This window comes from Candidatus Zixiibacteriota bacterium, assembly GCA_035574315.1.
Taxonomy (GTDB): domain Bacteria; phylum Desulfobacterota; class Binatia; order UBA9968; family UBA9968; genus DATLYW01.
The window spans coordinates 1-56,035 of sequence record DATLYW010000026.1 but is presented as its reverse complement, the minus strand read 5'-3'; the positions used below and the strand labels follow the sequence as shown (position 1 = coordinate 56,035).

53 protein-coding genes, 1 tRNA gene, 1 pseudogene and 1 riboswitch (1 of these 56 cut by a window edge) are annotated in these 56,035 nt (G+C 64.0%); of the genes and pseudogenes, 12 read left to right on the top strand and 43 right to left on the bottom strand.

Features of this window, described 5'->3' with window-relative positions:
- Both VNN77_08195 and VNN77_08190 read left to right on the top strand, forming a co-directional pair.
- Positions 1–143: the 3' end of a RidA family protein gene (locus tag VNN77_08195; protein ID HXG51367.1), read on the top strand. It extends 244 nt beyond the left edge of the window; only the last 143 of its 387 coding nucleotides appear in the window; its start codon lies beyond the left edge, outside the window; the stop codon is at positions 141–143.
- Between the two features lies 1 nt (position 144).
- On the top strand, positions 145–1,140 hold the full coding sequence (locus VNN77_08190) for a D-2-hydroxyacid dehydrogenase family protein (protein ID HXG51366.1): 996 nt from the start codon (positions 145–147) through the stop codon (positions 1,138–1,140).
- Between the two features lie 13 nt (positions 1,141–1,153).
- On the opposite strand, the gene VNN77_08185 is transcribed toward VNN77_08190, so the two are convergent.
- The 4 genes from VNN77_08185 to VNN77_08170 all read right to left on the bottom strand — a co-directional run bounded on the left by VNN77_08185 (position 1,154) and on the right by VNN77_08170 (position 5,314).
- A complete protein-coding gene (locus VNN77_08185) occupies positions 1,154–2,485 on the bottom strand; it encodes an alkaline phosphatase D family protein (GenBank protein HXG51365.1) in 1,332 nt (443 codons plus the stop codon).
- 33 nt (positions 2,486–2,518) lie between these two features.
- Positions 2,519–3,019: a permease gene (locus VNN77_08180; protein ID HXG51364.1), complete on the bottom strand. Its 501-nt coding sequence runs from the start codon at positions 3,017–3,019 to the stop codon at positions 2,519–2,521.
- A gap of 159 nt (positions 3,020–3,178) precedes the next feature.
- Positions 3,179–4,339: a hypothetical protein gene (locus VNN77_08175; GenBank protein HXG51363.1), complete on the bottom strand. Its 1,161-nt coding sequence runs from the start codon at positions 4,337–4,339 to the stop codon at positions 3,179–3,181.
- Positions 4,340–4,372: 33 nt separating this feature from the next.
- Positions 4,373–5,314: a polysaccharide deacetylase family protein gene (locus VNN77_08170; protein ID HXG51362.1), complete on the bottom strand. Its 942-nt coding sequence runs from the start codon at positions 5,312–5,314 to the stop codon at positions 4,373–4,375.
- A gap of 160 nt (positions 5,315–5,474) precedes the next feature.
- Here VNN77_08170 and VNN77_08165 point away from each other — a divergent pair, with 160 nt between their 5' ends.
- The 3 genes from VNN77_08165 to VNN77_08155 all read left to right on the top strand — a co-directional run bounded on the left by VNN77_08165 (position 5,475) and on the right by VNN77_08155 (position 8,758).
- Positions 5,475–6,266 (top strand): enoyl-CoA hydratase-related protein, encoded by a 792-nt coding sequence (locus tag VNN77_08165; GenBank protein ID HXG51361.1) that lies wholly within the window; start codon positions 5,475–5,477, stop codon positions 6,264–6,266.
- Positions 6,267–6,392: 126 nt separating this feature from the next.
- Positions 6,393–7,856 (top strand): aldehyde dehydrogenase family protein, encoded by a 1,464-nt coding sequence (locus VNN77_08160; protein ID HXG51360.1) that lies wholly within the window; start codon positions 6,393–6,395, stop codon positions 7,854–7,856.
- A 95-nt stretch (positions 7,857–7,951) separates the two neighbouring features.
- Positions 7,952–8,758, top strand: a complete 807-nt coding sequence (locus VNN77_08155) for a VOC family protein (protein ID HXG51359.1) — start codon at positions 7,952–7,954, stop codon at positions 8,756–8,758.
- 144 nt (positions 8,759–8,902) lie between these two features.
- On the opposite strand, the gene VNN77_08150 is transcribed toward VNN77_08155, so the two are convergent.
- From VNN77_08150 to ligD, 11 genes are all read right to left on the bottom strand, one after another.
- Positions 8,903–9,778 carry a hypothetical protein gene (locus VNN77_08150; GenBank protein ID HXG51358.1) on the bottom strand — a complete coding sequence of 292 codons (876 nt, stop codon included), beginning with the start codon at positions 9,776–9,778 and terminating at the stop codon, positions 8,903–8,905.
- A gap of 131 nt (positions 9,779–9,909) precedes the next feature.
- Entirely contained in the window at positions 9,910–10,098 is a 189-nt protein-coding gene (locus VNN77_08145; protein ID HXG51357.1) for a CbtB-domain containing protein, read from the bottom strand.
- A gap of 139 nt (positions 10,099–10,237) precedes the next feature.
- Positions 10,238–10,900, bottom strand: coding sequence for a hypothetical protein (locus VNN77_08140; GenBank protein ID HXG51356.1), 663 nt, complete (start codon positions 10,898–10,900; stop codon positions 10,238–10,240).
- 57 nt (positions 10,901–10,957) lie between these two features.
- A riboswitch (cyclic di-GMP riboswitch) is annotated at positions 10,958–11,056 on the bottom strand.
- A 235-nt stretch (positions 11,057–11,291) separates the two neighbouring features.
- A complete protein-coding gene (locus VNN77_08135) occupies positions 11,292–11,750 on the bottom strand; it encodes a hypothetical protein (GenBank protein HXG51355.1) in 459 nt (152 codons plus the stop codon).
- A gap of 16 nt (positions 11,751–11,766) precedes the next feature.
- Positions 11,767–13,251: a glutamate synthase subunit beta gene (locus VNN77_08130; GenBank protein HXG51354.1), complete on the bottom strand. Its 1,485-nt coding sequence runs from the start codon at positions 13,249–13,251 to the stop codon at positions 11,767–11,769.
- 214 nt (positions 13,252–13,465) lie between these two features.
- Positions 13,466–18,064: a glutamate synthase large subunit gene (gene gltB / locus VNN77_08125; GenBank protein ID HXG51353.1), complete on the bottom strand. Its 4,599-nt coding sequence runs from the start codon at positions 18,062–18,064 to the stop codon at positions 13,466–13,468.
- A 127-nt stretch (positions 18,065–18,191) separates the two neighbouring features.
- Positions 18,192–18,677 (bottom strand): Lrp/AsnC family transcriptional regulator, encoded by a 486-nt coding sequence (locus VNN77_08120; GenBank protein ID HXG51352.1) that lies wholly within the window; start codon positions 18,675–18,677, stop codon positions 18,192–18,194.
- A gap of 323 nt (positions 18,678–19,000) precedes the next feature.
- Positions 19,001–19,429, bottom strand: a complete 429-nt coding sequence (locus tag VNN77_08115; protein ID HXG51351.1) for a CBS domain-containing protein — start codon at positions 19,427–19,429, stop codon at positions 19,001–19,003.
- Positions 19,430–19,535: 106 nt separating this feature from the next.
- On the bottom strand, positions 19,536–20,201 hold the full coding sequence (locus tag VNN77_08110; GenBank protein ID HXG51350.1) for a tetratricopeptide repeat protein: 666 nt from the start codon (positions 20,199–20,201) through the stop codon (positions 19,536–19,538).
- A gap of 286 nt (positions 20,202–20,487) precedes the next feature.
- A complete protein-coding gene (locus VNN77_08105) occupies positions 20,488–21,300 on the bottom strand; it encodes a hypothetical protein (protein ID HXG51349.1) in 813 nt (270 codons plus the stop codon).
- Entirely contained in the window at positions 21,293–23,371 is a 2,079-nt protein-coding gene (ligD, locus tag VNN77_08100) for a non-homologous end-joining DNA ligase (protein HXG51348.1), read from the bottom strand. Before ligD ends, VNN77_08105 begins: the two co-directional genes overlap by 8 nt.
- A 132-nt stretch (positions 23,372–23,503) precedes the next feature.
- On the opposite strand from ligD, the gene VNN77_08095 reads away from it, so the two are divergent.
- Positions 23,504–24,244: an enoyl-CoA hydratase/isomerase family protein gene (locus VNN77_08095; GenBank protein ID HXG51347.1), complete on the top strand. Its 741-nt coding sequence runs from the start codon at positions 23,504–23,506 to the stop codon at positions 24,242–24,244.
- Between the two features lie 337 nt (positions 24,245–24,581).
- A complete protein-coding gene (locus VNN77_08090) occupies positions 24,582–24,797 on the top strand; it encodes a hypothetical protein (protein ID HXG51346.1) in 216 nt (71 codons plus the stop codon).
- An 11-nt stretch (positions 24,798–24,808) separates the two neighbouring features.
- Here the strand turns inward: VNN77_08090 and VNN77_08085 are convergent, their stop codons facing one another.
- Entirely contained in the window at positions 24,809–25,603 is a 795-nt protein-coding gene (locus tag VNN77_08085; GenBank protein ID HXG51345.1) for a S1/P1 nuclease, read from the bottom strand.
- Positions 25,604–25,854: 251 nt separating this feature from the next.
- Between VNN77_08085 and VNN77_08080 the strand changes: the two genes are divergently transcribed.
- Positions 25,855–26,412 carry a hypothetical protein gene (locus VNN77_08080; GenBank protein HXG51344.1) on the top strand — a complete coding sequence of 186 codons (558 nt, stop codon included), beginning with the start codon at positions 25,855–25,857 and terminating at the stop codon, positions 26,410–26,412.
- Between the two features lie 16 nt (positions 26,413–26,428).
- Here the strand turns inward: VNN77_08080 and VNN77_08075 are convergent, their stop codons facing one another.
- The 3 genes from VNN77_08075 to VNN77_08065 all read right to left on the bottom strand — a co-directional run bounded on the left by VNN77_08075 (position 26,429) and on the right by VNN77_08065 (position 27,847).
- Positions 26,429–26,671: a hypothetical protein gene (locus VNN77_08075; GenBank protein ID HXG51343.1), complete on the bottom strand. Its 243-nt coding sequence runs from the start codon at positions 26,669–26,671 to the stop codon at positions 26,429–26,431.
- 215 nt (positions 26,672–26,886) lie between these two features.
- The gene (locus tag VNN77_08070; protein ID HXG51342.1) at positions 26,887–27,417 is read right to left on the bottom strand and encodes a hypothetical protein; all 531 of its coding nucleotides are present in this window, start codon (positions 27,415–27,417) and stop codon (positions 26,887–26,889) included.
- A 133-nt stretch (positions 27,418–27,550) separates the two neighbouring features.
- Positions 27,551–27,847 (bottom strand): hypothetical protein, encoded by a 297-nt coding sequence (locus VNN77_08065; protein ID HXG51341.1) that lies wholly within the window; start codon positions 27,845–27,847, stop codon positions 27,551–27,553.
- Between the two features lie 136 nt (positions 27,848–27,983).
- On the opposite strand from VNN77_08065, the gene VNN77_08060 reads away from it, so the two are divergent.
- Positions 27,984–28,247: a hypothetical protein gene (locus VNN77_08060; protein HXG51340.1), complete on the top strand. Its 264-nt coding sequence runs from the start codon at positions 27,984–27,986 to the stop codon at positions 28,245–28,247.
- 277 nt (positions 28,248–28,524) lie between these two features.
- Complete coding sequence (locus VNN77_08055; GenBank protein ID HXG51339.1) at positions 28,525–29,442, top strand: hypothetical protein; 918 nt, start codon at positions 28,525–28,527, stop codon at positions 29,440–29,442.
- A 9-nt stretch (positions 29,443–29,451) separates the two neighbouring features.
- Here the strand turns inward: VNN77_08055 and VNN77_08050 are convergent, their stop codons facing one another.
- The 4 genes from VNN77_08050 to VNN77_08035 all read right to left on the bottom strand — a co-directional run bounded on the left by VNN77_08050 (position 29,452) and on the right by VNN77_08035 (position 31,818).
- Positions 29,452–29,835 carry a DsrE family protein gene (locus tag VNN77_08050; GenBank protein ID HXG51338.1) on the bottom strand — a complete coding sequence of 128 codons (384 nt, stop codon included), beginning with the start codon at positions 29,833–29,835 and terminating at the stop codon, positions 29,452–29,454.
- Positions 29,836–29,845: 10 nt separating this feature from the next.
- Entirely contained in the window at positions 29,846–30,259 is a 414-nt protein-coding gene (locus VNN77_08045) for a DsrE family protein (protein HXG51337.1), read from the bottom strand.
- An 11-nt stretch (positions 30,260–30,270) separates the two neighbouring features.
- Complete coding sequence (locus tag VNN77_08040) at positions 30,271–30,597, bottom strand: DsrE family protein (protein HXG51336.1); 327 nt, start codon at positions 30,595–30,597, stop codon at positions 30,271–30,273.
- Positions 30,598–30,741: 144 nt separating this feature from the next.
- Positions 30,742–31,818 carry an alpha-hydroxy acid oxidase gene (locus tag VNN77_08035; protein ID HXG51335.1) on the bottom strand — a complete coding sequence of 359 codons (1,077 nt, stop codon included), beginning with the start codon at positions 31,816–31,818 and terminating at the stop codon, positions 30,742–30,744.
- Positions 31,819–32,119: 301 nt separating this feature from the next.
- On the opposite strand from VNN77_08035, the pseudogene VNN77_08030 reads away from it, so the two are divergent.
- A pseudogene (locus VNN77_08030) lies at positions 32,120–32,656 on the top strand (arginine decarboxylase, pyruvoyl-dependent).
- A gap of 300 nt (positions 32,657–32,956) precedes the next feature.
- Here the strand turns inward: VNN77_08030 and VNN77_08025 are convergent.
- From VNN77_08025 to ftsE, 17 genes are all read right to left on the bottom strand, one after another.
- A tRNA-Ile gene (locus tag VNN77_08025) sits at positions 32,957–33,030 on the bottom strand.
- Between the two features lie 67 nt (positions 33,031–33,097).
- On the bottom strand, positions 33,098–34,969 hold the full coding sequence (rpoD, locus tag VNN77_08020) for an RNA polymerase sigma factor RpoD (protein HXG51334.1): 1,872 nt from the start codon (positions 34,967–34,969) through the stop codon (positions 33,098–33,100).
- On the bottom strand, positions 34,897–36,681 hold the full coding sequence (dnaG, locus tag VNN77_08015) for a DNA primase (protein ID HXG51333.1): 1,785 nt from the start codon (positions 36,679–36,681) through the stop codon (positions 34,897–34,899). Before dnaG ends, rpoD begins: the two co-directional genes overlap by 73 nt.
- 8 nt (positions 36,682–36,689) lie before the next feature.
- Positions 36,690–37,211: a CvpA family protein gene (locus VNN77_08010; GenBank protein HXG51332.1), complete on the bottom strand. Its 522-nt coding sequence runs from the start codon at positions 37,209–37,211 to the stop codon at positions 36,690–36,692.
- A 147-nt stretch (positions 37,212–37,358) separates the two neighbouring features.
- Entirely contained in the window at positions 37,359–37,805 is a 447-nt protein-coding gene (locus tag VNN77_08005; GenBank protein ID HXG51331.1) for a GatB/YqeY domain-containing protein, read from the bottom strand.
- A 35-nt stretch (positions 37,806–37,840) separates the two neighbouring features.
- Positions 37,841–38,035, bottom strand: coding sequence for a 30S ribosomal protein S21 (gene rpsU, locus VNN77_08000; GenBank protein ID HXG51330.1), 195 nt, complete (start codon positions 38,033–38,035; stop codon positions 37,841–37,843).
- A 137-nt stretch (positions 38,036–38,172) separates the two neighbouring features.
- Positions 38,173–38,901: a glycerophosphodiester phosphodiesterase family protein gene (locus VNN77_07995; protein HXG51329.1), complete on the bottom strand. Its 729-nt coding sequence runs from the start codon at positions 38,899–38,901 to the stop codon at positions 38,173–38,175.
- Between the two features lie 50 nt (positions 38,902–38,951).
- Entirely contained in the window at positions 38,952–39,692 is a 741-nt protein-coding gene (locus VNN77_07990; protein HXG51328.1) for a TlyA family RNA methyltransferase, read from the bottom strand.
- The gene (dxs, locus tag VNN77_07985) at positions 39,671–41,587 is read right to left on the bottom strand and encodes a 1-deoxy-D-xylulose-5-phosphate synthase (protein ID HXG51327.1); all 1,917 of its coding nucleotides are present in this window, start codon (positions 41,585–41,587) and stop codon (positions 39,671–39,673) included. The genes VNN77_07990 and dxs overlap by 22 nt, the downstream gene beginning before the upstream one ends.
- Positions 41,588–41,616: 29 nt before the next feature.
- A complete protein-coding gene (locus VNN77_07980) occupies positions 41,617–42,531 on the bottom strand; it encodes a farnesyl diphosphate synthase (protein HXG51326.1) in 915 nt (304 codons plus the stop codon).
- Between the two features lie 170 nt (positions 42,532–42,701).
- Positions 42,702–42,962, bottom strand: a complete 261-nt coding sequence (locus tag VNN77_07975; GenBank protein HXG51325.1) for an exodeoxyribonuclease VII small subunit — start codon at positions 42,960–42,962, stop codon at positions 42,702–42,704.
- A gap of 5 nt (positions 42,963–42,967) precedes the next feature.
- A complete protein-coding gene (locus VNN77_07970) occupies positions 42,968–43,861 on the bottom strand; it encodes a M23 family metallopeptidase (protein HXG51324.1) in 894 nt (297 codons plus the stop codon).
- Position 43,862: 1 nt separating this feature from the next.
- Positions 43,863–45,098, bottom strand: a complete 1,236-nt coding sequence (gene xseA / locus VNN77_07965) for an exodeoxyribonuclease VII large subunit (protein ID HXG51323.1) — start codon at positions 45,096–45,098, stop codon at positions 43,863–43,865.
- Between the two features lie 87 nt (positions 45,099–45,185).
- A complete protein-coding gene (locus tag VNN77_07960) occupies positions 45,186–46,544 on the bottom strand; it encodes a S41 family peptidase (GenBank protein ID HXG51322.1) in 1,359 nt (452 codons plus the stop codon).
- 63 nt (positions 46,545–46,607) lie between these two features.
- Positions 46,608–47,759 carry a peptidoglycan DD-metalloendopeptidase family protein gene (locus VNN77_07955; protein HXG51321.1) on the bottom strand — a complete coding sequence of 384 codons (1,152 nt, stop codon included), beginning with the start codon at positions 47,757–47,759 and terminating at the stop codon, positions 46,608–46,610.
- The gene (locus tag VNN77_07950) at positions 47,756–48,655 is read right to left on the bottom strand and encodes an ABC transporter permease (GenBank protein HXG51320.1); all 900 of its coding nucleotides are present in this window, start codon (positions 48,653–48,655) and stop codon (positions 47,756–47,758) included. The genes VNN77_07955 and VNN77_07950 overlap by 4 nt, the downstream gene beginning before the upstream one ends.
- A complete protein-coding gene (ftsE, locus tag VNN77_07945; protein HXG51319.1) occupies positions 48,652–49,338 on the bottom strand; it encodes a cell division ATP-binding protein FtsE in 687 nt (228 codons plus the stop codon). The genes VNN77_07950 and ftsE overlap by 4 nt, the downstream gene beginning before the upstream one ends.
- A 94-nt stretch (positions 49,339–49,432) precedes the next feature.
- On the opposite strand from ftsE, the gene VNN77_07940 reads away from it, so the two are divergent.
- Positions 49,433–51,682, top strand: coding sequence for a radical SAM protein (locus VNN77_07940; protein HXG51318.1), 2,250 nt, complete (start codon positions 49,433–49,435; stop codon positions 51,680–51,682).
- Between the two features lie 21 nt (positions 51,683–51,703).
- Here the strand turns inward: VNN77_07940 and VNN77_07935 are convergent, their stop codons facing one another.
- The 3 genes from VNN77_07935 to VNN77_07925 form a co-directional block, all read right to left on the bottom strand.
- A complete protein-coding gene (locus VNN77_07935; GenBank protein HXG51317.1) occupies positions 51,704–53,485 on the bottom strand; it encodes a thiamine pyrophosphate-dependent enzyme in 1,782 nt (593 codons plus the stop codon).
- Positions 53,486–53,553: 68 nt separating this feature from the next.
- Positions 53,554–54,456 (bottom strand): NAD(P)-binding domain-containing protein, encoded by a 903-nt coding sequence (locus tag VNN77_07930; protein HXG51316.1) that lies wholly within the window; start codon positions 54,454–54,456, stop codon positions 53,554–53,556.
- Positions 54,419–55,504 carry a TIGR00730 family Rossman fold protein gene (locus VNN77_07925; GenBank protein ID HXG51315.1) on the bottom strand — a complete coding sequence of 362 codons (1,086 nt, stop codon included), beginning with the start codon at positions 55,502–55,504 and terminating at the stop codon, positions 54,419–54,421. Before VNN77_07925 ends, VNN77_07930 begins: the two co-directional genes overlap by 38 nt.
- Positions 55,505–56,035: the final 531 nt, after the last annotated feature.

Here is a 56,035-nt window from a genome sequence, read left to right as displayed (position 1 = left end):
CCGATCGCAAGTACCGCGAGGGTTACAACCGCGTACGGCTGGAGCAGTACCGGAAGGATCCGCCGACGAGCACTCTGCTCATCGTCAGCGGTCTCGCCCACGAGGACTACCTGATCGAGATTTCGGGCATCGCCGTTCTGTGACATGAGAGTTACGGTGCTCGACGATTACCAGCGAGCCTTCGAGCGCACCGAAGCGATCCGTCGGCTGCGCGAGAAAGCCGAGGTCCGGATCCTCACGGAAAGAATCGAAGGCGAGGCCGCGCTCGCCGCGGCGCTCGAGGGCTCGCAGGCGATCATCCCGATCCGCGAGCGAACCCGTTTTCCCGCGTCGCTTCTGGCGGCGCTGCGGGACGTCGAGCTCATCTCGCAGACCGGCAATCACGCCTATCATATCGACCTCGACGCCGCGTCGCGGGCGGGAATCTTGGTGGCGCTGGCGCCCGGCGGCAACAGCACGACCGAGCTCGCCTTCGGTCTCATGATCGCGTTGATGCGCCGCATTCCGCAGAGCGACCGGGCGATGCGCCGCGGCGAATGGCCGCTCGTGCTGGGATACGTCCTGCGCGGGAAAACGCTCGGCATCCTGGGTCTCGGCAAGATCGGCACCGAGGTCGCGGCGATCGCGCGCGCCTTCGGTATGAACGTTGTCGCATGGGGGCCCACCCTGACCCCGGAGCGCGCCGCGCGCTCGCAAGCGACCTATATGCCCCTGGACGACGTGCTGCGCAGCGCCGACGTTGTGTCCATCCACCTCGCGCTCTCCGAGCGAAGCAAAGGCCTCCTGGACGAGCGCCGCCTTCGGTTGATGAAGCCGACCGCGTACCTGGTGAACACGGCACGGGGGGCGATCGTCGACGAGGCCGCGCTGGTCCGGCTGCTCGAGGAACGGGCGATCGCGGGCGCGGCGCTGGACGTGTTCGTCGAGGAGCCGCTGCCGCGGGAGAGCCCGCTGTTGAGGCTCGACAACGTCGTCCTGACGCCTCACCTGGGATGGCCGACGGACTCGGGCTTCGCCGGGTTCGCGGAAAACTCGGTCAAGAACATCCTCGACTACATGGAAGGAAGGCCGCTCGAGAGGCTCATCAATCCGCAAGCGCTCTCTTTCCGCAAGGCCCGGGGGCCCGCAGCCTCCCGCTGAAGCTCGAGAGCGGTCAGGCGATTGTGAGCGCGGTCCGGTAAAGGCTCCGGCGCTCCTCGTCGAAGAACTCGACCGTCGCCTGCGGCGGGCGGATTTTGGGGTCCACCGTCACCGTCGCGTAGTTGAAGGTGGCGTTGGAGAAGAACTCGAAGCGGCGGCCCAGCCCGGTGGCGAGGACATTGATCGGCGAGGCGATCGGTCCCGCGATGATCTGCTTGACGGCGCGCGGCGCGCCGGGGATCCGGCTCACGGCCGCGTAGTGAAGGTCGGCCGCCAGGAAAAACACTCCCTGGATTTTCCGGCCCGCGATCCACCGCAAAAGCTCGTTTCGCTCTTCCGGAAAGCCGTCCCACCGGTCTCTTCCCCCGCCGTAGAACGGCACCGAGGTGGCGACGAACTTGAACAGCGCGGTCGACGCCTCGAGGCCCTTTAACAGCCATCGTTTCTGCGCCTCTCCCAGAATGGTGCGTCGCGAGCGGTCGCGGTACTGGCGCACGTCGAGTATGAAAAGCTCGAGGGCCTTTCCCCAGCGAAACGACCGGTAAAGCCTGTGGGGATCGAGGGGATCCGGTTCGATCGGCCAGTAATCGATGAACGCCTTCCTCCCGACCGGCATCAGCGGATGGCTCGGGTCGCAATCGTTGGCAACCTCGTGATCGTCCCAGATGACGTAGGTGGCGACCTCGCGGAAAAGCCTCTGGCTGGGAGCGTCCTGCCTGTTGTTGCGATACTTGGCCCAGAACTCTTGCAAGGTGCTGGCGACCGCGCCGATGTCGGCGTAAATCGTGTCTCCCAGGTAGAGAAAGAAGTCCGGCGATGTCTCGCGGATCGCATCCATGATCGCGAAGGGCTGGTAGCTCTCCCGGCTGTCGCCGCTGAAGCAGAACCGCACCGGAGCGAGATCGTCCGGAGCGGGCGCCGTACGAAAGCGGCCCACGGGGCCGGGCCGTTTCCCGGCGACCCGCGCGCGGTAATAGTACGTGGTTCCCGGCGCGAGCCCTTCGAGCTTGATCTTGGCGGTGTCGTCGCAGTCCCGGGCGACCGCCCTCGGCGCCGTTTCCTCGAAACGCTCCGGCGCCGGCCCGGGAGCGTAGCGGACCGACACCCGGCTCCCGGGCTCGGCCCGGAGCCAGACGATCGCGCTGTTCGACGTGACGTCGCCGGCGAGGCAACGGAAACAGAGCCCTGTATCCGGGTCGGGCTCTCCGCCTTTCAGAGAGGCGCACCCGCCGCCGGAAAACCAGAAAGGGAGCGCCGCGGCCGTCTTGGCGGCCGCGGCGAGAAATTCGCGCCGGCCGAGAACCGCTCTCGGGCCGCCGCCCGTCGTCCGAGCATCACCCGCCATCTGCCGCCGAAAGCGCGCCTCCTAACCGCCGCTTCATGGATGGAAACGATTCCACAGGATCTCGCTGGCCCAGCCCGCCAGGAACGGGAACACGGCGCTGACCGCGACCCGGACCGCGACCACCTTCGGGCCGAGAAACGGAATTTCCCACATGATGATACGCTGCAGCCCGAAGAGCGACCACGCGGTCAGATAAGCGACCAGAGGCCCCACCCCGACGCCGACCTTGAACAGCGAGGCGACGATCGGGAAGTGGGTCATCGGGCCTCCGGGAGTCACGCTGCCGAGCGTCATGCCGATGAGCAAGCCGCGCGCTCCCGATCCTTTGCCCATCCACCGCACGATCACTTCCTGGGGAACCACCGCCTGAATCAGGCCGGCGAGCGTGAAAGCCGCGACCATGCGGGGAATGATCTCCAGAATCAACGCCCCGGTCGCGTTGAGCCCCGCGCCGGCGGCCGCGGGCGATTTCCAGTAAACGACAACGAGCGCGATCAGCGCCGCCGCCAGCATGACCAGGGTAGACGCGTCCATAGACCTCCTGAGTATGATCCGCAGTTTGGCCCGCTGTGGCATCGAAAAAAGCCCGACCAGCCGAGATGTAGCCGAAAACTGTAAACAGAGCGGCCCGCTTTTGCAACAACGGTCGGGCCCGCACCCCATGTCCGCCGATGCCTCCCCCTCGCCGGCGCTTCAGGGTTTCACGATCAGGGACGGTTCTTCGCGGCTCTTTTTGCGCTCCTCGGAAAGATAAAAAGCGAAGCTCTTCTGGACGAGGCCCGTCAGAAAGGAGACGTCGAGCGGACCGGGATCGCCTTCCCTCACCTGAAGCGCCACGGCCAAAGCGAGCTTTCCCGCCGTCGTCCGGCCGGTGGCATCGAGATAGTAGGCCATGTCTTCCATGCGCCGCGCTAGGACCTCGCCCCGGCCGGGGGCGCAGACCGCCTTGACCGCCTCGCGGACGATCGCCGCAAGCCGCTCTTCCTTCTGCGCCGGGTTGAGGATCAGCGGGCTGGTTTGGGCCTCGTGCAGGCGGGGCAGGAACGGCTCGATCCAATCGGCATCCAGGATCCAGACACGGAATTCCGGTTCATCGAGCAGCCGGCGCGATTGCTCGCGCCACGCGCCCGCCCGGATCTCCTCGCCACGAAAGCGGGCGTACGCAGGGTGCTCGGTCGTCCTCCGCTCGCCCGGAACGACCATCGCGCGCAGCTCCGGGAAACGTTCGAGGCCGCTGCGTCCCGCCGCGCGGGCTTTTTCGTAGGCGTCGAGAATTTCCCCGTCGGCGTACTCCCACGGCACGGCGACCATCGCCGCGCCGTGCCGCCGCTGGATCTCCTCCATCATGGCGCGCAGCTCCTTGCGCCGCATCCGCGCGCCGCCGACGCGCACGAGCCCCTCGCGGTCGCTCACCGCCGCCTGCAGGAGCTGGAGCCCGTAGCCGGCATGCGGCCGCGCGATCCAGAAAAGCCGCCCGCCGCCGCTGTCGACCGGGGACATGTAGGCTTCGACTTCGACCGCCGGGGCGGTCCGCGGCGGGCCCGCCGCGCCTTCGGCGCGCTCGGGAATCGCAATCCCCCTCTGCCCCAACCTGAAAAGCGACCGGCGGATCTCTTTCCTGACCTCCTTGTCCGGCGTCGCTCCTTCGAGCTCGAGCAGCGCTTCGACGGCTGCGGGGTCGGCGATCTTGCCCAGCGCGAACGCCACCGCGAAATCCGTCTCCCTGTCCTTCCCGAACAGCTCCTTCAAGGGGCCGACGAGCGCCGGTGACGGGGAATCGATCTCGACCCCGCTCTCGGCGAGACGCGTCAACCCCAGGCGCAGCTCCTCGGGCTGCCTTTTCTTCTTCGCCAACGACCTTCCTCCGCGAGGCGCGCAGCGCGCCCTCTAGCGCGCCCTGGTGAGGTCGGAGAGCTTTCCGGCCCGGCCGGCGAAAGCGAAGTTGGGCCAGGTCTCGACCTGAGCGTCGCGGTAGTTCTCGCGATACCACTTTGCAACGTTGCCGGCGGTGGTGAACCAGACCTTGTCGTGGCTCTTCGCGTAGCGGATGAACTCGCGCAGCAAAGGGGCCCGGAACGGACGACCGCCGACGAAGGGATGATTGCCCCACATCATGAACTTGGGGTCCGTGGCCCCTTCTTCGTAGAGGCAGTCGAAACAGTCCTTCCACATCTGCAACAGGTCGCGCGGCGTCCGCCCGGCCCGCTGATAGCTGGCGTAGTCGTTGAGATCGGCGAAGTACGAAAGGACCGTGAGCTCCCGGTTTTTCACCTTGAGCGTGTACGGCGTTTCCTGATGCTGCGGGTCCATCCAGTACGTGTAGCCGCACTCGGCGATGATCTCCGGCGTGTTGACGCTCGGCGCGATCCCGGTCGACAGATAGCCTTCCGGAGCCTTGCCGACGACCTTCTTGACCGCCTCGACCGTCTTCAACAGGTCTTTTTTCTCGCGGTCGCGCTTTTTCATGTAGCTGTAATCGTGGATCCAGGTCTCGGTGCCCACCTCGTGGCCCTGGCGGACGATCTCCTTGAAGATCTCCGGATAGTTCTGAACGGTGATTCCCGTCGGGAAAAAGGTCGTCTGGATCCCTTCTTTCTCCAGAATCTCGAGAAAGCGATAGATCCCCACGCGCTCGCCGAACTCGCGATCCGTGATGACGCCGAGATCCTTCTTCGTGAGCGCGTTCCGCGGAAAGCCGCGCCGGTTCTGCTGCTGCCGCGAGTCGGGCCCGCCGAGGTCCTCGGGCCAGGTCTCGAAAGCGATGCAGGGCGTGATCGCGATGCGCGCCCCGTCGGGCCACTTGATCGGTTCTCTCCTGGGTCTGATCATAGCTCCTCCGTGTGGTTAGAACTTGGTTAGTCATGCCACACTTCACCGGAGTTTCCAAACGTCGCGGCGTGGTCGCGCCGCGCGGACTTGACTTGCGCCGGGATGCCGGTTAAGTGAATGTTTCAAACGAAAAAGCTTCGAACGCGGGAGGCGTACGAGCATGGCAGAAGGAAAACTGGTCGAGTATCGCGTGGAGAACGGCATTGCGGTTCTGGAGATCAACCGCCCGCCCGTCAACAGCTACACCACCGAGCTCCTCAAAGAGCTCGACGCCGCCGTTCTGGAAGCGCGTTTCGACGACAGCGTTCACGCCCTGGTCATCACCGGGAAGGTCGAGAAATTTTTCTCCGCCGGCGCCGATATCAACATGCTTTCCAGCAAGCCGCTCTCGTACAAGAACAACTTCGCGCTGCACGGCCACGAGGTGCTGATGCGGATCGAGAACACCCCCAAGATCGTCGTCGCGGCGCTCAACGGCCATGCCGTGGGCGGGGGGCTGGAGATCGCGATGGCGTGCGACATCCGCATCGCCAAGAAGGAAGGCGGCCGCGTCGGGCTCGCCGAGATCAACCTCGGCGTGATGCCCGGCATGGGCGGCACGCAACGCCTGCCGCGGCTGGTGGGCAAGGCTCGGGCTCTGGAGCTTTGCGCCACCGGCAAGACGATCGCGTTCGAAGAGGCCCTGGAGATGGGGCTGATCCACTACATCTACGATCGCAATAACTTCATGGAGCAGGTTCTCGACTACACGCGGCAGTTCGTGATTCCGAACAAGAGCAGCCTGGCGGTCGGCAAGGTCAAGCGTGCGATCCAGGCGGGGCTCGAGATGTCCCTGCCGGACGGGCTGGCGTTCGAAAGGGAGCTCCTGGCACAAACCTTCGCCAGCGAGGACGGCGCCGAAGGCGTGAAGGCCTATCTCGAAAAGAGAACTGCCAGGTTCCAGGGTAAATAGCCGCCAGGTCAACCGCCGGAGCCACCGGCGCGGGCCGCAAACGGAACACGCGCGGGGAATCGACACAACAATGCAGCGCGGGCGTCCGCTCGGGCCCGCCTGCGCCAGAGTGAGGAGGTCCTGTCAATGGCAAAAATGGTGATCGGCGGAGAGCTCGTCGATTCGGTCAGCAAGGAAACTTACGAGGTCCGCAACCCGGCTACCGGCGCGGTGGTCGACTCGGCGCCCCAGGGCACCGCGGAGGATGTGCGTCACGCCATCCAGGCCGCGGAAACCGCCTTCAAGGAGTGGGCCGACACCACGCCCGAAGAGCGGGGGCAGGCGCTCATGAACGCCTGCGCCCTGATCAGGAAGAACAGCGGCGAGATCGCCCAGCTCCTCACCCAGGAGCAGGGAAAAACGCTCTTCGAAGCCGGTCTCGAAATCCACCATCTGCTGCACGGGCTGGAGTTCTACGCCGGGCTCGCCTCCAAGGTCCGCGGCGCCCACGTGCCGCTGCCGCAGAAGGGCGCGTACGGCATGGTGGTGCGCCAGCCGATCGGCGTCTGCGGCGGGATCGTTCCGTGGAATTTTCCGCTGACGCTGATGGGCACCAAGCTCGGCCCGGCGCTCGCGGCCGGCAACACCATCATCATCAAGCCCGCCAGCACAACCCCTCTGGCGACCCTCCGCGTCATCGAGCTGATCCAGCAGGCGACCTTCGGCGAAGGGAAAGCGCAGAAGACGTTGCCCAAGGGCACCGTCAACTGCGTTACCGGTCCCGGCGGCACCGTCGGCGAGGAGATTCTCCGCAACCCCCGCATCCGGCGAATCGCCTTCACCGGGTCAACCGCCGTGGGAAGGCACGTGATGGAGGTGGCCGGGCGCGAGATCAAGCGCGTCACGCTCGAGCTGGGCGGAAGCGATCCGATGATCGTCATGGAGGACGCCAACCTTGACGTGGCGATCAAGATGGCCGACGTGGGGCGGTACTTCAACTGCGGCCAGATGTGCCTCGGTGTCAAACGGCTGTTCCTGCAGGAGTCGATCGCGGAGAAGTTCACGGGCGGGCTCGTCGAGATCCTGAAGAAGAAGACCGTCGGCAACGGCATGAACAAGGAAACCCGGATGGGGCCCATCCACCTCGAGTCCCAGCGTCGGGAGATCGAAGAGCAGGTGGAAGACGCGAAGTCGCGGGGCGCCAAAACCCTCTTCGGCGGCGAGCGTCCGAAGGGCGGCGATTACGACAAAGGCTTCTTCTATCTGCCGACTCTGCTCGGCAACGTTCCCGAGGATGCGCGCGTCACCACCGAAGAAGTCTTCGGCCCCGTGCTGCCGGTCTACACGTTCAAGACGCTCGACGAGGCGATCGAGCGGGCCAACGCCTCCGAGTACGGCCTCGGCTCCTCGATCTGGACGCGCAATCTGCTCCACGCGAACAAGGCGATCGACCGGATCCAGGCAGGCAACGTCTGGGTCAACTCGCTCCACTACGGCTACGACGAGCTTCCCTTCGGCGGCGTCAAGGCGAGCGGCGTGGGGCGGGAGCACGGCCCCGAGGCCCTCGACTATTACCTCGAGCCCAAAGGCGTGGTGATCGTCAACGTCTGAGCCCGGTGCGGGGAACCTGCCGCCGAAAGACGTTTGACAACCCGGCTGCGATTCGACTAGCGTAGGCCCATCTCTTGGCGCAGGGAGGGACGCTCATGTTTGCGCGGATCAAGCACATGGCGATCGTCAGCAGCAACGTCAATCTCGAGGGCGACTTCTACCGCGACGTGTTCGGCATGAAGCGTTCCGGCGTCGCGCGCGCCGGCGGGGCCGTCGTCGTGCGCGACGGCTATGTCGGGCTGAATCTCAACCCGAGGGCTCCCGGGCGCCAGGCGGGCTTCGATCACTTCGGCTTCGAGGTCGAGGACGTGGAGCTGGTCTTTCAACGCCTCAAGGAAAAATATCCGAGCGTCCGCGTCCTCAAACGCCCCAGCAACCGGCCGTTCGCGGGCATCAGCTCGCACGACCCGGCGGGGAACGTGTTCGATCTCTCGCAGAAAGGGATGGAGAACCGCACCGATCTGTACGTCGATCAGGACGAGGTGCGGCCCCGGCGGATCGGCCACTTCGCCCTGCGGGCCGTCGAACCCGAGAAGATCGCGGAATTCTACCGCACGGTCTTCGATCTGAACGAGCTGGAAAAGCCGGCCGGTGATGCCAACCACTACCTGACCGACGGCACGGTGACGCTCGCCATCTTCCCGTGGCAGATCACCGATTTCGCGGGGTCGGGAATCGAGCGCCCCGCGCTCGACCACATCGGCTTCAAGGTCGAAAGCATGGCGGCTTTCAAGGCAGATCTGGAAAAGTACCAGAACGATTACGCACCCCCGGCGGATCCACGCCCGGAGAAAAACCCGGAGCGCGAGGTCCGGCGGCAGCTCTTCGCCAGGTGCTGTTTCGGCCAGTTCCAGATGTCCGATCCGGACGGGGTATTGATCGACGTCGCGGAAGCTTCCTGACGAGCTTGTTCTAGTTGGACATCCATTGAACGTGGGCCGGGGCCTGAAGATCGCGGGCACCCGAACGTAAAGCTCCCGCTTCGGCCCGGGCGGTCGCATAACCCGCTCCCGGGGAGCGGTGCGTCGGAGACTGCGGGCTCTGGCCTATTGACCGCGGTCCGAAGGTCTCGGCCACGCCTTGCGACTCCAGCGCCCCGCTGCCAGTCCGGCTGCCGTCCAGCCGAGGAAAAAAAGGACTGCCCGGAGCCGAGCTCCGGCGGGAGGGTCGGCGGCGCTCACGGCGACGGTCCGTTCCGAACGGAACGAGCTTCCGTCGGGAAAAAGCGCCTGCGCGGTTACCCGGTAGATCGCCCCGTCCGGAAACTGAAGCTTCATCGAAAACGAGCCGGGAACGCGAACCTTCTCGATCGAGAAAACCGTTTTCCGCTTTTCTTCGTGCGTGATCCCGAGCGAGAGCTCCGCTTCCCTCGGCTCGCCGGCCTCCGGGAGAGCGCGCCACTGAATCGACGCCGGACGGCCGACCTCCGCAGGCCCGACCTCGAGGCGACCCGCCGGCTTTCCCCCTTCCTGCGCGGAGGCGCGCGATGAAATCGAACCGAGCAAACATGCCGAAGCGGCCAGGACGGCTACCGCGAGCGCTCCTGTGGATTCCGCCCCCGTCGCGGTGAAGAGCCGTCCGGCGGCAATTCCGAGGAGAAAGAGACCGGCGCTGAACACGCCGGCCAGGACCCACTTCTCCCTGTTCTCCGGGATCCTAAGGCGGAAGAGCTCTGCACCGCGTTTCCCGTCGTTGCTTTCGGCGGCAACGACAACCGCGTACTCTCCTCGAATCGGGAACAGATACCTCCACTCCGCTTTGCCCCGGTGGTCCAAGGGCAAACGGAACTCCGCCAGCTCCGTACCTTCGACCCGCGGATAATCGGTTGAAAAGAAGCGACCGGGCTCCGGGGCCGTGATCCGGATGGTGACGTTTCCCCGAAACGGCGGCCGGCCGTCGCGATCGGCGACGTGCACGCTCATCGCAGCGGTATCCAAAAAGGGACGGACTCGCCCGGACGGCGGAGACATGTCGAGCCGTATCTTTAGATCTTCCGCGGCGAACGCGGCTTCACCCGCCGCCCAGAGCGCAAGCAGGCAGGCGGCGAGCCTTTTCAATGGCAGGGAACGACGGCCAGCGCATGGCGGAAATCGTGCAGCGCGTCGTGCACCGGCGGGTAGGTTGCGGCCAGCAAAACGTGAAGGACGGCGAACGTGACGACGAGCAATGCCGCCGAAAGGCATGCGAACCGCAGCGGTTCCGGCACGGCGAGCGACACGCGAGTTGAAACGGTTCTCAACATGGCCGTTCCTCCCGGTCGAGAAACCGGCTCGCCGCCAGAAGTCGGAAACTGTGGGGCTCGTGACGGCGCCGCCGGTCTCCAAACCGGGCGTATTTCAACGCAACCCGCGGCTGCTGTCAAGTGGAGCCGGCGCGCTGGATCAGCCGTAACGCTTTCGCAGGCCTTCCCACGTAACGATCAGCGTAGGATCATGAGGCGAGGGGGATGGCGGCCGATTGGCGCGTTGGAGGTACATCTTGACCCAGTAATCGTAAAAGTACTCGAGGTCTTGTTTGGCCTGCTCCAATCTACCTTCCACCGTGCGGTAGCGCAAAGTTACCCAGCGGTCTTTGATCGAGATCCCCACCAGCGCGGTCTCGATTCGGTGGTCCAGATAGGAGCCGGCGCCCCGCAGGATCTGAGAGAGGCTGTGGGGATCGGGCATCGCGTCGGGTTTCTGCCGCTTCATCCGACCCCGGGAATCCAGCCGTTCGATCTCTTCCGCCGTGTAGCGAAGGGCGACCTGATCTCCGCTTCTCCCCTGTCCTTCCCGCTCACGCAACGCTTTCTTCACGAGGTCGCGCATGACCCTGAGAAAAGACTTGTTCGCGTGCTCCTTCGGAATCACGGTCCCTCGAACGACGTAAATGCCGTCCACGACCTCCAGATCGACGCTGGCGAGCCGCCGGCTCTCGAGCGCCTGCCCGAGCGCCCGCAGACAGCGGGCGTAGGACCGTCGCCTGGGAACTGGCTCGGCGGCGGATTCGTCCGGAAACTGGATCTCGTAATCGTCGCCGTGAAGTTCGACGGTATTGCGTTTCATCGGCCCGTCCACGTCAGAGGTTGCGCGTCGGCGTACGAGCACACCGCTTCGCTCGCTTTCGGCAACCCGGCCGTCGGACGCGAACCCCGGCCCCCTCACCGCATCCGACCCGTGGCTTTCCGCCCTCTCCTTGCGAAGAGTTCGGCTTTTCGGGCGAGTGGCCGCCCGGGATGGACGGCTCGACTGGATGAGTGGCAAGCTTGATGCCAACAGTCAACTTGTTGAAAACACGGCATGTCTTGAAATCGCCGGTAGCCCCCGTGTCATCGCTGGCACTCGGTCATGACACGATGGCACGGAAGCACGGCATCGCCCGGGAAGCTTTGGAGCTGGAATCTCGGAGGCTGAAATTTCAATCCCCAAAGGGCCTGACGATAGCCGCCGCTAGAGACTAGGGATGAGCCTGGGAGCGAGCCGGCAGTTTTTTGCGGTCGGGGGAAGGGGGGTAGGGCCCATCGCTTCGGTACACCGCCACCGGACGGTAGGTCCCTCCGGCGCTCCCTTCCATGACGAGCCGGTAATAGAATTTTTCTTCCGGCGCCTCGCCGATGAGATAGAGATAGAGCGCCTTTTCGCCATGCATCGGCTCGTAATCGGTGGCGACGACGCTGCCGGGAAAGCTTCCAGGATGGAGGCGGGAAATGACCTCTCTGAATTTTTCCCGGGTCACGTATCGGCGTGCGCCGTCGGCGAGGAGAGAGTATCCCTTGTCGAAATCGCGCTCGACGAAAACGGCGGCGGCGAACTCTTCGCCGGCTCTTCTTGCAAGCTCCCCGTCGTGATCGACCGAGCCGGCGCAGCCCCAAGCGGCAACCCACAAAGACAGGAGCGCAAAGACGGCTCGGTTCATCGGCGACGCCCGGCAATCAGGGCAGGTCGGTCGACCCCATCAGGTAGCGGTCGCATTCCCGGGCGGCTCCCCGCCCCTCATTGATCGCCCAGACGACCAGGCTCTGTCCGCGCCGGCAGTCTCCCGCAGCGAAGACCCCGGGCACGTTGGTCGCAAACCGCCCGTAGTCCGCCTTGGCGTTCGAGCGCTGGTCGCGCTCGACCCCGAGCTGGGTGAGAACCGTCTCCTCCGGTCCGAGAAAGCCCATCGCCAGAAGGACAAGGTCGGCGCGAAGCACGCGGTCGGTCCCCGGGACCCGCCGCGGAACGAACGCTCCTCTTTCGTCCTTCGCCCACTCGACGCTGTAGAGGTGCAGCTCGCGCACGTGTCCCTTTTCGTCGCCGACGAACTTTTCCGCGGTCGTGAGGTACACCCGAGGGTCGTCTCCGAAGCGGGCTTTCGCTTCCTCTTGCCCATAGTCGAGCTTGTAGACCTTGGGCCACTCGGGCCAGGGGTTGTCCGGCTGCCGCGTGTCGGGCGGGCGGGGCAGGATCTCGACCTGAGTCAGGCTCTTGCAGCCGTGGCGCATCGCGGTTCCGACGCAGTCGGTTCCGGTGTCGCCGCCTCCGATCACCACGACATGCTTGTCCTTCGCCGATATGAAGCGCCCGTCCCGGTGCCGGGAGTCGAGCAGGCTCTTGGTGTTGGCCTGCAGGAACTCCATGGCGAAATGGATGCCCTTCAGCTCCCGCCCGGGGATCGGCAAATCGCGTGGCTTGGTCGCTCCGAGACAAAGAACCACCGCGTCGAACTCTTCCCGCAGCCGGGACGCGGGAAAGTCGACCCCCACGGCGGTTCCGGTAACGAACCGCACCCCTTCGGCCGCCATCAGATCGACTCGACGCTGCACGATCGCCTTGTCGAGCTTCATGTTAGGTATACCGTACATCAGCAACCCGCCGATCCGATCGGCGCGCTCGAACACGGTGACGAGGTGCCCCGCGCGGTTGAGCTGATCGGCGCACGCAAGCCCCGACGGGCCCGAGCCCACCACCGCCACTTTCTTGCCCGTGCGCTGCTCGGGCGGCTCCGGGCGAATCCAGCCCTGAGCGAAACCGTTGTCGACGATCGCGCATTCGATGGTCTTGATCGTTACCGGCTGTTCTTGGAGGCCTAAAACGCACGAGCCTTCGCACGGCGCCGGACAGACGCGCCCGGTGAACTCGGGAAAGTTGTTGGTCTTGTGCAGCCTGTGCAACGCCTCGCGCCACAGGCCCCGGTAAACGAGATCGTTCCACTCGGGGATCAGGTTGTTGATCGGGCACCCCGAAGCCATGCCGTTCAGCAACTGCCCGGTGTGGCAGAAGGGAATACCGCAGTCCATGCAGCGCGCGCCTTGCTGGCGAAGCTTGTCCTCCGGAAAATGCTCGTGAAACTCCTCCCAGTCCTTCACCCGCTCCACCGGCGAGCGGTCGCGCGGGAGCTCGCGCGGATATTCGATGAATCCGGTTGGCTTACCCATCGTCTGTCCTTCTCCTCAAGCGAACCCTATCCGGCTTGCGATCCTGGACCGGCACGCCTCGCGGAGCACGGCCGCGCCGTGAAAGGCACCGGTACCGGAAGCCCCGAGCCCCGTGACGCTGCAGCCCTGTCGGTAATCGCTGGGACCGGACCGCGCCGGCGGGTCTCGATCGCGCGCGGCCGGGCCGATCGCCGTTCCCGAGCCGGGAACAGGGTCAATTCCCGCTGACGCGCGCGGCGTCGTTCTTGTTGGCTTCGAACGCGGCCATGATCGCCTCTTCGCCGACCAGGCCTTCGCTCTCGGCGCGCTGCAAGGCCTCCATCATCCGGCGGTAGTCCTTCGGCATCACCTTGACGAACTTCCGCGCCGTCTCCTGCCACAGAGCAAGGAGCTGCCACGCACGCGCGCTGCGCGTGTAGATCGCGTGCCGCTTGAGCAACTCTTCGACTTCCTGGAGGTCCAGCTCCCCGAGCGGCTCGAGGTTGACGGTTTCCAGATTACAGCGGGTCTTGAAAGTCCCGTCCTCGTCGAGGACATAGGCGATGCCGCCGGACATCCCGGCGGCGAAGTTACGGCCGGTCTTGCCGATCACCACCACCCGTCCGCCGGTCATGTACTCGCAGCCGTGGTCGCCCACGCCTTCGATGACCGCGCGCACGCCGCTGTTGCGCACGCAGAATCGTTCTCCGGCCATTCCGCGGATGTAGGCCTCCCCGCTGGTGGCACCGTAGAAGGCCACGTTTCCCACGATGATGTTTTCCTCCGGCGGGAAGGTCGAGCCCTCGGGCGGATACAGAATCAACTTGCCGCCGGAGAGGCCTTTGCCGCAATAGTCGTTGGCGTCGCCTTCCAGCTCCAGGGTCATTCCCGGCGGGATGAAGGCGCCGAAGCTCTGGCCCGCGGACCCCTGGAAATGGAAATGGATCGTATCCTCCGGGAGCCCCTGAGGACCGTAGCGCCGCGTCACCTCGCTGCCGAGAATCGTGCCGACGACACGGTTGGTGTTGCGGATGGGAAGCGTCGCCTTGACCTTTTCGCCTCGTTCAAGAGCCGGGGCCGCCAGATCGAGCAGGACCTGGTTGTCCAGCGCGTTCTCCAGCCCATGGTTCTGCGGAATCTGGCAGTACCGCCCGACCTCCGGCCCGACCTTCGGCTGATAGAGAATTGCCGAGTAATCGAGACCCTTCGCTTTCCAGTGGTTGATCGCCCGCCTCATCTCCAGCCGATCGGAGCGGCCGACCATTTCATTGATGGTGCGAAAACCCAGCTTGGCCATGTGCTCGCGCACGTCCTGCGCAATGAAGCGCATGAAATTGACGACATGCGCCGGATCGCCGGTGAAAAGCTTGCGCAGCTCGGGATTCTGCGTCGCCACGCCCACCGGGCAGGTATCGAGATGACAGACCCGCATCATGATGCATCCGAGAGCCACGAGCGCCGTGGTGGCGAAACCGAACTCCTCGGCGCCGAGCAGCGCCGCGATTACCACGTCACGGCCGGTTTTGAGCTGCCCGTCGGTCTCCACCGTGATCCGACTGCGCAGGTTGTTGAGCAGCAGGGTCTGGTGCGTCTCGGCGAGACCGAGCTCCCACGGCAATCCGGCGTGCTTGATGCTGGTCTGCGGCGAGGCGCCGGTGCCGCCATCGTGGCCGCTGATCAACACCACATCGGCGTGGCCTTTGGCCACCCCGGCGGCGATCGTTCCGACCCCGACCTCGGAAACCAGCTTGACGCTGATCCGCGCGTGATGATTTGCGTTCTTCAAGTCGTGAATCAACTGCGCCAGATCTTCGATCGAATAAATGTCGTGGTGCGGCGGCGGCGAGATCAGGCCGACCCCCGGAGTCGAATGGCGCACTTTGGCGATCCACGGATACACCTTGCGGCCCGGTAGCTCGCCGCCCTCCCCGGGCTTGGCCCCTTGCGCCATCTTGATCTGGATCTCCTTGGCCTGGGTCAGGTAATAGCTCGTCACGCCGAACCGCCCGGAGGCGACCTGCTTGATCGCGCTGTTGCGCGAGTCGCCGTTGGCATCCGGAACGTAGCGCGCGGGATCCTCGCCTCCCTCGCCCGTGTTGCTCTTGCCGCCGAGCCGGTTCATCGCGATCGCCAGCGCTTCGTGCGCCTCTTTGCTGATCGAGCCGTACGACATCGCTCCGGTCTTGAAGCGCTTGACGATTTCTTCGACCGGCTCGACCTCCTCGATCGGCAACGGCTGCTCGGCGTACTTGATCTCCATCAGCCCGCGCAGCGTGGCCAGTCGCTCCGACTGGTCGTCGATCAGCCGCGCGTACTCCTTGAAGACGCTGTAGTCGTTCGTCCGGCAGGCCTTTTGCAGGAGATGGACCGTGCGCGGGTTGAACAGGTGCAGCTCCCCGTCCTTTCGGTACTGGTACTGGCCGTACACCTCCAGCGTGCGCCCGTTCAACGGATAGAGGGGAAACGCCTTCGCGTGCTGCTGCTGAACCTCGCGCGCGATTTCCTCCAGACCGATCCCCCCGACCCGTGACGGCGTCCATGTGAAATACTTGTCGATCAGCTCCTGCCCCAGCCCCAGCGCTTCGAATATCTGGGCGCCGCAGTAGGACTTGATGGTCGAGATGCCCATTTTCGCCATGACCTTCACGACGCCTTTGACCGCAGCCTTGATGTAGCCCTTCACGGCATCGTGGTAGGTGATGTCCTTCAACATCCCTTCGGCGATCATGTCGTTGAGGCACTCGAAGACGAGATAGGGGTTGATCGCCTGCGCGCCGTAGCCGAGGAGCAGGCAGAAATGGTGCACCTCGCGCGGCTCCCCCGATTCGAGCACCAGACCGACCCGCGTGCGCGTGCCGCTCCGGATCAGGTGATGATGCAGGCCCGAAACGGCCAGCAACGCCGGAATCGCCGCCCGCGAGCGGTTCACGCCTTTGTCGGAGAGGATCAGGATGGTCGCGCCGCCGGCGATCGCCTCATCCGCCGCCCGGAACAGCTCGTCGAGCGCCCGCTCGAGGCCGGACCGGCCTTGCTTCGGATCGAACAGGATCGGCAGCGTGACGGAGCGAATGCCGGGCCGGTCGATGAGCCGCAGCTTCTCCATCTCCGAGTTCTTGAGGATCGGGATCGACAAGCGCAGCTGCCGGCAGCTCTCCGGCCTGGGATCGATCAGGTTGCCCTCCGATCCCAATGTCAGCGTCGTCGAGGTGATCAGCTCTTCGCGAATCGGGTCGATCGGGGGATTGGTCACCTGCGCGAAGAGTTGCTTGAAATAGTTGTAAAGGAGCTGCGGCTTGTCGGAAAGCACCGCCAGCGGAGTGTCGGTTCCCATGGAACCCACCGGCTGAATGCCGTTCTGCGCCATGGGCCCGAGGTTGATCCGCAGATCCTCGAAACTGTAGCCGAACGCCTGAAGGCGCTGGAGGGTGGCCGGGTGATTCACGACCGGCGCCTCCTCCGGAACGGCCGGGAGCTTGTCGAAGTAGACGGCGTTCTCCTTCAACCATTGACCGTAGGGTCGAGCCGACGCCATTTGTTCCTTGATTTCTTCGTCGCTGATGATTCGCCCCTCGGCCGTATCGACGAGAAACATGCGCCCCGGCTGCAGCCGGCGCTTTTCCAGCACCCGCTCCGGCGGCACGTCGAGAACCCCGACCTCCGAAGCCATGATCACCAGGTCGTCCTTGGTCACGTAGTAGCGCGACGGCCTCAGGCCGTTTCGGTCGAGAACCGCGCCCACCACCGTCCCGTCGGTAAAGGCGATCGAGGCCGGGCCGTCCCAGGGCTCCATCAGCGTGCTGTGGTACTCGTAGAACGCCCGTTTGCGCTCGTCCATGCTCTCGTGGTTTTCCCAGGGCTCCGGGATCATCATCATCACGGCGTGGGGTAGGGAGCGGCCGCTGAGCGCGAGAAACTCCAGACAGTTGTCGAACTTGGCGGAGTCGCTCCCGTCCTCCTGGATGATCGGCAGGACCTTCTTGATGTCGTCGCCGAACAGCGGCGATGACAGCATGGCCTGGCGCGCATGCATCCAGTTCTCGTTGCCGCGCAGCGTGTTGATCTCGCCGTTATGGATGAGATAGCGATACGGGTGCGCCCGACCCCAGCTCGGGAAGGTGTTGGTGCTGAACCGCGAGTGCACGACGGCGATGGCGCTTTCCATCGCCGGGTCCGACAGGTCGGGATAGAAGGTGGTCAGCTGCCGGGGCGTGAGCATGCCCTTGTAGACGAGGGTCCGGTGCGAGAGGCTCGGGACGTAGAAGAAATCCCCGCCGGGGAGCCCCGCGTAGCGGATGGCGTTCTCGGCCCGGCGGCGGATCACGTAGAGCTTGCGCTCGAACGCGAGATCGTCGCCCACGTTCTCGCCGCGGCCGATGAAGACCTGCCGCACGAAGGGTTCGCAGCTCTTCGCCGTCTCGCCGAGGTAAAGATTATCGGTCGGCACCTTGCGCCATCCGAGCAGGCGCTGTCCCTCCTCCTCGACGATGGTCGCGAAGATCTTCTCGAATCGACGCCGCTGCTCGCGGTGGTCCGGCAGAAAAATCATGCCGACACCGTACTGCCCCGGGTCGGGCAGATGGAAGCCGAGCCCCTCGCAGGCGTGCTGGAAAAAGCGGTGCGGGATCTGCAACAGGATGCCGGCCCCGTCCCCGGTGTTTTCCTCGCAGCCGCAGGCCCCGCGATGGTCGAGGTTCTCGAGCACCGTCAGGGCCTGATCGATGATCTCGCGCGACCGTTTCCCCTTGATGTTGACGACGAACCCGACGCCGCAAGAGTCATGCTCGAACGCCGGATCGTACAGCCCCTGTTTCGGTGGAAAACCTGGTATCCTCATGTGCTCGTCCTTTACCGATAAAACGATTCCCGCAACGCCGTTTCCGAGATTCCCGGCCGCCTCCCCCTGAAACCAACGACCGGAACGGCCCCAGTCCCCCGGACGGCCCCGGACGCGTTGACGCGCGTCACTTCCTCTTTGAGCTGGAACAATCCGCCGGATTGACGTTCAGATCCAGGGCCTGGCTCTCCTTGGCGGTCGAAAGCACCACTTTCGTGACCGTCCGGGTGACACCGTCGACGGACCGGATCTCGCCGAGCAACTTTTCCAACGATGCCGTGTTGGCGGATTTCACCTTCAAGATGAAGCTTTCATCGCCCGTAACGTGGTGGCACTCGAGCACGTCGTTGTATTGCAACATGCGAGAGGCGAATTGATCGATGGCGCGCTGATTGCCGATCGAAACGCCGATGAAAGCGGTAATGTCTTTTCCGACTTTTTTGCCGTCCAGCAGTGCCTGGTAACCCTTGATGACGCCGCTGGATTCCAGCTTTTTTACTCGTTCCATAACAGCCGGAGGCGAAAGCTCCACCTCGCCGGCGATGTCGGCGAGCTTCGACCGGCCGTTATTTTGAAGAATAGAAAGTATTTTTAAATCTATTGTGTCGAGCAAGTTAAATTATTTAGGTCTTGCCTGGTGTTGATTTAAAATTCTTAATGTCATCATCGACGCCAAAAGTCAACCCTCTACCTCTGTAAAAATCCAAAATTTCGAGATCTTCCGTTTCTCGATCAGAGGCTCACCCCCTCTCCGGTACTCTGGCATCCAGACAAAAAATAAAGAAATTCAATATGTTAGATACGAGCAGCGTCAGTGGGCAGGCGCCGCCGGCATCTTTACGCCGGGGAAGCCCGTTTCCGCCCGACCGGGCCGCGACGCTACGCGGCGGTCACGGTCGAAGGCCAGAAACCCGGAACCAGAAACCGGAAACGCTTCTATCCGGTAATATAGCGCTCCAGCTGCTGGATTATGAATTGCTGATCCGCGATGATCGCCTTTACCAGGTCGCCGATCGAGATGATGCCGCAGACCTTTCCTTGCTCCATCACCGGAAGGTGGCGAATCCGCTTGTCGGTCATCAGCGCCATGCACTCCTCGATGCTCTGGTCGGGCTCTGCATAGGCCACGCGTGCGGTCATGATGTCCTTGACCAGCGTCTCCTTCGACGACCGTCCCTGCAAGATGACCTTGCGCGCGTAATCTCGTTCCGAGATGATGCCCACCAGCTTCGACTCCTCCAGAACCAGCAAGGCACCGACTTCCTTTTCGGCCATCAGCGCCACCGCGTCGTACACCGTGGCGGTGGGCGGCAGCCACCATACCTGCGAGCCCTTGGCGGCCAGGATGTCCCGTACCTTCCTCATCGCAGATCTCCTTCCTCGTCGAAGCTTTTTCTGACGAAGTTGGGACGCGCTGTAACCGGTAAGGCGAATCTAGCGTCGGGAGCGACGAATGTAAAGCAAAACCCGGTCAGATCAAGGGAATCGGGTCGGTCGGGTATCGAGGGTCGCACAGGGCCCGCTCGATCCAGGGGCATTGAAGCGCAAGCGCCGGTGCGCCGGCGGCGAGACCGGCGAGGAGCCTGCGGGCCCTTCCGTCCCCGGGGTCGGCCCTGACGGCCTCGGCCAGCGCCCAGGCTGCAGCTGTCAGGTTGCCTTGTCCTCTAAGGCTGAGGCCGAGGTTGCGGTACGCGCTTGCTCTTCCGCCGTCGATCCCGACGGCAAGACGGCAGTGACGCTCGGCATCCAGGAATCGGCCGAGTCGGTTGAAGCAGTAGCCTGCGTTGTTGTGCAGCACGTAGAGAGCTCTTTTTTCTTTCGGGTCCATGCCGAGCGCGGTGAGAAAGTGGTTCAGAGCGAGCTCCAGCGCCTGCTCGTCGACGGCGATCTGCCCCAACGCGAGGTGGCAGTGTACCTTCTGGCTCGGGTCCGAGCTCGTCTCGAGAAAGAGCTGCAGCAAAGCCCTGGCGCAGGCAGGCTTTTCTATCCCGCGGTAAAAAGACGCCACGAACAGCAGCCAGCGGAAGTACTCGGCTTCGGTCTTACTGCTCAACAGCCGCTCGATCAGCAGTTTCTCGGTGGCCTGTCTGGGAACGGGGAAGCCTTCAGGGAGACGTTTCCAGGACGGTTCGTTCATCGTCCCACCGTGGAGCAACAGCGAGACCAGCCCCCGGCCTGCCCTCGAGCTTCCGCTTCTTGACAAAAACGACGTCAAGGTCGCCAGGCGGCGCCGCAGATCGATCCCCACGAGCTGCCGCGACATCACAAGCGGGCGAAAGCGCCCGACGGCGAGGACAAGACACCGTTCAACTCGTTTACACCGGGCAGCCGCGCAATTCTGTCTCGAAGCCGTGACCCGGATTCAGGCGGGAATCGAGCTCTCCGGCATCACTCGAAAGAGCTGAGGGGCTCCGCCGCCGCTGTCACCCGCCGCCGGTTCGTTCCGAGTTCGGCCGTCGATCCTGAAGGACGTTTGTGACGCGGGCCGACTCCTCGAGGACCGTCAGTCCGGCCGCGTCGAGCTCGAGCGCAATCGCTGGAATCGAGCGATACACCCGGACGATCCGGTAGCGCGTTCCGGTCAGCTCGCGCAGCAGCGAGTCCTGGGCCGACTTGATCGCCGCTCTCTGCCGCTCCAATCCCTCCGGTGCCAGCAGCTCTTCGCGGCGCCACTGGATCCCGATGTTCAGCCCAACCAGGACCAGCAACGGCTCTCCGGTCCCGGCGTGCTCCCGGAGCGCAGGCGCGATCTTTTCGGAGGGCGCCCCATAGACGTAGCCGTCCTCGAAGCGGACCCCTTCGGTAGGCGCCCCGCCTGCACCCGGCCTGGGCGGCCGGTCCAAAAGCACGTTGGCGACCAGGGAAGATTCTTCGAGAACGGCCAAACCCTCCGGGCCGATCTCGAGCGCAATCGCAGGAATTTCCTCGTATCGGCGGATGACCTTGAACTCCGTTGCACGGAGATCGCGGAGAAGGGCCTCTTGCGCCGCCCCGATTTCCGCGCGTTGCTTTTGCACGGCCGCGGCCCCGAGCGCAGTCTCCACCTTCCACGGCAACTTGAGCCCCACGAGCACCACCACCGTGCCGTCGCGCGCCGCTTTTGCGGAGACCTCCGGCGGCAGCTTTTCCTGCGCCGCCGGCGGAACTGGCCACGCCAAAGCGGTCGCGAGGGTCGCCAGCGCGCCCAGCCCGGCAAACCAGCCTCTGCGGCAGGCGGATGATCCGCGATCAATCATGTCGGGTGACGTCCCGTGCGTCTTTGTCGTCCCGCAAACCCACGAACTTCGCCTGGCGCAGGTGCCGGTCCGGGGTCCATTCGGTGAACTCGATCTGGGCCACCAGGCGGGGCTCGACCCACACGCACTTCTTCATTTCGCTCTCGGTCAAGGCCCAGGGGGTCCGACGCTTCTCCGGAAGATTGGCGAAGGGACACCGCTCTGTGATCAGGCCCCTGAGCTTACCCGCAACCTCCATCCTGGTGCGCGAAACGAAACCGTTGCGCACTTTCGCCGCAAAGAGAAGCTTGCCCTGATCGAACTGACCGACGATCAGGGCATCGAACGGCCTTCCGCGGGTATAACCGCCGACCACGAACTCCTCGGAGCGGTTGATCTTGTACTTGAGCCACTCCCCGGTGCGCTTTCCAGGCTCGTAGCGCGAGCGGCGGCGTTTGGCGATGATCCCCTCGAGTCCGAGTTCTCGAGCGGCGGCAACGATTCTGTCGGGCGGTTCTGTGAAATCTTCCGAAGCCCGGATCGCCGCCGGAAGCCGCGCGATCGTGACCGCAAGCTGCTTGCGCCGGTCCTCCAGGGGCATCCGAATCAAGCTCTTTCCCCGGTACGCGAGCAGATCGAAAGCGTAGAAGTAGATACGATCCTCCGGCGTGTCTGACCTCTGCAGCAAGCTGAACGAGGGCCGGCCTTGGTGGTCCAACGCAACGATCTCCCCGTCGATCGCGGTTCCCGGCGGCAGCGCCTGCAGCGCCCGTGCGATCCGCGGGAAGCGCGAGTTCAACACGCTGCGATTGCGCGAGAAAAGCCGCACTTCCTTCTCGTCCTTGACCGCCAGACAGCGATAACCGTCGAGCTTGACCTCGTAGAGCCATTCCGAAGGATCGTCGGGCAGCTCGGCAACGGGAGCGGCCAGCATCGGCTCGATGAAGCCTCCGGGCGCGTCCGGCAGGGATTCCAGGTCGATCACCGTGACCGGGTCATAGTGAAGTCGTCGGGCGGCATGTTTCTGGATAACGAACAGCCGCTGCTCACCGGAGCCAGCGGCCGGGGTCCCCGCCGGAGGAGGCTCCGGGGTCTTCGAAAAATCCCGCTTGCGGCGATACTCCTCGAGGGAAACCACGGTTCCGGGATTTTCTCTGCGCCTCGCGCTGGCGCCCAGCTCCGGGAACGGAGCGGGCAAGGACTGCTTCAATTTGAGGGCGGCCGCGAAAAAATCGCCCTGCCGTTCGAGCCGCTCCAGGACCGCTTCCGGAGTGAAAAACAGCGCGTCGCGGTCCTCCTTCTCCAGCGCCGCCTTCAGCTCGCTCCAGCGGACGGCCATCGCGACGAACGGCTGTTCCCGTACCGCGCGCAGCGAATAGACCGCTACGGTCGATTTGTGCTCCGAGTTCTGGCTCCAGTCGATCAGCACTTTCCCTGTGCGCTTTGCCTTCGCCATGGACGAGACGATCAGGTCGGGGCGCGCCTGCTCCAGGAGCCGGGCAATGCTCTCGGCGAACGCCCGCGTCGCCCGATAGTTGATCGCGCAGTTGAGCGGCACGTGAAGATGAATCCCTTTGGAGCCCGACACCTTGACGAGCGACCGCAAGCGCAGGCGATCCAGCACCCCCTTGACCAGCAGGGCCGCTTCGCAGGCCCTCAGGATATCGGCTCCCTCCCCCGGGTCGAGATCGAAGACCACCATGGTAGGAACGTCGATCCGCGGCGCCCGGCTGAGAAACGGATGGAGCTCGAGATTGGCCATGTTCGCCAGCCAGACCAACGTCGGCAGGTCATTGATCAGGATGTAACGGGTCGCCGATTTACCTCCGGGCTTCGGCACGGGGAAGGTCGCCACCCACTCCGGGGTCGAAGCCGGAGCGTTCTTCTCGTAGAAATGCTCCCCGCCCACGCCGTCGGGAAAGCGTTTGAGAGTGACGGGCCGATCCCTCAGATGTGGCAAAATGTAAGGCGCCACACGCCGGTAATATTCGATGACCTGGCCCTTCGTGAAACCCGTTGCGGGATACATCACCTTGTCCAGGTTCGAAAGCACGATGGTTTTGCCTTCTATGCGGACCGGCGTCGGAGCCACACTGGAATTTCTATAACTTCGACGCCCCGAACGCCAGCCGCGCAGTTCTCCCGGTCTCCCGCGGTGCTCCGGCCGTTGACAGCCCCCTTTCTCCTCCCTAGACTCGACGAAACCAATCCGGAGGCGAAACGCATGGCGGGACCTATCATCCAGAAGAAGGACGCAGACGTTACCACGTTGATTCTCAACCGCCCCGACGTGGGCAACCGGCAATCGGACGCCGCCCTGGCGGAGCTCACGGCGATGATCGCCTCCGCGGCGAAGGAATCCCGGGCGATCGTCTTGAAAGGGGCGGGCGAAGATTTTTGCCTCGGACGCGAGGCGATGGGACGGCCCGGCCCGGTCATGGAGGCCTACAGCGTGCGCGAGAGAAGCGACGTGATTTTCGCGCTGTACGGAGCATTTCGTGACGCGCCGATCCCGATCGTCGGTGCGGTTCAGGGACGCGCCGCCGGCCTTGGATGCGCCCTGGCCGCGCTCTGCGACATCACGATCGCCAGCGAGCGAGCCCGTTTTCAGCTTCCCGAGATGGCGCATAACATCATGCCCACCATCGCCATGTCGGCGCTGGTGGACCGGCTGCCCCGGAAAGCGGTGGCTTATCTGGTCTATTCGACTCGGGAGATCGACGCCCGCACGGCTCTTTCCTTCGGTCTCGTGAGCGAGGTGGTCGCTCCCGCCGATCTCGATGGCTCGATCGATGACCTGATCGGCCGCATGCGGCAAATGCCCTTGCCGGCCCTGCTGGCGGTAAAAGAGTACGCCCGGAGCGCGTTTTCGATGAGCACGCAAGCCGCCAATGACTTCGCGCGCAACTTGCACGCAACCGTGAATAGCTTTTCGGGAATGCGAGCACCCGCAAGCGGCAGGTGACGCCGGGCCGAATGATTCGTCCGTCGCCCGGCAGGCGCACGGAAACCCCGCCGGACAGGTCAGGACCCGCGTCGGCCCCGGCAGAAACTTGAGCGCTGCCACAACGCCGTCGAAGCGGAAACCGCGCTGATTATGGGTGCCTTGCCGGCGATCGGGTCGCCGCAGGTTGCCTCCTGCAGATCATAATCGTAGTTCCCGGCTCCCGGTTTTTGCATCGAGCTTCTGAGCCCCTGCGAGGCGGTGACGGCTCGAACGGAGCAAAGCGATTGAACGGTTTCAACGGCTTGAACTTACTTACCACGGGCTTCGGCCCGAGAAATCTCATCAGGAGAAATTCATGGCTTTGAAGCTGGTCAGGGGGATTCGTAACCGGCACCCGTCCCGTAAGTCGCGCGAGGAATACCTTCTCGCCTGCCTCCGCGAAGAGCTGGACGATCCGAAATTTACGGACTGGGAGAGATCGTTCATTTCGAGCCTGGCCCGGCAGGTGCGTGAAGGTCGCCGCCTGACCGAAAAGCAAAAGGAAACGCTTGAGCGGATCTGGCGCAAGTGAGCAGCCGGCGGTCAGCGCGCTCCTGCCGCCAGCCGGTCGATCACCCGAGCGAGTCTGAGCCCCGCCTGGAGCAGTCTACGTCTTACTACCTCGCGGGCTCGCCGGATATAATCCTCGTCCGGCTCTCCCGAAGGCGCGATCGTGTAGGCATGGGACATGGCGAGCCGCAGGGATTCGTTCGCCCACTCAGCCGGGTCTCCCGACTTCGAGGACTCCCATTCGGCCGGCGTCGCTCCGGCCACAAGACGTCTCGCCACCTCTTCCACCTCGCCCTCCTCCATCTCCACAAGATCTTTATCCCAAAAGAGATGCAGACTCGTCACGGTTCCGCCGTAGATCAGAGAAATCGTCGTTCCCCCGCGATCGGCGGCCCGACCGGCATGCAGCGGCTGGTGCAGGTCACCCGTCAGGTGTGCGAGATAACGTAGCGCGATTCGGCGGATGTGGAGCGGAGCGTTTCGATCCGCAATTTGTGCTTCGCACCACCGCAGCGCTTCGATCGCGCAGTTTCCCTCGGGACAGTCGACCTCCCGCCGGTAACCCTGCGATCCGTCGGCGATATTCACGTAGTGCAAGACGTCGAGTTCGCGGATGCGCCTGCCGTCGTAATCCGGCCACACCGCCGCATCGGCCAGCGTCTCGCCCGGGGCCAGTAGCTCGCGAACCAGGGTTCGGCCGGCGGGGCTCAACCTGGATGCGGCGATCGCCGCCACGATGCGATGGCCCTTGTCGTGCCACGAAAACGCCGGTGTGCCGCCGAGCAGGAAAGCCAGGGGTCCGACGACCGCCCATCTCACGCAGCGCATCGGTCGCCGCTCCGGGTTCACGGAACCGGCTGGAGTGGTCGACTTGCCCTTCAGCCGCAGGGACCGGGACAGCGACGCGCATCCGGGAATTTCTGTGAAACCGGCCATGGCGAAATTTTTCCAAAAAGGCCTTGCGCTTTTCTTCGAAAGTTCTAAATTGGACTCAGGTGAAGTTTTCCCGGGACTCCGCGCCAGCTCCGTAAAGCAGCTCTTCGAAACCCCACCGCTTCACCCGGAGAGGAGTTACCGCCATGTGGAGCCGGTTGTACCGCGATCACGCCGTAATTCCCTTCCCCAGCTTCGATACTGCCTGCAACGGCTGGACGCCGCAAGCCGCGATCAGCTGGTGGGCGGGTCCGAAACGAGCGTTCCAGTTCGTGAGATTTTCAGATCGCGTACAAACCGAGGAGGAAGCGGTCGAGCGCGCCTGGGCACGCGCGCAGGCATGGATCGACGAGCGGCTTGCCGGGAAGCTATCCGAGCGGCGCGTCATCGATATCATCGACTCGCTCAAGCAGGACGTGGCGCGCAGCAGCTCCCCCGAGCCCGTTTGCGGGCCGGTCGAAACCTTCACCTTCGAGCAGTTCAAGTCCGTCATCTCGAAGACCGGACTCAGGCTAAGCCCGCGACTTTTACAGAAAAGTTACGCCTCCCTCCTCAAGCTGCGCCGCGAGCAGCATTGGTCGTGGGCGGAGATCCGGCAAAAAGTAGAAAATTCCCGCCAGGGGTTGGGCACTGCGACTGCCAGGCGCGGTCCCAAGAGAGCCCCTATCCCGGTCACCGAGCGTGATTGGCGCCGAATCAGCTGAGCGAAGTTGGGCGGCGCTAGAAATAGCTCGGAACCAAAAAGATCTGCTCGGGGCTGTGCTGGACGAAGGTTTTCCCGGTCTTGAGACAGAGGATTTTGTGATGCTCGACTGCGGCCACCTGCGGAGGCAACGATTTTCCTTCGAACGCGCGAGCGATACTCTGTCTCTCGGTCGGGCCCTGCTCCAGATGGATTTTGATCCTCATCGGATGCACGGCGCCGCATTCGCTGCAGAGCGCGTGAAGTTCATACTGGGGCACGGTCGATCTCCCTTCTGACCTTTTCGCGAGTTTCAACCATATCACCGGCGGCCGTGCCGCTCTAGCAGGGAGTTCGTGCCGTCGCAGCGGACCGCGGCCGCACCAAAGACGCAAACCTCCCAACAAGAAAAATACAAGTTGCGGAACGCGCGTCAACGCCGGGTTCTCGTCGGAGGGTCGGCATTCCGGGGACATGGATGATCTTCGGAAACCGCTCAGAGCTCCCATTCCGATTCCCTCCCCGTGCGCTGGGCGGGTGCTTCGGCCTCTCGTTCTCCCGTCCTTTCCCCGGGTTCGGATTCCGCCGTCAGTCGCGCGGAAAACTCCTGCGCCTCTTCGTAGCTTTTCGGAGTGCCCGTGATGGTCGCGGTGCCTGCAGCGATCTCGATTTCCATCGGCTTGTAAAACCAGAAGCTCGCCAGGAAAGCGGCTGCGGCGACCAGCGAGCCGTATTGCACCGCCAGGTCCAGTGTCGCGCCGGGTTCCGGAAAGATCCCGGAGATCCCGCCCAGCCCTCCGCCGACCAACATGAAGAGGTAAACGGCCGCTGAAGCCGCCCCGAGGGCTGCCAGGCCCAGGCTTCGCCTCCACGCGATTCGAACGCGACTGATGGCGCTCCGCGGAACGATGCTTCGGGACTCGCCGAGCACGCCCCTGTCCCGCCGGTGAATCACGTGGAGCCGGGTCAGGACCAAATCGCTTCCATCGGATAGCTTCAACCAGGCGATTTCGTTTTCTTCGCTCATGGATTCCTCCAGACAGCGACGAACGAGGCGGACAGGTCTGCGGGAGGTTTGAATGCCCAGGGCCGCCACAGGACGGCACCAGGAGGAACCTATAACTCATCCGCCCGGGCTTTGACAGCGGCGGACGCTCGCTTCACTTTTCGAGGCCTTGCTCCGGGCGTTCCTGGGTAATGTCCTCTTCGACGAGATCGCCGTAGGGCCAGCGTCTTCCCATGTTGAGGTATTGAAGCTTCAGACGGCGAACCATTTCCACCCGTGAATCGAAGCTTCCGCCCTTGAACATCCCCTCATGGCAGTGATACTCCCGACGCCCTTCGCCGTAATGACAGCCGTAAACGTCGATGGGGCCATCATGTCCAGAGGCCTGAAAAGGCCCCCACCCAAGAAACAGGAACGCGACCGACACAGCGGCCATCTTGATCCGCTTCATGATCCAGGCAAACTCCGGGCTTTATTCTACCACGCTGCATCGGACGGCAGCGACCGTTTTCCGGACCGCGTCCCGGGAGCCTCGGACCGCCTTGATAAGCCTGGCTGTTTCTGATCTCTTGCGAAGGGAGGGAGCCATGGAGATCATTATAAAGATCGCCACCGGCCATTATGAACGGCTGAGAAGCCGTATCCCGGGCGAGTCTCCGGCTCACCAGGCATTGGAGCGCGCCACCCGGATAGATTACTCCGTCGACGGCGTACTGTTCGAGGGGTACAGCGTATCGTGCGACGACACTCAGGCAGGCCTCATCCGGGAGGCCGCGGAACGCTATTGCCCCGTAGCCGTATTGGAAATCGACAAAGCGATCCGCCATGCCCGCGACCGCGGAGCTCTTTAGGAGACGCGCCAGCAGCGAGATGTAGCCAGTCCGCCCGGCCTGAAACCGTGGGCTGACATCGTCCCGACCGCCGTCCTCTCTCGGGCAAATTCCGTCGGTTCCGGCTTCCGATATCTCGTTCAGCCGTACAATTTGGGGCTCTTTCTGCTCAACAACGGGTCTTACCGTTCGGGTGTGCTAAAAAAGTCCTTTTACAGTCAATAAGTTACGCGTGGTATGGCTATTGCGTAGGCTCGCTGGCCGAGGTGACGTAGTTACCCGAGGGAGGTCTAGTCTTATGGATGCGAAATGCAAGGAGCGCATCTCCATTTCGGCGCTAACGGTCACGTGCCTTCTTGCTTTGGTTTCTCCCGGTTGGGGACAGAACTCCGCAGCGCCTGCCGTCGACCAGCGAACTTTGGAGCTGGTCGATCAGCTGAAGGATCTGATTCAGCAGGCGGATCGCGATCCGCGCTCGGACCGGCGGATGGTCAGCCGCCTGCGCGAGCTGGTACGCCGTTATGACTGGCCCTGGAGAGTTTCCCTTTTCTACGACGACTTCCGCGACGGCAACTATACTTATGATCCCGCTTGGACCGTGAGCCAGGGAGACTTCCGCGTCGTGAAAGGGTATGGGCTCAGAACCGCATTCGAGCCACTTCGGCGCGAGCGTCGCATCCAGGCCGGAAGGCGCATGGATGCCGCCGTGGACCTGTTTCAGGGGATCTTCGGTGTCATGCGGGACCGGGATGAAGAGCTGGATCGCTCGACCGATACGCCCATCGCCGCGGAGATCTTCAGTCCCGTACGCGTCAGCAACTCCTTCGCGGCAAGACTCCGATTGAAATTCGAGGCGCCCATCGAGGGCGACGGCCGCCTCGAGTTCGGGCCATACCTGGGGGATGACCGCAGCTACGGCTATCGGCTGGTTTACGAATCGGGCCCGCGCCCGTCCTTGAGTCTATTGCGCGTTGCTCCCGGCCGCTCAGCCGTGATCGAGACCGCCGATCTGGGTTACGGCCTCGACGACGGCCGGCTCCATGTTCTGGAATGGCGCCGCGGCGCGGATAACGAGATGGCGGTTTTCCTGGACAATCGCGAGGTCGTTCGAACCGTCGACCGCGCCTATACCGAGCCGTTCGACGGCGTCGTGCTCGTCAATCGAGCCGGCAGCTACGAGCTGAGGGAAATCGCAGTCTTCGGCACCGAGTGGTAGAGACCGGAATTACCAGTGCCAGACCTGGTCGTGCTGGTCCAACAACTCGGGAACTGACTGCTTTTTGATCTTTTTCACCCCGTCCAGGAGCTGGCCGTCCACCAGGCCGCGCTCCACGGCATCTTCTTCGACGAGGTAAACCGGCACGCCCTTGGCCAGCAAGTTTGCGACGTCCTTATCGATTTCAGGGCCGCGTGCCATGCGCGCGGCCCCGAAAGCCAGGCCGCTCGCGTCCTGACCCTTCGCCGCATAGTTCACGGCGTTGGCCCTGAGCAAGACGGCGATGTCCGCCCCGCTGTTCTTCAACATGTGGCTGAGCCAGAGCACGGTGTCGTCCTGCTCCTCGATCGTTGCTCGGTAGGCCGTCTCCACAACGTTCAGAATCTTCGGCATGGCAGCTCTCCTACTTGGTCGGGATGATCAACGTCGCGTCGCTCGTGTTGGAGGCGTCCAGCAGATCTTTGGGCCCGCCCCGCCGCGGCCCCTCGATCCAGTCGCCCGCGCCGCGCTCGTCGACGCACAGACCGCAATTGACCCAGTCGAGCCTGACGCCCTTTTCGCTGGCCAGCTTGAAGAGCGCGCTGACCCAATCCTTCGTGGTCGGATGCTGCTCCTGCTCGACGGTGGTTCCTTTTACGGGATTGGGATGCGCCGCCTGGGCCTTCATCGTCAGATTGACCGCTCCCTCGTAAGCGAAGACGTTGACGTTGTGGCCCTTCTTCAGCGCCGCGTCGATGATCCGCATCGCGGTGGTGGAATTCGCGGACTCGTAGGGCGCATCCATGATAGCGACCGTGAGCGTCTTACCGGATGGCATACGTCCTCCCTTCAGTGCCAGATCACCTTCGTGCCCGGCTCCATGAGCATATCCACCAGCCGTCCGATGTCGGCGGGTTTCACGCCGTCGACAAGCTGGGTGATCGCCCGCTCTTTCAGCGAGAAATCGTCGGCCAGGACTTCGACCTTCGAACGGATCAGCGCCGCCAGCGCGTCACCGGGCTTGGCGCCTTTGCGCGCCGGCAGCACGCCGTTCTGGATGAGGAACAGCGTCGTCGGGTTTCCCCGCGCGGCGATGCCTCGAACGAGCTCGGAAAGATAGGCGGAGTCCGAGCTGTCGAAAGGATCCCGCGACTCAATGACCAAATACCTCGCCATTGCTTCCCTCCTTTGCTCGAACCTGTGGTTGTAACCCTAACGGAAGAACGAGAGCCTGAACTCCCCCGTATAGAATTTGAAGGCCGATGTCAACCGGGTACAAAGGCGCACTGCAGGCGCCCCGGATCCCCCCGGCGACGGCGGTCAGAGCAGCCGGCCTCCCGGCAGATGGGGAAACGCGCTCATCTCGTGGGGCACCGCGGGAGACTTGGCCTCCGACAGGAACGATCGGTCGAGCTGGTTCAGACGGGTAACTCCCAGAAGGCCCATTGCTACCTTCAGTTCGTCCTCCAGCAGCTCAAGAACCCTCACCAGGCCGGCCTGCCCCGCCGCGCCGAGCCCCCAGCCCTGCAGCTTGCCGATCGCGACCGCCTTGGCGCCGAGAGCGATCGCCTTCAACACGTCGGTCCCGCGAACGATTCCACCGTCGAGCACGATCTCCGCCTTCCCGCCCGCGGCCGCGACGATCTCGGGAAGCATCTCGATCGTGGCCCGGCCGTGATCGAGCTGCCGTCCCCCGTGATTGGAAACGTAGATCGCATCGACTCCGTGCTCGACGGCGATGGCCGCATCCTCGGCGGTGGCCACACCCTTCAGAATGAACGGCAATTCCCCGATCTCCTTGATGACGTCCATCGTTTCCCACGTAAGCCTTGCCCGGTACTCGTAGCCGGAAAGGCGGCGGCTCGGAGGCAGCCAGCGGCCCCTCATCTGCCGTTCCCGGCGGCCGTAATAGGCCGTGTCCACCGTGAGACAAAGCGCGCGGTAGCCCGCTCGCTTTACGCGGCCGAGAATCTGCCTTACCCAGTCCATATCGCCTTGGACGTAGAGCTGGAAAACCTTCGGGCTCGGGCTTGCAGCCGAGATCTCCTCCAGGCTCGGCTGAGTGACGGAGCTTACGAAGTTCACCGTGCCGAACTCGGCGGCGGCTTTCGCCACCGCCGCTCCGCCCTCAGGCGTGAGCGTCTGCAGCGATCCGATCGGCGCCAGCAGCACCGGGATTCTCAGCCGATGGCCGAGGAACTCCGTGGAGGTGTCGACCGTCGAAACGTCGGCAAGCACCCGCGGGCGCAAGGCGATCCGGTCGAAGCCCAACCGATTCCTCAGCATCGTGGTTTCCGACTCGGCGCCTCCGGAGAGATAGTTCCAGGCGTTCTGGTCGAGCCTGCGGCGAGCCTCGACGATGATCTCCTGGTTGCTGACGAAATCCGCGCCCATCATTCCCTCTCACGGCCGAATACCACACGCCGAGTGGACGGGTCAAAGGGGTTCGCAAACGCTCGACGTGCCGGCGGTGGTTTCCGCCCGGGCCGCCGCTTCCTGTTGACAGCCACGCAGGAACGGCTACATTTGGCCTTCGTCGTGGAAGCGGTGGGATGGCTCCCCGCCGGATGCCGCGAGCCGGGGGAGGCGGTCTTCCGGACGACCGCCGAAAGACGCCGGCGGTTTTCCCGTAGAAATTTCCCGCGACTGCGGATTTTTTCTTGTGCGCGCGGTCGTGGCATGTTAAAGTCCAGGAAAAATGGTCCCGAAAAAAATGTTTCTGACCAAGGGGGTCGGGGTCCACAAGGAGAAACTGGCTTCCTTCGAGATGGCTCTCAGGGTTGCGGGTCTGGCTCACTGCAACCTCGTGCTCGTTTCCAGCATCTATCCCCCGGGTTGCAAGATCATCCCTAAAGAAGAAGGATTGAAGCTGCTCCGGCCCGGCGAAATCGTTTTCGCCGTGTACGACCGCGAAAGCAACAACGAGCCCAACCGCCTGATCGCCGCCTCTGTCGGCCTCGCGATTCCCGCCGACTCCTCGATGCACGGCTACCTTTCCGAGCACCACTCTTTCGGTGAGACGGACGAAAAAGCGGGAGAATACGCCGAAGACCTGGCGGCGAGCATGCTGGCCACCACCCTCGGCATCGAGTTCGATCCGGAGCTGGACTGGGACGAGCGCGAGCAGCTGTTCAAGATGTCGGGAAAGATCGTTCGCACCACGAACATCACCCAGTCCGCGGTCGGCAATAAGGACGGCCTCTGGACCACCGTTTTCGCAGCGGCGGTCTTCATCAACGAGGACGAGCCTCCCGCCGAGATCGTGAAACCGCTGCCGAACATCGCCAAGAGCTCCGCTCAGGAAGAGCTGTCTCGCGGGAGCTTCGAAGGCCAGTTCAACAAGAACGTCGAGGCAGGCAGGGAATCGGATAAATCCGTGCTGGAATCGGCGAAGCTCGTCTCCGCGCCGAGGAAAACCTAGTCTCTCCGGCCGTTCGCGTCCGGCTCCCGCCGGACCACCCGCCGCAACCGACCCGTTCCCCGCGAGCCGCACCGTAGTCGGCCACCTGACTGAAACTTCTGGGGGTTTGGGAAGTGGGCCCACCTGGATTCGAACCAGGGACCAACCGGTTATGAGCCGGTGGCTCTAACCAACTGAGCTATGGGCCCGTCGGGGACGGTTTCGCACCGCGATTGACGGCTTTAAGCCTATCGCCTGGGCGGGGGAAAATCCAATTTAGTTTTCCATGAAGCTCTTCAGGCGCTTGCTCCGGCTGGGATGGCGGAGCTTGCGCAGCGCCTTGGCCTCGATCTGGCGGATGCGCTCGCGCGTCACCGTGAACTTCTGCCCGACCTCCTCGAGCGTGTGATCCGATTTCTCGCCGATCCCGAAGCGCATGCGCAAGACCTGCTCCTCCCGGGGCGTCAGCGTGGCGAGCACCTTCTTGGTTTGCTCCTGCAGGTTGATGTTCACCACCGCGTCCGACGGCGTCATGATGCGTTTGTCCTCGATGAAATCCCCCAGATGGCTGTCTTCCTCCTCGCCCACGGGGGTTTCCAGGGAAATGGGCTCCTTGGCGATCTTCAGTACCTTGCGGACCTTGTCCAGCGGGATCTCCATCTTGGAAGCGATCTCCTCGGGCGTGGGCTCGCGGCCGATCTCCTGCACCAGGTAGCGGGAGGTGCGGATCAGCTTGTTGATGGTCTCGATCATGTGCACCGGAATCCGGATCGTGCGCGCCTGGTCGGCGATCGCCCGGGTGATCGCCTGGCGAATCCACCAGGTGGCGTAGGTGGAGAACTTGTAGCCGCGCTGGTATTCGAACTTGTCGACCGCCTTCATCAGCCCGATGTTGCCTTCCTGTATGAGATCGAGGAATTGCAGGCCCCGGTTGGTGTATTTTTTTGCGATGCTGACGACCAGCCGCAGGTTGGCCTCGATCAGCTCCTTTTTCGCGAGGTTCGCCTTGGTCTCGCCCTCGACGATCGCGCAGACCCGCCGTTTGATCTCCTCGGCCGGCATCTCGAGGTCTCTCTCGATGCTGCGGATATCGCGGCGCGAGTTCCGGATGTCTTCCGCCATCTGCAGGATCGCGTCATGCCCCATCCGCAGCGATCCCATCAGGCGCTGCCAGTCCTTGCGCCGCCCGTTCACGGAGGAGACGAGCTTGAGGAGCTCGACCGCGCTCTTTCCGGTCTTTTCCTCGTATTCCTTGACGCGGCGCTCCAGGGCCTGCACGCGCTCCAGCGCCTTCTTGAGACCTTCGACGATGGCTTCGGTCTGGCGCCGGTTGAGCTGCAGCGCCTTGAGGCCGGCGATGATTTTCTCCTGATACCTCTCCAGGCCCTGCTGCAGGGCCTGGCGGCGGTATGCCGAGACGCGCTTGCCCGCGAGCTGACGCCGGATCTTGTCCCGCTCGTTGGCCGTACGCCGGATTCTGGCAATCTGGTCGAGCAGCCGTTTCTCGTGAACGTCCTCGTCCTCGAGGTACTCGGCGTCCTCGTCGCCGTCCTTGATGATCTCACGCACCCGGATCTCGCGCTGGGCCAGCTTCTCTCCCAGCTCCAGGACGTGGCGGAGCGCCAGCGGGCTGGAAAGCACTTCCGAGATCACCTGGTTTTCGCCTTCCTCTATCTTCTTGGCGATCTCCACCTCCCCTTCCCGGCTGAGCAGGGAAACCGTGCCCATCTCGCGCAGGTACATCCGCACCGGGTCGCCGGTTTTCCCCACGACGTCGCCGTCCCCGTCGGCGTCGAGGTCCCGCTCCTCCTCGTCTTCTTCGCTGAGGTCTTCGGCCGCGGATCCAAGGCTGACGCGCTGGTTGGAATCGACAACCTCGATGTCCATCTCTCCGAAGATCGACATGACGTCGTCGATCTGGTCCGGGGAGACCACCTCGGCGGGCAGCATGTCGTTCACGTCGTCGTACGTCAGGTAACCCTTTTCCTTGCCGAGGTCGATGAGCTTCTTCACCTCCTTCATGTTCCGCTTTTCCGCCGGGGGCTCGGAGCGGTCGGAGGCAAACGGCTCGTCGTTCAGCGCGGGGGGAGTTTTGGCTCGATCCTTCGGCGATCTAGGAGGCGTTCTTTTCGTACGACGTCTTGCCATTCTAGTATCCTCTCCCTTTTGGCTTTCTCGTCCTTCTGCTCTTCAGCGGCTCGTATGGCGCTGCGCAGGCTTCGCTCGAGCGCGCGGAAGTGCTTCCGGCGCAGGTGAGACAGGCAGTCCTCCGTCATTTTGTCGCTGTCGCCCTCGGACACCTTGTCGCCCTCGAGGGCCAGGCCCGTGATTTCCGCGGCCATTTCCACCGGACAGTTCTGGGCGACACGCAGCGCGTCGATTTTTCCCTGTTCTTGCCATTCGCGGAGCATGAGGTCAACCAGCGGGCGCCATTTCGCTCCGAAACCCAGGAGGGCTTCGCTATCGCGCCGCACCTTCTCCGCGATCTGCGGAAAGCGGAACATCAGGCTGATCAGCGACCGTTCCGCGACGTCGTCCCGATTCGGCGTCGCCGATGAGCGCGGCGCCTCGACACCCGGCGCCGGCCGAAACCCGGAAAGAGCAGCCGGTTTGCGCAGCAGCTCTTCGCGGATCCCCAGCACGTCGACCGCGCGGCGCACGAGCAGATCGACGTCGACCGGATTCTGAATCTTCGCGAGAACCCGGCCGATCTCCGCCGCGATCCGGCTCTTTCCTTCCAGACTGTCGCCGTACCGCTCTTGGAGCCATGTGAAGGCGTAGTCGGCCAGCGGAACCGCCTTTTCCAGGAGGGCCTCGACCGCCTCCCCACCGCGCTTACGCACGAAGGTGTCGGGATCTTCGCCTTTGGGCAGAAACGCGGCTCTTCCGAACAGCCCCGCCTCCGTGAAAATCTCGAAGCTACGCGCCGCCGCCTTCCGCCCGGCTTCGTCGCCGTCGAACAGCGCGACGATGTTTCGGGTGTAGCGCCCAAGCCCGCGCACGTGATGGACCGTAAGAGCGGTTCCCAGCGTGGCCACCGCGTCGGTCACGCCGTGCTGATGGAGAGCGATCGCGTCCAGGTAGCCTTCGACGACGACCGCCCGGTCCTTCGTTCGAATCCCGTCCTTCGCCTGATTGAGGCCGTAAACCGTCGATCCCTTGCGAAACAGCGGTGTCTCGGCGGAGTTGAGATACTTGGGCAGAGCGCGGTCGAGCACGCGCCCGCCGAAGCCGACGATCTTTCCCGCGGCGTCGGCGATCGGGAACATCACGCGGGCGAAAAACTTCTCGTAGAAGCCCCGCCCGCCGCGTTCCCCGATCAAACCCAGCTGGATCGCTTGCTGGAGCGGCAACCCCTCTTTTCTCAACAGGTCGACCAGCCCCGAGCCTCCCGGCGCAGCGTACCCCAGCATGAAGCGGCGCGCCGTGGCCTCGTCGACGCCGCGGCTCTTCAGGTAGGCCCGCGCCGCATCCCCGGCGCGGCTGAAGAGCAGGCGCTGATAATGCGCGGCGACGCGCTCGTTCAACCGGTAGAGGGCCTCCCGGACGCCCGCGGCCCCGTCGCGCCCGGAGCGCTCGACCGCGATGCCGTAGCGCTTGGCGACACGCTCGACCGCCTCCGGAAATGAGAGATGATCGTAACGCATCAGAAAATCGAACACGCTGCCGCCCTGGTGACAGCCGAAGCAGTGAAAGATTCCTTTTTCCTCGCTGACGGTGAAGGAAGGGGTTTTCTCGCTGTGAAACGGGCACAGCCCCATGTAGTTGCGGCCCGCCCGCTTCAGCGTCACGTAGTCGGAAATGATCTCGACGATCGAAGCGCGCTCGCGGATCTCGACGATCTTTTCCTGCTTGATCATTGGGGATATCAGACCGTGCGGCTCGACGCTCCCCTGGCGTTCTCCGGAAACAGCCGTTCCTTGCCGAACCGGACCATCTTCTCGCCGAGCTGCGAGAAGGGCGGCGCGAGGAGCGACGCGTCCATTTGCTCTCGCAGGGAGGAGGGAATCCAGGAAGCCGGCCTGAGAAAGAAAAGCAGCAGCGCCGCGACGACCGTTCCTTTGCCGAGGCCCACGGCGATGCCGCCGACCCGATTGACGGTGTGGAGGAAAAGAAATTTTTCGGAGCGGTGAAGGAGCCAGCCGGCGAGGGCGAAGAGAAAATAGACCGTAAAGAACACTGCGACGAACGCGGCGCTCTTCAGAAGAATCGGAGAAAACTTCCAGTAGCCGCCCGCGAGCTCCGCAAGGGCGGCGCCATGGCGCGTCGCCGCGTAGAAGCCGAAAACCAGTCCCCCGACCGACAGCACTTCCCGAAACAGCCCCTTGAAATAGCCCCTGAGGCCGAACAGGAAGAGCAGCACCAGAAGAATCAGGTCGACCAAACTCACGGTCCGGGAGCATCCCTGCTCGGGATGCACTCAACCGGCGCGTCCCTTGCGATCATTCACGGCGTCAGCACCCCACCTAATGAGGTCGAAGAACGCGCCAAATCGCGCGAGGGATTGAACAGCCATCGATCGCCGCGGCGTCACGGCCTAGCCGCCGAGCATCTCCCTGACGAGCTCGTTCACCCGCTTGCCGTCGCTGCGCCCGGCGACCTTGGGCATCACCTGTTTCATGACCCGGCCGAGATCCCCGATATTCTTGGCGCCGACCTCCTCGATCGACGCCTGGATGGCGGCGCGCAGCTCGCTCTCGCTCAAAGGCTGGGGCAGGAATCGTTGCAGGACCCGAAGCTCGCTTTCTTCCTTCGCTGCGAGGTCGAGTCTGCCTCCCTTCCTGAACGCCTCGATCGACTCGGTCCGCTGTTTACACAGGCTGGCGATGGTTCGGCGGACCTCGTCGTCGCTCAATTCTCTGCGGGTTCTGATTTCCTCGTTGTGCAGGGCGGACAAGAGCAGGCGAAGCGTGTCGAGCGTGACCCGCTCCCCTCGTTTCATGGCTGACTTCATCTCGGCCTGGATTTCGGCCTTCAATCCCATCGAGTTACAGGCGCTTTTCTTTTCGATCGAAACGCTTAGAACGAATGACGCACGCGCCGCATCGCCCGCTTGCGCGCCGCAATCGCCTTCTTCTTTCGTTTCACGCTGGGCTTCTCGTAGTGCTCGCGTTTGCGCAGCTCCGCCAGGATGCCCGCTTTCTCGCACAGCTTCTTGAAACGCCGAATCGCGCTCTCGATGGATTCGTTTTCACGGACTCGAACACCGGTCATAACTCAGGATCACCCCCAATCCGCTCCGGCCGCTTGAAGGACACTTGATTCTAGCTCAATCGAGCGCCAAGTCAAGCAATTCCATTGACAAATCGGTCCCTTGCACCCGACTCCCGTCCAGCGCGCCGTCCCGCTCCTCAACCGCCGCTCAGCCGGAGCAGTCGCTCGGGATAGTTCGTGAAGATCCCCTGGACGCCGAGCGAGACGAAGTGCTCGATCTCCCGGATATCGTCGAGCGTCCAGACGTAAACGTCCAGGCCCGCTTCCCAGCAACGCTCGAGAAAGCGGCGCGTCGCGAGCTCCTTCTGGACGTGAACCGAAGCGGCGGCGATCTCCTCGGCAAAGCCGACAGGGTCCTCCGGCATGCCCGTCCCCCAGAGGACGCCAAGCCTCGCTTCCGGCGCCAGCTCGCGGACACGCCGGAGGCAGCGATAGTCGAACGAGGAGAACACGGTTCGGTCGAGGTAATCGTAATGGCTCAAGATGAAGAGCGACTTCAGCTCGATGCCCTCCGGCGAGCGTGGATAGCGCTTGATGTCGATGCACAGATCCGCTCGGCCGGCGACGACTTCGACGGCTTCCTCGAGCGTGAGGATGCGCTCGCCGCGAAACGATTTCTTGAACCACCGGCCGGCGTCCAGCCGCTTGAGGTCGGCCAGGCTCTTCTCCCACACGGCGCCTGCCGCCCCCGTGATCCGCCGCAAGCGCTCGTCGTGGAACACCACCACGTGACCGTCCCCGCTGAGCTGGCAGTCGAGCTCGATCATGTCCGCCCGCGCCTCGAGCGCCTTGACGAAGGCCAGGCGGGTGTTCTCGGGGTAGTTGCCCGAAGCGCCCCGATGCGCGATGCGACGGAATCTCGCCATGGATCGAGGGCGCTTCGCCGCGAGCCAAACCGGCGGACGGAGCGGACGGCCTACGGGGAAACGCCCCGGAGATGGATGAAGAACTCCCTGTTTCCTTTCGGGCCCAACAAGGGCGATTCGACCACGCCCAACGTTTCCAGGTCGAGCGCCGCCGCGGCCGTCTTGATCTCTTCGATGACCCGGGCGTGCTCTTCGGCCGACCGCACCACGCCTCCCTTGCCCACCTTGCCTTTGCCCACCTCGAACTGCGGTTTGATCAGCGCCACGATCTCCCCGGGCGGCGCGAGGAGGGCGCGGACGGCGGGAAGCACCAGCCGCAGCGAGATGAACGAAACGTCGATCGTCGCGAGGTCGGCCGGCGACGGCAGATCGGCGGGCCGGAGGTAGCGCACGTTGCGTTTTTCCAGAACCACCACCCGCGGGTCGTTGCGCAGCTTCCAGTCGAGCTGCCCGTAGCCCACGTCGACGGCGTAGACCCGGCTCGCACCGTGGGCGAGCAGGCAGTCGGTGAACCCGCCGGTGGACGCGCCCACGTCGAGCACGATCCTGCCGGCGACCGAAATTCCGAAGACCGCCAGGGCCCTTTCCAGCTTCACCCCGCCGCGACTGACGTAAGGCGACCGCTCCTTGAGCCGGATCTCGGCACCGCGGTCGACGAGCGCCCCGGCCTTGGTGATCGGTCGCCGATCGACGAGCACCTCGCCCGCGAGGATGAGGCCGCGCGCTTCCTCGCGGCTGGCCACCAGCCGGCGTTGGACGAGCAGCTTGTCTAGGCGCTCCCTCGTTCCCATCCCTCGCGGGTCCGCTTCTTCCTCCGCCGCACCAGCTGCAACGCCGCCTGAGTGATGGCGTCTTTGTCGAAGCCGCACAACTTCCTGAGCTCGTCCTGAGTGCCTTGGGGAACGAAGCGGTCGGGAATCCCGAGCCGCTTCAGACACACGTCGGTCATTCCCTCGTCGACGAGCAGCTCGGCAATCGCGCTGCCGAATCCCCCCGCGAGGACATGATCTTCGACGGTGATCACGTACGGCACGCGCGCGAACAGGTCCCGATAGAGCCCGACGTCCAGGGGCTTGACGAAGCGCGCGTTGACGACGGTCGTCTCGATGTTGAGCGCCGCGAGGTCCTGAGCGGCGCGCAGGGCCGGAATCACGGTGTGGCCAACGCCCACCAGGACGAGGTCCCGCCCCTCGCGCAGCACCTCCGCTTCGCCGATCGGCAGTCTCTTGAGCTCGCTCTCCAGCTCGACCCCCCAGCCCTCGCCGCGCGGGTAGCGGAGCGAGATCGGCCCGGGATGGTCGACCGCCGTGCGCAGCATGTGTTGCAGCTCGTTCTCGTCTTTGGGCGCCATGACGACGATATTCGGAATGGACCGCATATAGGCGAAATCGAAAACTCCGTGGTGTGTCGGGCCGTCCGCCCCGACCAGGCCGCCCCGATCCAGCGCGAACACCACGTGGAGGTTCTGCAGGCAGACGTCGTGCAGGATCTGATCGTAGCCCCGCTGCAGAAAGGTGGAGTAGATCGCCACCACCGGGATCAATCCCTCGGTCGCCAGCCCGGCGGCGAACGTCACGGCGTGCTGCTCCGCGATGCCGACGTCGTAGGAACGGCCGGGAATCTCGCGCGAGAACTTGTCGATGCCGGTGCCGCTTCCCATGGCCGCCGTGATCGCGACGACCTTGGGGTTTTCGGCGGCGATCCGTGTCAGCGCGCGGGCGAACACCTCGGTGTACGACGGCACCGGCCCCTTTTCCTTTTTCGACTTGCCGGTGAGCACGTGAAACGGAGTGACGCTGTGAAAACGCACCGGATCGGCCTCGGCCGGCGGATACCCTTTCCCCTTCTTGGTCAGCACGTGGACCAGGACCGGCCGGTCCAGTCGCTTGACGTTTTCCAGCGTGGTCACCATCTCCGCGATGTTATGGCCGTCGATCGGACCCACGTACTGGAGTCCCAGCGCTTCGAACAAAAAGCCGGGCGTGACCAGGCCGATGAACGAATCCTTGATCTTGCGCGCGAGCTGGAACAGCTCCTCGCCCCTGGGCAGGGTGCGCAGCAGCGCGGAGAGGTTCTTCTGGAGTCGCATGCCGAGCGCGGTGGTGAATTGCCGGCTCAGGAAGGACGACACCGCACCCACCCGCGGATCGATGAAGATCGCGTTGTCATTGAGCACGACGATCAGGTCCTTGTCGAGGTGACCGGCCTGGTTGAGCCCCTCGAACGTGAGGCCGGCGCTCAGGCAGCCGTCGCTGATGACCGAAACGACCTTGCGGGAAGCTTTCGCCAGGGTCTTTGCCTCGACCATCCCGAGAGCGGCCGAGATCGACGTGCCGGCGTGGCCGGCGCCGAAGACGTCGTACTCGCTCTCCTCCCGGCTGAGGAAACCGCTGATTCCGCCGAGCTGCCGGATCGTCATCAGCCGGTCGCGCCGGCCGCAGATCAGCTTGTGGGCGTAAGCCTGGTGGCCGGTGTCCCAGACGATGCGATCCTCGGGCGTGTTGAAGACGTAGTGGAGCGCCAGCGTCAGCTCGACCGCGCCGAGTGTCGACGCGAAATGTCCGCCGACCTCCGACACCACCGAGATCACTTCCTCGCGGATTTCCTGGGCGAGTTGCTTGAGCTCTTCGACCGTAAGCTTCCGGATGTCACCCGGACACTCGATGCCGTCGATCAAACGTGCCATACGCGCCTGTTGCCTTCCCGGTTGAGTTTCTACTGAACGGCCGGCTCGACGATCCGGCGGGCGATGCCGCGCAGCGCCGCTGCCGCTTCGCCGAACGGTTCCAGCTCGCGAATGCAGTTGCGCAAGAGCTCGCGCAGCCGCTCCTTCGCCTGGGCGATGCCCACGACGGAGGGATACGTGGCCTTCTTGCGCTCGGTGCGGCCCGACTCGAGGCGCTTGCCCGCCGCCCCCCCCTGCCCGCCTGCGTCCACGATGTCGTCCGCGATCTGAAAAGCGAGCCCGAGATATTCGCCGAAGCGCGAGACGCGCCGCAGGTCGGCTCCCCTGGCCATCGCGACCTGTGCCCCGAGCCGCACCGAAGCCAGGATCAAGGCGCCGGTCTTGCGCACATGGATCCATTCCACGGTCGCAAGATCGACCTCCCGGTTTTCCGCCTCGAGATCGAACGCCTGCCCCCCGACCAACCCCGCCACCCCTGCAGCATGCCCCAGCTCGTGAATTAAGTTGAGCACCAGCTCGGGTGGCAGCGCCCGCCGCACTTCAGGGGAGGACAAAATATGGAACGCGGCGGTCAACAAGCCATCGCCGGCAAGCAGCGCCACCCCCTCGCCGAATACCTTATGGGCCGCCGGCTCCCCGCGCCGGATGTCGTCGTCGTCCAGCGCGGGCAGATCGTCGTGAATGATCGAATAAGCGTGGATCATTTCCACAGCGCACGCGAACGGAAGCAGGACCTTCGGCCGCGCTCCGAAGAGCTCCCCCGTAGCCAGCGTGAGAATCGGCCGGATCCTCTTGCCCCCCGGAAACAGCCCGTAGCGCATCGCTTTCCAGACCGCGTGGGTATGCCCCGGATACTCTTTCAGCCACCGGGAGAGGGCGCGATCCACCCATGCCTTGCGCGTCCGCAGATAGTCCTCGAGATCGAGATGATTCGGATGGTTCAAGGAGGACTCCAAGGTTTCCGTGGCGGCTCGACACCCAGCCCCGGAGCCGGAAGTCTCTTGGGGGGATCGTAGCGCGGGACGCCCGCGAGTCAATCTATCTCGAAGGCGCTCCGTCTTCAAACGTCTGGCCGGGCCTCCGGGCCCGGCCGCCGGGAATTTCGCGCCCTGCCTCATTGCTCGTCCCCCGGAGAACTTCCCGGCTCGAAGCTCCTGAGCTGCAACCGCCCCTCTTTGTCCTTCACCAGCAGCTCGATCCTCTTTTCGACCTCCACGAGCTTCTGGCTGCAACGCTTCACCAGCGCCACGCCTCTTTCGAAAACGGCCAGCGCCTCTTCCAGCGGAAGGTCCCCGGACTCCAGCTGTTCGACGACCCGCTCGAGCTCTTCCAGCGCGGCCTCGAACCTGTCCTCGTTTCGATCCTTTGCCGCCATCTTTATCACTCCCTGTTCGCGGACGCAGCCTCGCCCCTTTCCGCCCCGATCTTCTCGATCAGCTCGAACGGGTCGATTCTCGCGTTATAAATCCTGGCTCCCCAGTGCAGATGAGGCCCGGTCACCCGGCCGGTCATTCCCGAAAGAGCGATCGGGTCGCCTTTGCGCACCGCTGCTCCCTGCTGCGCCAGGAACTCGGAAAGATGAAAGTACATCGTGAACACGCCGGCGCCGTGATCAAGCACCATGCTTTTGCCGCTGAAGAAGAAGTCCCCGACCAGAACCACCCGGCCGTGATTTGACGCCAGGACTTGCGTGCCCTGCGGAGCGCGCAAATCGGCCCCCGCGTGGGGTGCTCGCGCGATCCCGTTGACGATCCGACGCAGGCCGAACGGTGAACGCACCTCGCCGGCAACGGGTCTGATGAACGTTCCCTCCCAGAGCCGGTGCGGGATGGACGCTGCGAACACGCGCGCGAACTGCTCCTGCTCGGCGCGGATCCGCTCCATCGCTTCCGGGCCGACCGGCTCGTGATCCTGGGCGACCGAAAACGACTCCGTCGCAAATGCCCTCGCCTTGACCTTGAACGACAGCGTAGCTTCGCGCTCGGAGCCGGACCGCCCGACCGCTTTCAACCAGATCCTGGCCGGGCCCGGTTCGGCCTCGAGATCGATCCCCAGGACGGCGCCGAACTTTCCCGCCCCCGTCGGATAAAGGCCGATCTTTTCCTTCCCGAATCGCCCTTCGATCGCCGTCAGGCCGTCGGCCGCGGCTTCGATTTCGACGATCCCGCCCTGGAACACCTCGGTCTTCTTTACGACCGCGAGCTTCGGCTCCGCGGCAAAGCAGGGCACGGCAGCGAGGGCGACCAGCCAGCCGGCGCGGCGCAGGCGGCCCATGTCACTTGCTCTCCTCGACCCGGCAGAGCGCCTCGCCCCGAGCCAGGCGCACGCGGAGGAGATCGCCCCGGCTCAGCGACGCGCTGTCCTTTATGATCCGCTCTTCCGGAAGCCGGTGAGCGATGGCGTAGCCGCGCTGGAGGACCGCCAGCGGGCTCAGCGCATCCAGCCGCCCGGCTGCGTGCGCCAGCCGCTCCCGGCTGCGCCGCAAGCGTTCCCGAAAGCTGCGGACGAGGTCCAGCGCCGCCTCGTCGAGCCGTTGCTGGTTTTCCCTGAGCTTTCGCCCCGGGTCGCTCAGGCGGCGCGCCAGGGCGTCGCAGCGCTCCCGCGCCGCCGCCACCTCGGCGCGCATGCAGCGCAGCAGCTGGATCTCCAGAGCCCCCAGCCGCTCCGCGAGGTCCGCGCGGCGGGGGATCACCATCTGCGCCGCCGCCGTAGGCGTGGGAGCGCGCAGGTCGGCGACGAAATCGGCGATCGTGAAATCGATCTCGTGGCCAACGGCCGAGACCACGGGCACCGGAGAGGCGGCGATCGCCCGCGCGACGATCTCTTCGTTGAAAGCCCAGAGATCCTCGACCGAGCCCCCTCCCCGCCCCACGATCATCACGTCGACGCCGCCGTGCGCCCCGAGCTCCCGAATCGCGGCGGCGATCTCAGCCGCGGCACCGTCTCCCTGGACCCTGACCGGCCGCACCACGATTCTGCGGTCCGGAAACCGATCGTCGATGACGCGGAGCATGTCGCGCAGCGCCGCGCCCTTTTCGGAAGTCACGATGCCGATGGAAACGGGCAGGAACGGCAGGGGTCGCTTGCGCTCCGGAGCAAAAAGCCCTTCGGCCGCGAGCCTTTTCTTGAGCTGCTCGAAGGCGGCGTAGAGCGCGCCGTAGCCGCGGGGCTCGATGACGTCGACATAGAACTGAAGGTCCCCGCGAACCGTATAAAGACTCACCCGCCCGAAGCAAAGCACTTCCATGCCGTTTTCGGGCTCGAATCCGGGCCCGTTTCCCGGACGCCGGAACATCACCGCGGCGATCTGGCTCCTGTCGTCTTTGAGGGTGAAGTAGAAATGGCCGGAAGGCGGGATCCGGAAGTTCGAAATCTCGCCGACCACCCAGAGGGCGCCGAGCTGGCCGTCAAGGGTGCGCTTGACCGCCTGGGCGAGCTCGCTCACGGTAACGATGTGCCGGCCTCCCCTCTCCGTCAGCGGGAGCCCCGGTTCGTAACTCGTCGTCGGCATTGACCCTCGATCTGCCCGGAAAAAAATTAGCCCTCCGCTGGGAGGGCTAATTCGTTCATTCGAAGACCACGGTGCGCAGGGGCGGAATCACGCCGCCTTTTTCTGCACGACCTGCTTGAAGGAATCCCAGCTCTTCAACAGGTCGAGCGCCCGCTTGAGCTGCAGGTCGTTGTCGATCGTTTCGTCTCCGGTCGGACCCGAGGCGGGCGGCAGGAGCTTGTCCTTGTCGCCCGGCTCCGCCGGCGCGCCCGACGGGCCCTCCTGCGGGTTGGCGAGATGTCCGGGAAGGTTTTCCTCCCGGATGCTCTGCCGCTTGCGCTCCTCGGCCTTGCCATCGGGCGGATTGTTGTCGAGCACGATGTCGGGAACGATTCCCGAAGCCTGGATCGACCGGCCCTTGGGCGTAAAGTACCGCGCGGTCGTCAGCCGCAGCGCCGAATTGTCGTCCAGCGGAAGAATGGTCTGCACCGATCCCTTGCCGAAAGTCTTGGTCCCCAGCACCACGGCCCGCTTGTGATCCTGGAGAGCGCCGGCAACGATCTCCGAAGCGCTCGCGCTGCCGCTGTTCACCAGCACGACCATCGGGAAACCAAGCCAGGTGCCCTCCTTCTGGGCGAAGTACTTGTGTCTCTGCGATTCCACCCGTCCTTCCGTGTAGACGATCAGGCCCGAGTCGAGGAACAGATCGGAAACGCGGACCGCCTGGGTGAGCAGCCCTCCGGGGTTGTTGCGCAGGTCGAGCACCAGCCCCTTCAGACCGCCCTTTTCCGCCGTGAGCTTCTCGAGCGCCTTTTGCATGTCGCGGTCGCTGCGCTCCTGGAACTGGGCGAGCCGGATGTATCCGTAGCCTTCCTCGAGCACGCGACTGCGCACGCTCTGCACGCGGATCGTGTCGCGCACCAGCGTCAACGTGATCAGCTCCGGGATACCCTCGCGCTTGATGGAGATGTTGATCTTGGTGCCCTTCGGCCCCCGCATCCGCTTCACCGCGTCCACGAGCGTCATGTCCTTGGTGAACTCGTCCTCGATCTTGAAGATCATGTCGCCCGGCTTGATCCCGGCCTTGAAAGCGGGCGTGTCCTCGATCGGCGATACCACCGTCAGCACGCCGTTCTTGATGGTGATCTCGATCCCCAGGCCGCCGAAGCGCCCTTGGGTATCCATCTGCAGTTCCTTGTAAAGATCCGGGGTCAGGTAGGCGCTGTGCGGATCCAGAGAGCTCAGCATCCCGGTGATCGCCCCGTTCACCAGGTTTTGCGTGTCGACCTCCTCGACGTAGTTCTTCTTCACGATCGACAGGATGTTCGCAAAGGCCTCCAGACTCTCATAGTCCTGCCGCGGAACCGCGGAAACGCTCGGGACCCATTGGGCGGCGACGAGGAACCCGAGAGCCACGCCCGCGAGCAGGATCAGGACCGGCGCGCTGTGTTTTTTCAGCATCCGCATACGATGTCTCTCCCCCGGAACGGCTTTGGCGAAAATTATTTTATAATAACCCGATGTAAATTACTATTGCCCCTTGAGATAGGCCAGAGGATCGACCGGCTTGCCGTCCTTGCGCAGCTCGAAGTACAGGCGCGCCCCGGACAGGGAATCGCTGTCCCCAACCCGGCCGATCACTTCTCCCCGTTTGACCAGATCTCCGGTTTTCTTAAGAAATTCCGAAAGATGAGCGTAAATACTGTAGTAGCGCTCCCCATGATCCACGATCAACATGTTGCCGTAACCGGAGAAGCGGTCGGCGAAGACCACCCGTCCTTGCTCGACGGCCTTGATTCCTTCTCCGACCGGCGCCTCGATGTCGATGCCCTTGCGGAAAATTTCCTCCCCGAACTCCTTGTGCCGGGTTCTCCCGAAACCGCCGACGAGCTGGCCCTTGACGGGCCAATCGAGCCTGCCGCGCAGGCGCTCGAGACCGGTTCCCGCCGGGCCCTCCCGCGGCCGCGCCGCCGATCGGCGCGCGAACTCCTCCATCATTTTCTGCAGTCGTAGCGCCGCCTGTTCGAGCTCCTTAAGCGCCCGCTGCCTGGTTTCCTTTTCCCGGCGCAGGCTGGCGAGGAGCCGTTTCTTCTTTTCCGCCTCCTGCGCCAGCTCCTCTCGCGCCGCCGCCAGCGCCCGATGCTGCTCCTCGATCTCTTGTTGCTTCTGCGCCAGCTCCCGGGTCACCTGCTCCTGGCGAGCCGCCCCCTGTTTGAGATCGTTGATCAGCTCCTGATCGAACGCCAGCGCCGCCTGCAGATAGTGCTTGCGCCGCTGCACGACCGCGAGCGATGCCGCACCGTTCAAGATGACCAGAGGGCTCCCGCTTCGCTGCCAGCGATACAGGGCCGCGGCACGCTTCGCCAGCAGCGCGCGCTGGCGCTCGAGCGAGGCCCGCAGCCGCTCCCCTTCGGCCTGTTTCGCCCGCAAACCGGCTGCAAGCTCCTCCAGCCGTGCGCTCGCCCGGCGGACTTCGGCGTTCCTCTTTTGCAAAGCCGACTGAATCTCCCCTAACGCCTGCAGGACCGAGCCCTCCTGTTTTTGCACCCGGGAAAGACCCCGTTTTTCGGCTTCGATCTTTTTCCGGATCTTGTCGAGGTCCCGATCAGCGCCGGCCGCATGGAGCGATGCCGCGGCCGCGGCTACAGCGAACCCGACCGCGATCGCCGCAACCCTTCTCATCGGCCGAGATACCTCCTGAGCGAGAAGAGGCTGCCGCAACCGCCGAGAAGACATCCCAGCGTCAGGATCAGCGCCACGCCCGAGCCGTCGAGAAACTGCAAGCGACCCGGCGCGCCGAGCAGCACAGTCACCGAGCTCAGATGCTCGCTCAGCAGGCGGTGCAGGAGCCACAGGAAGAAGACGGCCACCGCTGAGCCCGCTGCCCCCTGGATCACGCCCTCCACGAAAAACGGCGCCTGAATGACCTCCCGGGGGGCTCCTACCAGCTCCATGATTTCAACCTCGTCGCGGCGCGCGAGGATCGCCAGGCGCGTCATGCTGCCGACGATGAAAAACGCGGCGACGAAGAGGACCCCCCCCAGAACCCACTTCGCCCAGCGAACGCCCAGGACGACCAGGCTCAGACGCTCGACCCACTCCTGCGGGTATTCGACGGCGGCAATTCCCTTTTCCCGCCGCAACCGCTCGGCGATCTCCTCCACGGCGGGACCGTCGCGGTAGCGCGGGCGCAACGTGACGCGTAGCGAGGCCGGAAGCACGTCGCGTGGCAGCCCTTCCAGGAGCCCCGACTGCGTGCCCAGCGCGCTCTGAAAGTCCTTCCACGCCTGCTCCCGCGAGATGGAGTGGACCTGCTCTACCTCGGGAAAGGCCCGCACCCGCTGCGCCACGCTCTGGAGCTCCGCCGGACCCGCGCCGTCCGCCAGATACGCGTGCAGCTCGATTTCCTCGCTCCAGCCCCGGAGCAGCGCCTGGAGGTTGGCCTGCAGCAACATGAACACGCCGAAGAGAAAGAGGGTCATCGCGACGGTCCCGGACGTAAGCACGTGGGTCCACAGCAGTTCCCGCAGGCTGTGGCGCACGCGCCGGGCGACAAACGCGACATAGGCGCGCGTCAATCCGCGCTCCTCCCCGCGACCCGCCGCAGATCGTCGACCAGCGAGCCGCCGCGCAGCGAGATGACTCGGCTGCCGTAGTCCTTGATCAGGTCCAGATCGTGGCTGGCGACGACCACGGTCGCCCCTGTTTCCCGCATCCTGGAAAACAGCCTCATGATGCCGCCCGCCGCTTCCGCGTCGACGTTTCCCGTGGGCTCGTCCGCGAGGATCAGTTGGGGATCGTTGACCAGGGCGCGCGCGATCGCGACCCGCTGCTGCTCGCCGCCCGACAGCGCGGGCGGTTTCGCACGGCACTTTTCCTTGAGTCCGAGGTCACACAGCAACTGGTACGCCCGTGCCTCGCTTTCCCGCCTCGTCTTCCCTATCGCTTCCGCGGCCAGCGCCACGTTCTCCAGGGCCGTCAGACGCGGCAAGAGCTTGAATTCCTGGAACACCAGCCCGATCTTCTGCCGCAGTCGGGCCACCCCGCGCCCGGTCAGCCGGGTGACGTTCTGGCCGTTCACCAGGATCCGCCCTTCCGTCGGTTGCTCCTCGCGAAACAGCAGCCTGAGCAGCGTCGTTTTTCCCGCCCCGCTGGGCCCGGTCAGGAAGACGAACTCCCCGCGTCCAATCTGGAGATCGATGTTCTTGAGCGCGGTGACGTTCGGAGGGTAAGCCTTCGAGACGCGAAAGAGTTGGATCATGGGAGATGCCAACTCCTGAATTTGCTTGACATGAACGGGGGCGGTTGTTACAGTGCCACAAATCTCGGGCTCTACCGAACTACCTATATAAGAGATGTCGCATCGACTTACAAGCACCGCGGAGGCGAGGATCGAGATCGACCCGCGGATCAGGCGATTGCGCGTCGTTCTCATCAAGCCTTCGAAATACGACGACGACGGCTACGTCATTCGATTCTGGAAAGGCGTGCTGCCGAGCAACACGCTGAACGTCCTCCACGGCCTCACCGAGGACATCAAGCAGCGCCGCGTCTTCGGTGACCTTCCGATCGAGGTCGTCACGTACGACGAAACGGCCGAAAAAGTCCCGCTCAAGAAAATCATACGCTGGAGCCGCCGGCCCGGCACCAAACTGCTGGTCTGCCTGGTCGGCGTGCAGACCAACCAGTTTCCGCGCGCCGTGGACATCGCGCGCCCGCTGCGCGCCGCCGGCATCACCGTCGTCATCGGCGGCTTTCACACCAGCGGAACGATCAACATGCTGGGCGAGCAGGAACCGGAGATCCAGGAGCTGGTTCGCGAGTCGATCTGCGTCGTTTCGGGAGAGGTCGAGGGCCGGTGGGAGACGATCCTGTCCGACTTTCTCGGCGGACGGCTGAAGCCGATTTACAGCTTCGCTCAGGATTTGCAGAACCTCGTCGACATCGGTTCGGCGCCCCTGCCCAAGGCGAGCCCGAAAACGATGCGCCACTTCGCCTACCCCTCGTTCGGAACGGCCGACACTTCGCGGGGATGTCCTTTCTCCTGCAGCTTCTGCACGATCATCAACGTTCAGGGTCGCAAGATGAGGGAGCGCAGCCCGCAAAGCATCGCGGAGATGCTGCGTAAGAACTACCTCGAACACGGGGTTTCGTTCTACTTTTTCACCGACGACAACTTCGCGCGCAAGAAGCTGTGGCGGGAAACTTTCGAGGAGATCATCAAGCTGCGCGAGGAAGGGATCAAGATAACCTTCATGATCCAGGTCGACCTCGCGAAAAAGCCGAAAGACTTCGTTCAGCTTGCGGCCAAGGCGGGGTGCACGCAAGTGTTCATCGGGATGGAAAGCGTCAATCCCGAGAATCTCAAAGCCGAAGGCAAGAAGCAAAACAACGTCGAGGAGTACCGCGACATCATCAAGGAATGGCACGACGCGGGCGTCGTGGTCCATACCGGATATATCATCGGTCTTCCGTGGGACTCCAAGGAACAGGTGCGCCGGGACATCCGCTTTCTGATGGAAGAGATCGGGCCCGATCAGGCCTCGTTCTTCATGCTGACGCCGCTGCCGGGCTCCCACGATCACCGCGAGATGAAAAGACGCGGCGAGTGGATGGACCCGGACTTCAACAAGCGCGACTCGTTCCACGCCACCATCCGCCATCCGCGCATGACCACCGAGGAATGGACCGAGGCGTACGAAGACGCGTGGAAGATGTTCTACAGCAAGGAGAACATGATCAGAATCCTCTCCCGCTGGACGCATCACCCGCGGGCTTACTGGAACCTGATGTCGATCTTCTTCTGGTACAAGAACGCCGCCCTGATCGAGCGGCAACACCCGATGATCGCGGGTTTCTTCCGCTTGAAGGACCGCAAGGCGCGCCGTCCCGGCTATGCCATCGATTCCCTGCCGGTGCACGCCTGGAAACGGACCAAGGAGATCGTGCGGTTGTTCCTGTCGTGGGCGAAGTTCCTCAAGGAAATGGAGGAGGTCTGGCTGCAGACCCGCAAGAAAACCGAAACCGAGGAACGGCTGCTCGAGCAGGTTCAGAAGCTCCAAACCGAGGTCTGGCAGGCGCTGCGCATCGGCGAGCTGCAGGCCACCTACGCCAGCGCGAGGGACACGCTCTCGGAGCGCGCCAGGGCCATCCTCGATCCGCTCGACGAGCTCGCCAGCCGGATCCTCAAGAGCCGCCACGACCTCAACCGCGTGCTGCGCCAGTGGGAGCAGCTGCGCGACCGGATTCACGAACTGCGCGCGATCGAAGGCGAGGCGGCGCGCCGCTGGCTCGACGAGATGTGCAACATGCTCGCCGGCGTTCGCTTCCGAAACCGCATTCCCGAATGGCAGGCCGCTTACGCCAGGATGCGCGGGCTCCTGCCGGCGATCTCCAGGTTCCAGTTCGTCAAATTCGACGCCCTCAACAACCGGGTCATCTACTCCCGGCAGGAGCTCCAGCGGATCTGGTCGCAAACCATCGCCAACATCAAGCAAATGCGCTGGTGGGAGATCCGCCCCTTGCGGCTGACCTCGGCGATGATCAAGGACTTCTGCCTCACCACCTTTTTCGCCTTCAATTTCCGGGACTTCTCCCAGCGCTAGCAGCGCGCCTCCGGGCGACGGCTATCTCGGCTCCGCGATCACGTCGACCAGGTAAGGGAGCTTTTTCTCCTTGACGTACTTCAGGCCGCGCTCCAGTGCGGGCCTGAGCTCCTCCGGGCGGCGGACCGGTCCTTCGGCCGCAACCCCGAACGACTGCGCCATCCTGGCGAAATCGACCGCGGGATCGTCCACGTGGGTTCCGATGCCGGCGTTTTCCACCGGCCGCCCGCGGAACTTGGCCACCTCGATCCCGTGCTCCTCCGAGTTGTAGTACGACTGGTTGTTGTGCATGACGATCAGCAGCGGGATGCGATGTTTCGCGGCCGTCCACAGCGAGCTCGATGTCATGAGCAGGTCGCCGTCCGACTGGATGTCCACTGCCAGCTTCCCCGTATCCTTCAAAGCCAGCGCCGCCCCGATCGCCGCGCTCATGCCGTAGCCGACCCCGGCTCCTCCGCTGCCGCCGAGAAACTGGTTCGGTTTGTTGAAATCCCAAAGGCGCCGCGCCCAGCCGTTGGACGTGCCGTTGACCAGCACCCAATCCTCCTTCTTGATCGTCTCGCCCAGCTCGAGCGCGAGCCAGGCCGTGGAGATTTCCTTCTGGCCGGACTTGCCCCGGGCGTCGGCGAGCCACTTCGCGCGCCGGCTGCGATGCTTTTCTCCGAGCTCCCTGGCCCGAGCCTCGATCGCCGCTTTTTTCTGGCCGTCGCTGCCGATCAGCTCACGGCAGAGGCGGATCAGCTCGGGCACGGCGACGGAGGTGTCGCCCGACATCGGGATGTCGACGGCCTGCAGCGCCTGGTAATCGGCTGCCCAGCTGCGCACCAGCATATCGTTCATCGAGATATGGGCGATCTTGGCCGCCGGATTGAGTATCGACTCGCAGGCTCGGGTTTGCTTGCTCACCGTGGTGAGCGAGCCGAACAGGTCGAAGACGTCCAGGGCCAGCACGAAGTCCGCCCTTTGCAACAGCTCCCGGGCCCCGTCGGTGGCATCGAGCGGGTGCGTGCTGGGAAAGTTGTAGCGGTTTCCCTTGTCGACCACCGGGGCTCCGAGCAGCTCGGCCAGCTCGATCAGCGCGGGCACCGCCGCCGGATTGCGGCCCAGGTAGTCCGCGATGATGATCGGGCATTGCGCCTCGACCAGCAGCCGGGCGGTTTTCCGCAGCGCCTCCGGATTGGCCTGCATCGGAGCCGGTGGCGAATACCGGGAGACGTCGGGAATCTCGACCGCTCCCGTCACCCGGTCCTCCTGGATGTCCGCGTCGTAGTTGATGTAAACCGGCGCCGTCGGTTCGGTCGTCGCAATCCGGTAACCGCGGATGAACGAATCCGGCACGTCGGCGAGGCAGTACGGCTGATCGTCCCACTTGACGTAGTCGCGCACCTGATTGCCCTGCACGAGCGCGGTGTGAATCCAGTCGATGCGCGGCCGACGGTGTTTGGTGTTCATCGGGCCGGTGCCCCCGAGGATGATGATCGGCACACGATCGATCCAGGCGTTGAAAATCGCCATGCTGGCGTGCTGCAGCCCCACCATGTTGTGGACGATCGCGACCATCGGCCGCCCCTTCGCCTTGGCGTAGCCGTGCGCGAGGGCGACCGAGATCTCCTCATGATTGCAGAAGATCACTTCCGGCCGGTGGTTTCCGCCGTAGTTCACGATCGAGTCGTGAATTCCGCGAAACGTCGCCCCGGGATTGAACGCGGCGTACTCGATATCGAAGGCTTTCATGAGATCGACCACCACGTCCGAGCCGAACTCCGGCTGCTTTTTTTCCACCCTGCTCTGTGCTCTGGCCACTGATCACCCTCCTCTGCGTGATTTTGGAATAGAACCCGTTGTTTGAAGTCGCGGCGGCGGGGCCCTTATCAGCGCGGGGCCGGTCCGGATTGGAGCAGACCCTTCTGGTAGAACGTCTCGAGGGTATCGAGCAGGTTTCCCTCCCGCTCGCCGCGGGCTGACGTTTCTCCCAGCTCCAGGGCCGCGATCGATTCCAGCACCTTCTGCGCGGCCGGCGCCATGAAGGCCTCCAGCCCCTGATGGTTGAAAGCGCGTTTGAGCTCATCCATCTCTTCGGCCCGCCGGCCCGCGTGAATTCGCAATCCGATGATGCTCGACGCGATCTTGTCGAGCAGGCCGGGAAAGCTTTCCTCGTACCGGGCCATGATCTCGTCGAGCAGACCGAAGCGGCGCGCGCCCATGAGCAGCTCCACGAACAGCCCCTGCAGTCCCTTGGTCAGCCCCGCGTACACGATCTTGAACGCCGACGCCTGATTGACGCCGTCCCCGAGAACCTTCACCGGAATCGAGAAGGTCTCCAGCTCTCGCACCCGTGCCGCCCCGGGGCCCGAGACGTAAACCGCCGTGCCCCGCCCCATTTTGGCCGCCGAGCCGATGATGCAGCCGTCCACGAACTCGACTCCGGCGCCGGCCGCAATGGCGGCGATCTCGGATGCGGTCATCGGCGAGATCGCGTTGGCGTCGAGAAACAGCACGTCACGGCGCCCCGCCTCCGCCGCCGCTCGCGCCACGGCGGCGGCGACGCTCTTTGCGGCGGACGGCACCACGATCGACACGATCAGGTCCGCTTCTCGAACCAGGGCGGCCATCGACGGCTGCGAGCGTACGCCCGCGTTCTCGCCCCTGCGGCGCGTCACTTCGCCGCGGTCCCGATCGTACGTGAGGACTTCGACGCCATGGGCGCGCAGGAGGCGTGCCCAATGGTAGCCCATCTCACCGATGCTCAGGATGCCGATCCTGCGCAGCGCCATTGTCCCTCCCCTGTCCGCCGTCGCGGTTGATGACGTCGATCATCTTGCGCAAGGTCGCAAAGTCGCGCCGGTTGAAATGCACCAGCAGCCGGTGCAACTGAAGCGTCGAGGGCTCGTCGGCCTCCTCGGGCAGAGGCCCGGTCCGTCGCACCCCGCCGTCGTTCAGGATCCCCGTGAACTCGCGGTTCAAGGTCTCGATGAGCCGATCCGACGGCTCCCGCTGGAGCCGGATCACCAGATCCTGCCTCACGAAGCGGTATGAATGGTAATTGCTGTAATATCGCTTGATGGTCTCCACGGCCTCCACCGGGTCGGTAACGATCTCGAAAAAGCTCAACTCGTTCTCGTGGACGTAACCGCGGCTGAGCATCGCGTCCCGGACGAAGCTTTCCCACCGCGTCCAATAGGCCTTGTCGGGCAGGTCCATGAGCAGGATCGGAACCAGCTGGCTCTTCCCGGTCTGCGCCAGGGTCAGGACCTCGATCAGCTCGTCGAGGGTGCCGTAGCCGCCGGGGAAAAAGACGAAGGCGTCGGCCTCCTTGACGAACATCAGCTTGCGCGTGAAGAAAAAACGAAACGTCACCAGCTTGGCGTCGTCCTGGATGACGCGATTCGCCTTTTGCGCGAGCGGCAACCGGATGTTGACGCCGAAGCTTTTCTCCCGTCCTGCTCCCTCGTGTCCGGCCTGCATGATGCCCGGACCCGCACCCGTAATGACCATGAAACCTTCGTCGGCCAATCGGCGGCCGAGCGCCCTGGCAAGCCGGTAAAGGGGGTCCTCCTCGGTGACCCGCGTGGAGCCGAACATGCTGACCTTGCGGACCGAGCGGTACGGCGCAAACACCTTGAAAGCGTACCGCAGCTCCTTGAGCGCCCGGTTCAGGATCTTCAGGTCCCCGCGGCTGGCGTTGTCGCCGGCCAGCTTCAGCACCGTCTGCAGCATCTCGGCGATCAGCGTCTCGTTGCCGCCGGCCGGCTTGTCCTGCAGCCAGACCCGGATCCGGCTTTCCACTTCGGATAAGATCGCGTTGGCTCCGCCTGTTTCCATACTGACTCAGTCTATGACATATCGCCGTCTGTTTGAAAAGGGACGGGGCGGAAGAGAAACGCCGCGGCGCCGGAAAATGTCTTCCGCCGCCGCGAGCCGCGGGCGCCGCGCGACCGCTAAGGAAGCCGTGCGTTTCGGCCGCGCCCTTGCTGGTGCCCGGAGCCGGACTCGAACCGGCACGGACCCTTCCGGGTCCTCGGGATTTTAAGTCGGTTCCCGCGTGTCGCCACGGGAAATCACGAGGCAGAAAGGTGCCGAAATTCCGAGGCTTTCGCCCGTCGGGGCGGCACCCTTCTGCCCGCTCGTGGCCCTTGATGTCGGGCCATAAGCTACAGATAAGCTACAGTTAAGCTACAATCCTGCGAGAGGAGGGAGAGCTAATGACTCTCATCCCCCGCCCCAGGATTTCTTTGGACACCTGATTGGGAGAAATGTTAAGGAGAAAAACCCAGGAGGTGTCCATGTCGAAAAGACAAGTGCAACGAGGTCGATTTTCTGCTCGCCGGAAGTTGGAAGCTGTGCTTCGGTTGC

What these genes read in the sequence shown, in the direction of transcription:
- dnaG (HXG51333.1), bottom strand. Translation starts at nt 36,681, where the DNA reads ATGATCAAGCAGGAAAAGATCGTCGAGATCCGCGAGCGCGCTTCGATC.
- VNN77_07960 (HXG51322.1), bottom strand. Translation starts at nt 46,544, where the DNA reads ATGCGGATGCTGAAAAAACACAGCGCGCCGGTCCTGATCCTGCTCGCG.
- xseA (HXG51323.1), bottom strand. Translation starts at nt 45,098, where the DNA reads ATGCCGACGACGAGTTACGAACCGGGGCTCCCGCTGACGGAGAGGGGA.
- VNN77_08135 (HXG51355.1), bottom strand. Translation starts at nt 11,750, where the DNA reads ATGAACCGAGCCGTCTTTGCGCTCCTGTCTTTGTGGGTTGCCGCTTGG.
- VNN77_08060 (HXG51340.1), top strand. Translation starts at nt 27,984, where the DNA reads ATGGAGATCATTATAAAGATCGCCACCGGCCATTATGAACGGCTGAGA.
- rpoD (HXG51334.1), bottom strand. Translation starts at nt 34,969, where the DNA reads ATGGCAAGACGTCGTACGAAAAGAACGCCTCCTAGATCGCCGAAGGAT.
- VNN77_08165 (HXG51361.1), top strand. Translation starts at nt 5,475, where the DNA reads ATGGCAGAAGGAAAACTGGTCGAGTATCGCGTGGAGAACGGCATTGCG.
- rpsU (HXG51330.1), bottom strand. Translation starts at nt 38,035, where the DNA reads ATGACCGGTGTTCGAGTCCGTGAAAACGAATCCATCGAGAGCGCGATT.
- dxs (HXG51327.1), bottom strand. Translation starts at nt 41,587, where the DNA reads ATGGCACGTTTGATCGACGGCATCGAGTGTCCGGGTGACATCCGGAAG.
- VNN77_07925 (HXG51315.1), bottom strand. Translation starts at nt 55,504, where the DNA reads ATGGAAACAGGCGGAGCCAACGCGATCTTATCCGAAGTGGAAAGCCGG.
- VNN77_08105 (HXG51349.1), bottom strand. Translation starts at nt 21,300, where the DNA reads ATGATTGATCGCGGATCATCCGCCTGCCGCAGAGGCTGGTTTGCCGGG.
- VNN77_08190 (HXG51366.1), top strand. Translation starts at nt 145, where the DNA reads ATGAGAGTTACGGTGCTCGACGATTACCAGCGAGCCTTCGAGCGCACC.
- VNN77_08085 (HXG51345.1), bottom strand. Translation starts at nt 25,603, where the DNA reads ATGCGCTGCGTGAGATGGGCGGTCGTCGGACCCCTGGCTTTCCTGCTC.
- VNN77_08170 (HXG51362.1), bottom strand. Translation starts at nt 5,314, where the DNA reads ATGATCAGACCCAGGAGAGAACCGATCAAGTGGCCCGACGGGGCGCGC.
- VNN77_07955 (HXG51321.1), bottom strand. Translation starts at nt 47,759, where the DNA reads ATGAGAAGGGTTGCGGCGATCGCGGTCGGGTTCGCTGTAGCCGCGGCC.
- VNN77_07930 (HXG51316.1), bottom strand. Translation starts at nt 54,456, where the DNA reads ATGGCGCTGCGCAGGATCGGCATCCTGAGCATCGGTGAGATGGGCTAC.
- VNN77_08055 (HXG51339.1), top strand. Translation starts at nt 28,525, where the DNA reads ATGGATGCGAAATGCAAGGAGCGCATCTCCATTTCGGCGCTAACGGTC.
- VNN77_08050 (HXG51338.1), bottom strand. Translation starts at nt 29,835, where the DNA reads ATGCCGAAGATTCTGAACGTTGTGGAGACGGCCTACCGAGCAACGATC.
- VNN77_07940 (HXG51318.1), top strand. Translation starts at nt 49,433, where the DNA reads ATGTCGCATCGACTTACAAGCACCGCGGAGGCGAGGATCGAGATCGAC.
- VNN77_08110 (HXG51350.1), bottom strand. Translation starts at nt 20,201, where the DNA reads ATGAACGAACCGTCCTGGAAACGTCTCCCTGAAGGCTTCCCCGTTCCC.
- VNN77_08040 (HXG51336.1), bottom strand. Translation starts at nt 30,597, where the DNA reads ATGGCGAGGTATTTGGTCATTGAGTCGCGGGATCCTTTCGACAGCTCG.
- gltB (HXG51353.1), bottom strand. Translation starts at nt 18,064, where the DNA reads ATGAGGATACCAGGTTTTCCACCGAAACAGGGGCTGTACGATCCGGCG.
- VNN77_08155 (HXG51359.1), top strand. Translation starts at nt 7,952, where the DNA reads ATGTTTGCGCGGATCAAGCACATGGCGATCGTCAGCAGCAACGTCAAT.
- VNN77_08160 (HXG51360.1), top strand. Translation starts at nt 6,393, where the DNA reads ATGGCAAAAATGGTGATCGGCGGAGAGCTCGTCGATTCGGTCAGCAAG.
- VNN77_07975 (HXG51325.1), bottom strand. Translation starts at nt 42,962, where the DNA reads ATGGCGGCAAAGGATCGAAACGAGGACAGGTTCGAGGCCGCGCTGGAA.
- VNN77_08180 (HXG51364.1), bottom strand. Translation starts at nt 3,019, where the DNA reads ATGGACGCGTCTACCCTGGTCATGCTGGCGGCGGCGCTGATCGCGCTC.
- VNN77_08185 (HXG51365.1), bottom strand. Translation starts at nt 2,485, where the DNA reads ATGGCGGGTGATGCTCGGACGACGGGCGGCGGCCCGAGAGCGGTTCTC.
- VNN77_07970 (HXG51324.1), bottom strand. Translation starts at nt 43,861, where the DNA reads ATGGGCCGCCTGCGCCGCGCCGGCTGGCTGGTCGCCCTCGCTGCCGTG.
- ftsE (HXG51319.1), bottom strand. Translation starts at nt 49,338, where the DNA reads ATGATCCAACTCTTTCGCGTCTCGAAGGCTTACCCTCCGAACGTCACC.
- VNN77_08140 (HXG51356.1), bottom strand. Translation starts at nt 10,900, where the DNA reads ATGAAACGCAATACCGTCGAACTTCACGGCGACGATTACGAGATCCAG.
- VNN77_08145 (HXG51357.1), bottom strand. Translation starts at nt 10,098, where the DNA reads ATGTTGAGAACCGTTTCAACTCGCGTGTCGCTCGCCGTGCCGGAACCG.
- VNN77_08130 (HXG51354.1), bottom strand. Translation starts at nt 13,251, where the DNA reads ATGGGTAAGCCAACCGGATTCATCGAATATCCGCGCGAGCTCCCGCGC.
- VNN77_08045 (HXG51337.1), bottom strand. Translation starts at nt 30,259, where the DNA reads ATGCCATCCGGTAAGACGCTCACGGTCGCTATCATGGATGCGCCCTAC.
- VNN77_08070 (HXG51342.1), bottom strand. Translation starts at nt 27,417, where the DNA reads ATGAGCGAAGAAAACGAAATCGCCTGGTTGAAGCTATCCGATGGAAGC.
- VNN77_08115 (HXG51351.1), bottom strand. Translation starts at nt 19,429, where the DNA reads ATGAGGAAGGTACGGGACATCCTGGCCGCCAAGGGCTCGCAGGTATGG.
- VNN77_08150 (HXG51358.1), bottom strand. Translation starts at nt 9,778, where the DNA reads ATGAGCGTGCACGTCGCCGATCGCGACGGCCGGCCGCCGTTTCGGGGA.
- VNN77_08095 (HXG51347.1), top strand. Translation starts at nt 23,504, where the DNA reads ATGGCGGGACCTATCATCCAGAAGAAGGACGCAGACGTTACCACGTTG.
- VNN77_08090 (HXG51346.1), top strand. Translation starts at nt 24,582, where the DNA reads ATGGCTTTGAAGCTGGTCAGGGGGATTCGTAACCGGCACCCGTCCCGT.
- VNN77_08005 (HXG51331.1), bottom strand. Translation starts at nt 37,805, where the DNA reads ATGGGATTGAAGGCCGAAATCCAGGCCGAGATGAAGTCAGCCATGAAA.
- VNN77_08080 (HXG51344.1), top strand. Translation starts at nt 25,855, where the DNA reads ATGTGGAGCCGGTTGTACCGCGATCACGCCGTAATTCCCTTCCCCAGC.
- VNN77_07990 (HXG51328.1), bottom strand. Translation starts at nt 39,692, where the DNA reads ATGGGAACGAGGGAGCGCCTAGACAAGCTGCTCGTCCAACGCCGGCTG.
- VNN77_08035 (HXG51335.1), bottom strand. Translation starts at nt 31,818, where the DNA reads ATGATGGGCGCGGATTTCGTCAGCAACCAGGAGATCATCGTCGAGGCT.
- VNN77_08065 (HXG51341.1), bottom strand. Translation starts at nt 27,847, where the DNA reads ATGAAGCGGATCAAGATGGCCGCTGTGTCGGTCGCGTTCCTGTTTCTT.
- VNN77_07995 (HXG51329.1), bottom strand. Translation starts at nt 38,901, where the DNA reads ATGGCGAGATTCCGTCGCATCGCGCATCGGGGCGCTTCGGGCAACTAC.